Annotated in this window: 50 protein-coding genes and 1 other RNA gene (1 of these 51 running past the window's edge); 29 read left to right on the top strand and 22 right to left on the bottom strand. The window is 63.7% G+C overall.

Annotated elements, in window-relative coordinates; genetic code table 11:
• Positions 1-76: 76 nt before the first annotated feature.
• Positions 77-661, bottom strand: coding sequence for a UPF0149 family protein (locus KUW00_RS00795; RefSeq protein ID WP_045990983.1), 585 nt, complete (start codon positions 659-661; stop codon positions 77-79).
• Positions 662-893: 232 nt separating this feature from the next.
• Here KUW00_RS00795 and KUW00_RS00790 point away from each other — a divergent pair, with 232 nt between their 5' ends.
• The 3 genes from KUW00_RS00790 (at position 894) to KUW00_RS00780 (ending at position 2,257) form a co-directional block, all read left to right on the top strand.
• On the top strand, positions 894-1,205 hold the full coding sequence (locus KUW00_RS00790) for a cell division protein ZapA (RefSeq protein ID WP_045990982.1): 312 nt from the start codon (positions 894-896) through the stop codon (positions 1,203-1,205).
• A 210-nt stretch (positions 1,206-1,415) separates the two neighbouring features.
• Positions 1,416-1,600, top strand: a non-coding RNA gene (ssrS, locus tag KUW00_RS00785) — 6S RNA.
• Between the two features lie 3 nt (positions 1,601-1,603).
• Positions 1,604-2,257: a 5-formyltetrahydrofolate cyclo-ligase gene (locus KUW00_RS00780; RefSeq protein WP_222568008.1), complete on the top strand. Its 654-nt coding sequence runs from the start codon at positions 1,604-1,606 to the stop codon at positions 2,255-2,257.
• A gap of 387 nt (positions 2,258-2,644) precedes the next feature.
• On the opposite strand, the gene ilvA is transcribed toward KUW00_RS00780, so the two are convergent.
• The gene (gene ilvA / locus KUW00_RS00775; protein WP_260425355.1) at positions 2,645-4,207 is read right to left on the bottom strand and encodes a threonine ammonia-lyase, biosynthetic; all 1,563 of its coding nucleotides are present in this window, start codon (positions 4,205-4,207) and stop codon (positions 2,645-2,647) included.
• Between the two features lie 204 nt (positions 4,208-4,411).
• Between ilvA and rpiA the strand changes: the two genes are divergently transcribed.
• Complete coding sequence (rpiA, locus tag KUW00_RS00770; protein WP_222568007.1) at positions 4,412-5,086, top strand: ribose-5-phosphate isomerase RpiA; 675 nt, start codon at positions 4,412-4,414, stop codon at positions 5,084-5,086.
• A gap of 6 nt (positions 5,087-5,092) precedes the next feature.
• Here rpiA and waaA read toward each other — a convergent pair whose 3' ends face one another.
• The 3 genes from waaA to KUW00_RS00755 are packed head-to-tail and all read right to left on the bottom strand — an operon-like array spanning position 5,093 to position 8,923.
• On the bottom strand, positions 5,093-6,391 hold the full coding sequence (gene waaA / locus KUW00_RS00765) for a lipid IV(A) 3-deoxy-D-manno-octulosonic acid transferase (RefSeq protein ID WP_222568006.1): 1,299 nt from the start codon (positions 6,389-6,391) through the stop codon (positions 5,093-5,095).
• A 2-nt stretch (positions 6,392-6,393) separates the two neighbouring features.
• A complete protein-coding gene (hldE, locus tag KUW00_RS00760) occupies positions 6,394-7,824 on the bottom strand; it encodes a bifunctional D-glycero-beta-D-manno-heptose-7-phosphate kinase/D-glycero-beta-D-manno-heptose 1-phosphate adenylyltransferase HldE (protein WP_045990977.1) in 1,431 nt (476 codons plus the stop codon).
• On the bottom strand, positions 7,814-8,923 hold the full coding sequence (locus KUW00_RS00755; protein ID WP_108131936.1) for a glycosyltransferase family 9 protein: 1,110 nt from the start codon (positions 8,921-8,923) through the stop codon (positions 7,814-7,816). The genes hldE and KUW00_RS00755 overlap by 11 nt, the downstream gene beginning before the upstream one ends.
• Here KUW00_RS00755 and KUW00_RS00750 point away from each other — a divergent pair.
• Positions 8,922-9,644, top strand: coding sequence for a 3-deoxy-D-manno-octulosonic acid kinase (locus KUW00_RS00750; protein WP_222568005.1), 723 nt, complete (start codon positions 8,922-8,924; stop codon positions 9,642-9,644). The genes KUW00_RS00755 and KUW00_RS00750 overlap by 2 nt on opposite strands.
• Before the next feature lie 128 nt (positions 9,645-9,772).
• Here the strand turns inward: KUW00_RS00750 and KUW00_RS00745 are convergent, their stop codons facing one another.
• Positions 9,773-10,918, bottom strand: a complete 1,146-nt coding sequence (locus KUW00_RS00745) for a glycosyltransferase family 4 protein (protein WP_261391917.1) — start codon at positions 10,916-10,918, stop codon at positions 9,773-9,775.
• A 38-nt stretch (positions 10,919-10,956) separates the two neighbouring features.
• On the opposite strand from KUW00_RS00745, the gene KUW00_RS00740 reads away from it, so the two are divergent.
• The 3 genes from KUW00_RS00740 to KUW00_RS00730 all read left to right on the top strand — a co-directional run bounded on the left by KUW00_RS00740 (position 10,957) and on the right by KUW00_RS00730 (position 14,590).
• On the top strand, positions 10,957-12,069 hold the full coding sequence (locus KUW00_RS00740) for a glycosyltransferase family 9 protein (RefSeq protein WP_222568004.1): 1,113 nt from the start codon (positions 10,957-10,959) through the stop codon (positions 12,067-12,069).
• 87 nt (positions 12,070-12,156) lie between these two features.
• Complete coding sequence (locus tag KUW00_RS00735; protein ID WP_045990973.1) at positions 12,157-12,915, top strand: glycosyltransferase family 2 protein; 759 nt, start codon at positions 12,157-12,159, stop codon at positions 12,913-12,915.
• Positions 12,916-12,955: 40 nt separating this feature from the next.
• Complete coding sequence (locus tag KUW00_RS00730) at positions 12,956-14,590, top strand: sulfatase-like hydrolase/transferase (protein WP_108131939.1); 1,635 nt, start codon at positions 12,956-12,958, stop codon at positions 14,588-14,590.
• A gap of 110 nt (positions 14,591-14,700) precedes the next feature.
• Here KUW00_RS00730 and waaF read toward each other — a convergent pair whose 3' ends face one another.
• Both waaF and rfaD read right to left on the bottom strand, forming a co-directional pair.
• On the bottom strand, positions 14,701-15,774 hold the full coding sequence (waaF, locus tag KUW00_RS00725; protein WP_375038055.1) for a lipopolysaccharide heptosyltransferase II: 1,074 nt from the start codon (positions 15,772-15,774) through the stop codon (positions 14,701-14,703).
• Positions 15,767-16,723, bottom strand: coding sequence for an ADP-glyceromanno-heptose 6-epimerase (gene rfaD / locus KUW00_RS00720; RefSeq protein WP_108131940.1), 957 nt, complete (start codon positions 16,721-16,723; stop codon positions 15,767-15,769). The genes waaF and rfaD overlap by 8 nt, the downstream gene beginning before the upstream one ends.
• A gap of 92 nt (positions 16,724-16,815) precedes the next feature.
• Between rfaD and glyQ the strand changes: the two genes are divergently transcribed.
• Together glyQ and glyS are read left to right on the top strand one after the other, a co-directional pair.
• The gene (gene glyQ, locus KUW00_RS00715; RefSeq protein WP_108131941.1) at positions 16,816-17,778 is read left to right on the top strand and encodes a glycine--tRNA ligase subunit alpha; all 963 of its coding nucleotides are present in this window, start codon (positions 16,816-16,818) and stop codon (positions 17,776-17,778) included.
• 2 nt (positions 17,779-17,780) lie between these two features.
• Positions 17,781-19,847, top strand: a complete 2,067-nt coding sequence (glyS, locus tag KUW00_RS00710) for a glycine--tRNA ligase subunit beta (protein ID WP_222568003.1) — start codon at positions 17,781-17,783, stop codon at positions 19,845-19,847.
• Between the two features lie 422 nt (positions 19,848-20,269).
• Here the strand turns inward: glyS and KUW00_RS00705 are convergent, their stop codons facing one another.
• Positions 20,270-21,436: a zinc-binding dehydrogenase gene (locus KUW00_RS00705; RefSeq protein ID WP_222568002.1), complete on the bottom strand. Its 1,167-nt coding sequence runs from the start codon at positions 21,434-21,436 to the stop codon at positions 20,270-20,272.
• Between the two features lie 367 nt (positions 21,437-21,803).
• Between KUW00_RS00705 and KUW00_RS00700 the strand changes: the two genes are divergently transcribed.
• Together KUW00_RS00700 and gmhB are read left to right on the top strand one after the other, a co-directional pair.
• Entirely contained in the window at positions 21,804-22,763 is a 960-nt protein-coding gene (locus KUW00_RS00700) for a LysR family transcriptional regulator (protein WP_222568001.1), read from the top strand.
• Between the two features lie 332 nt (positions 22,764-23,095).
• Positions 23,096-23,665 (top strand): D-glycero-beta-D-manno-heptose 1,7-bisphosphate 7-phosphatase, encoded by a 570-nt coding sequence (gene gmhB, locus KUW00_RS00695; protein WP_222568000.1) that lies wholly within the window; start codon positions 23,096-23,098, stop codon positions 23,663-23,665.
• A gap of 1,310 nt (positions 23,666-24,975) precedes the next feature.
• Here the strand turns inward: gmhB and gyrB are convergent.
• The 4 genes from gyrB to dnaA are packed head-to-tail and all read right to left on the bottom strand — an operon-like array spanning position 24,976 to position 31,191.
• Entirely contained in the window at positions 24,976-27,396 is a 2,421-nt protein-coding gene (gene gyrB, locus KUW00_RS00690; RefSeq protein ID WP_222567999.1) for a DNA topoisomerase (ATP-hydrolyzing) subunit B, read from the bottom strand.
• Positions 27,393-28,523: a DNA replication/repair protein RecF gene (gene recF / locus KUW00_RS00685; RefSeq protein ID WP_045995090.1), complete on the bottom strand. Its 1,131-nt coding sequence runs from the start codon at positions 28,521-28,523 to the stop codon at positions 27,393-27,395. Before recF ends, gyrB begins: the two co-directional genes overlap by 4 nt.
• 28 nt (positions 28,524-28,551) lie before the next feature.
• Positions 28,552-29,655: a DNA polymerase III subunit beta gene (dnaN, locus tag KUW00_RS00680; RefSeq protein ID WP_045995089.1), complete on the bottom strand. Its 1,104-nt coding sequence runs from the start codon at positions 29,653-29,655 to the stop codon at positions 28,552-28,554.
• 60 nt (positions 29,656-29,715) lie between these two features.
• On the bottom strand, positions 29,716-31,191 hold the full coding sequence (gene dnaA, locus KUW00_RS00675; RefSeq protein ID WP_045995088.1) for a chromosomal replication initiator protein DnaA: 1,476 nt from the start codon (positions 31,189-31,191) through the stop codon (positions 29,716-29,718).
• A gap of 601 nt (positions 31,192-31,792) precedes the next feature.
• On the opposite strand from dnaA, the gene rpmH reads away from it, so the two are divergent.
• The 5 genes from rpmH to KUW00_RS00650 all read left to right on the top strand — a co-directional run bounded on the left by rpmH (position 31,793) and on the right by KUW00_RS00650 (position 36,627).
• On the top strand, positions 31,793-31,927 hold the full coding sequence (rpmH, locus tag KUW00_RS00670; protein WP_008959105.1) for a 50S ribosomal protein L34: 135 nt from the start codon (positions 31,793-31,795) through the stop codon (positions 31,925-31,927).
• Positions 31,928-31,940: 13 nt separating this feature from the next.
• Positions 31,941-32,390 carry a ribonuclease P protein component gene (gene rnpA, locus KUW00_RS00665; RefSeq protein WP_083970680.1) on the top strand — a complete coding sequence of 150 codons (450 nt, stop codon included), beginning with the start codon at positions 31,941-31,943 and terminating at the stop codon, positions 32,388-32,390.
• Between the two features lie 199 nt (positions 32,391-32,589).
• On the top strand, positions 32,590-34,269 hold the full coding sequence (yidC, locus tag KUW00_RS00660) for a membrane protein insertase YidC (RefSeq protein ID WP_108131947.1): 1,680 nt from the start codon (positions 32,590-32,592) through the stop codon (positions 34,267-34,269).
• A gap of 153 nt (positions 34,270-34,422) precedes the next feature.
• Positions 34,423-35,793 carry a tRNA uridine-5-carboxymethylaminomethyl(34) synthesis GTPase MnmE gene (mnmE, locus tag KUW00_RS00655; RefSeq protein ID WP_108449589.1) on the top strand — a complete coding sequence of 457 codons (1,371 nt, stop codon included), beginning with the start codon at positions 34,423-34,425 and terminating at the stop codon, positions 35,791-35,793.
• A gap of 261 nt (positions 35,794-36,054) precedes the next feature.
• On the top strand, positions 36,055-36,627 hold the full coding sequence (locus KUW00_RS00650; RefSeq protein ID WP_222567998.1) for a YceI family protein: 573 nt from the start codon (positions 36,055-36,057) through the stop codon (positions 36,625-36,627).
• A 38-nt stretch (positions 36,628-36,665) separates the two neighbouring features.
• Here the strand turns inward: KUW00_RS00650 and KUW00_RS00645 are convergent, their stop codons facing one another.
• The 4 genes from KUW00_RS00645 to rdgB form a co-directional block, all read right to left on the bottom strand.
• On the bottom strand, positions 36,666-37,541 hold the full coding sequence (locus KUW00_RS00645; protein WP_222567997.1) for a 23S rRNA (adenine(2030)-N(6))-methyltransferase RlmJ: 876 nt from the start codon (positions 37,539-37,541) through the stop codon (positions 36,666-36,668).
• Between the two features lie 489 nt (positions 37,542-38,030).
• On the bottom strand, positions 38,031-38,705 hold the full coding sequence (locus KUW00_RS00640) for an OmpA family protein (RefSeq protein WP_045992732.1): 675 nt from the start codon (positions 38,703-38,705) through the stop codon (positions 38,031-38,033).
• A 38-nt stretch (positions 38,706-38,743) separates the two neighbouring features.
• Positions 38,744-39,913, bottom strand: a complete 1,170-nt coding sequence (gene hemW, locus KUW00_RS00635; protein ID WP_222567996.1) for a radical SAM family heme chaperone HemW — start codon at positions 39,911-39,913, stop codon at positions 38,744-38,746.
• A complete protein-coding gene (gene rdgB, locus KUW00_RS00630) occupies positions 39,913-40,524 on the bottom strand; it encodes an RdgB/HAM1 family non-canonical purine NTP pyrophosphatase (RefSeq protein ID WP_222567995.1) in 612 nt (203 codons plus the stop codon). Before rdgB ends, hemW begins: the two co-directional genes overlap by 1 nt.
• Before the next feature lie 328 nt (positions 40,525-40,852).
• Here rdgB and KUW00_RS00625 point away from each other — a divergent pair, with 328 nt between their 5' ends.
• A complete protein-coding gene (locus KUW00_RS00625; protein WP_045992729.1) occupies positions 40,853-41,524 on the top strand; it encodes a LuxR C-terminal-related transcriptional regulator in 672 nt (223 codons plus the stop codon).
• Between the two features lie 160 nt (positions 41,525-41,684).
• Here KUW00_RS00625 and KUW00_RS00620 read toward each other — a convergent pair whose 3' ends face one another.
• The 5 genes from KUW00_RS00620 to KUW00_RS00595 form a co-directional block, all read right to left on the bottom strand.
• Entirely contained in the window at positions 41,685-42,926 is a 1,242-nt protein-coding gene (locus KUW00_RS00620) for an AAA family ATPase (RefSeq protein ID WP_045992728.1), read from the bottom strand.
• A 12-nt stretch (positions 42,927-42,938) separates the two neighbouring features.
• On the bottom strand, positions 42,939-44,231 hold the full coding sequence (hemL, locus tag KUW00_RS00615) for a glutamate-1-semialdehyde 2,1-aminomutase (RefSeq protein WP_222567994.1): 1,293 nt from the start codon (positions 44,229-44,231) through the stop codon (positions 42,939-42,941).
• A gap of 174 nt (positions 44,232-44,405) precedes the next feature.
• A complete protein-coding gene (locus KUW00_RS00610; RefSeq protein ID WP_108449583.1) occupies positions 44,406-45,218 on the bottom strand; it encodes a hydroxymethylpyrimidine/phosphomethylpyrimidine kinase in 813 nt (270 codons plus the stop codon).
• Between the two features lie 35 nt (positions 45,219-45,253).
• Positions 45,254-45,685 carry a protoporphyrinogen oxidase HemJ gene (hemJ, locus tag KUW00_RS00605; protein WP_045992725.1) on the bottom strand — a complete coding sequence of 144 codons (432 nt, stop codon included), beginning with the start codon at positions 45,683-45,685 and terminating at the stop codon, positions 45,254-45,256.
• A gap of 9 nt (positions 45,686-45,694) precedes the next feature.
• On the bottom strand, positions 45,695-47,647 hold the full coding sequence (locus KUW00_RS00595) for a chloride channel protein (protein ID WP_261391915.1): 1,953 nt from the start codon (positions 47,645-47,647) through the stop codon (positions 45,695-45,697).
• 263 nt (positions 47,648-47,910) lie between these two features.
• Between KUW00_RS00595 and argC the strand changes: the two genes are divergently transcribed.
• The 11 genes from argC to atpB form a co-directional block, all read left to right on the top strand.
• Entirely contained in the window at positions 47,911-48,945 is a 1,035-nt protein-coding gene (argC, locus tag KUW00_RS00590; protein ID WP_222567993.1) for an N-acetyl-gamma-glutamyl-phosphate reductase, read from the top strand.
• A gap of 169 nt (positions 48,946-49,114) precedes the next feature.
• Complete coding sequence (gene erpA, locus KUW00_RS00585; protein ID WP_222516265.1) at positions 49,115-49,468, top strand: iron-sulfur cluster insertion protein ErpA; 354 nt, start codon at positions 49,115-49,117, stop codon at positions 49,466-49,468.
• A 221-nt stretch (positions 49,469-49,689) separates the two neighbouring features.
• On the top strand, positions 49,690-50,445 hold the full coding sequence (locus KUW00_RS00580; RefSeq protein WP_108131957.1) for a transporter substrate-binding domain-containing protein: 756 nt from the start codon (positions 49,690-49,692) through the stop codon (positions 50,443-50,445).
• Positions 50,446-50,609: 164 nt separating this feature from the next.
• Positions 50,610-51,281, top strand: a complete 672-nt coding sequence (locus KUW00_RS00575; protein ID WP_045992720.1) for an amino acid ABC transporter permease — start codon at positions 50,610-50,612, stop codon at positions 51,279-51,281.
• Positions 51,282-51,309: 28 nt separating this feature from the next.
• Positions 51,310-52,080 carry an amino acid ABC transporter ATP-binding protein gene (locus KUW00_RS00570; protein ID WP_045992719.1) on the top strand — a complete coding sequence of 257 codons (771 nt, stop codon included), beginning with the start codon at positions 51,310-51,312 and terminating at the stop codon, positions 52,078-52,080.
• A 540-nt stretch (positions 52,081-52,620) separates the two neighbouring features.
• On the top strand, positions 52,621-54,516 hold the full coding sequence (gene mnmG, locus KUW00_RS00565; RefSeq protein WP_222567992.1) for a tRNA uridine-5-carboxymethylaminomethyl(34) synthesis enzyme MnmG: 1,896 nt from the start codon (positions 52,621-52,623) through the stop codon (positions 54,514-54,516).
• Positions 54,513-55,181, top strand: coding sequence for a 16S rRNA (guanine(527)-N(7))-methyltransferase RsmG (rsmG, locus tag KUW00_RS00560; RefSeq protein WP_124804534.1), 669 nt, complete (start codon positions 54,513-54,515; stop codon positions 55,179-55,181). Before mnmG ends, rsmG begins: the two co-directional genes overlap by 4 nt.
• 75 nt (positions 55,182-55,256) lie before the next feature.
• Complete coding sequence (locus tag KUW00_RS00555) at positions 55,257-56,027, top strand: ParA family protein (protein ID WP_222567991.1); 771 nt, start codon at positions 55,257-55,259, stop codon at positions 56,025-56,027.
• 66 nt (positions 56,028-56,093) lie between these two features.
• Positions 56,094-57,017, top strand: a complete 924-nt coding sequence (locus KUW00_RS00550; RefSeq protein WP_222567990.1) for a ParB/RepB/Spo0J family partition protein — start codon at positions 56,094-56,096, stop codon at positions 57,015-57,017.
• A 278-nt stretch (positions 57,018-57,295) separates the two neighbouring features.
• Complete coding sequence (locus KUW00_RS00545) at positions 57,296-57,655, top strand: ATP synthase subunit I (protein WP_231498561.1); 360 nt, start codon at positions 57,296-57,298, stop codon at positions 57,653-57,655.
• A gap of 13 nt (positions 57,656-57,668) precedes the next feature.
• Positions 57,669-57,671, top strand: partial view of a F0F1 ATP synthase subunit A gene (gene atpB / locus KUW00_RS00540; protein WP_045992713.1) — the start only. Its footprint extends 861 nt past the window's final position; only the first 3 of its 864 coding nucleotides appear in the window; it begins with the start codon at positions 57,669-57,671; its stop codon lies beyond the right edge, outside the window.

Here is a 57,671-nt window from a genome sequence, read left to right as displayed (position 1 = left end):
ATAGCAGGCTCTGGCGACGGGAAAAGGAGGGAAAAATCCCGAACTTTGCAGGCATCGTTCGGGACTTTGGCAAGCGTCAGTGGGTGGTGGGAGGCGTCTCGTCGACCTGCTCGACCTGCGGGGTGCCAGGGTGCTGTTCGGTATAGAGCAGCATCGCCGCCATGCGGGCGTGTTCGGTCAGGGCAAAGAGGTCGTTTTCATTCTCGGCGCTGTCGTCGATATCGGTCTCGATGGCGGCCAAACCCGCGAGATCCTCGATGGCCTCCCTGAGCGGCTCGGACCACTTCTTTCTGGGCGCGTCGCCTGCATCCTCCACCACTTCGAGAAAGCCGAGGGTCCACTCCTTGAGGCCCTGGGCACGCTCGGCCAGCGAGAACATCTCGTCAGGCAGCAGCGGTTCGAAGTTCAGCTCAGTGCTGGCCAGAGCGTCCAGGGTCTGGCGGCGCCAGCCGAGCAGGCGTTCGGCGCTGGGCTCGTCTCTGGGCTGGTCGACCCCGAGGGTCAGGCAGACCTCCTCGAGCCAGGCCTCGGCGGTGAGGTCGTGCAGGCCGAGTGCCGCGCACAGGCGCCCGTCGAGAAAGGCCGGCGACTGCATGCTGCCATGCAACAAAAAGGTGTCGGCGATGGTGGAGAAGTCCTGGCGTTCGTTGATCAAAGACATGATGATATCCGCTGAAGAAGAGGTTCAGGGTGGCAATACCGCGGCGCCCCCGGGGTGACCAGAAGCCGCTTGCCAATGGCATCGGTAAGCGCCGTCGGTGCTCCCGTCTTGAGGTGTCGCGTTGACCCCCCGCTGAAGGCTCTCTTATAGTGACTCGCAATCGATCCCCGATGGTAACGCATCCTGCCCGTTCGGCGCTGCGTTAGCCAAGGCCCGCCCCGGAGCCAGGCCCATGAATGACACCAAGCGGCATACCACCGACATTACGCTGCTAGAACGCCCCTACACCATCGCCTGTGCCCCCGAGGAGCAGGAGGGACTGGAGCGTGCTGCCCGCTATCTGGACCAGGCCATGCAGGGGATCCACGCCCAGGGCAAGGTGGTGGATCGGGAGAAGATCGCCATCATGGCTGCACTCAATCTGGCCCACGAACTGCTTGGCCTGCGTGACGAAAAGCGTGCAGGCGAAGCCAGTCTGAGCGAGCTGAACACCCGCCTGGAGCAGGCGCTCGCCAAGGCGCCGAGTCGCGATTCCGACGTCTGATCAAGGCTGATCAGGGCTTTCGGTACCTAAACCCGCACCACGTCCCGTACCGCCCCGGTGGTCCGCGCCCCGCCTCATCTGCGAGAGCCGTGCCAGCACCTCATCCCCTTGCTGGTGTCTCGCGACCAGCGCGCCTGGTCGACACTGCCTCCTAAAGCACTCGAAGGCATCTTCACTTTGGCGCCAGGCCCCGGTCTGGTAGCATGGAGGAGTTCCCTGGGGTGTGCGCCAGTCGTTACAGTCCCTCGAGCCTATGCGCAGTACCCAGGGGGCCAAATGCTAGCCGGGCCCGTGTGCAAGTCCGTGCGACGGAAAGCCTGACGGCTCGGCTGCGGCCACCCACCTTGAACCTATGGGTTCAAGGGCCAGAACGACAGCGGCACTCTGGGGAACCTCGAATGAACGATCTGCGCTCTTCCATTGACGCACAGATGACGCTCGGACACTTGTCACGTACCGAGCTGCGGCGCGAACTACGCCGCCGCCGCCGGGCCCTGAGCCCGCGCCAGCAGCAGGCCGCCAGCCAGTCACTATTGGCTCGCCTGCGTCGCCTTCCTGAACTGCTGAGTGCCCGTCGCGTGGCGCTCTACCTGCCCAATGACGGGGAGATCGATCCTCGCCCCCTGCTCGACTGGCTACGCCAGCGGCGCGCCCAGGCCTATCTTCCGGTGCTGCGCCCCCTGAGCGACAATCGCCTGTGGTTCGTCCGCTACGACGAGCACACCCCCATGGTCGCCAATCGCTTCGGCATCAGCGAACCCTGCAGCCGTCACGGCGCCCATCCGTCGCGCCGTCTGCCGCCCTGGGCGCTGGACGCCATCCTTCTACCGCTGGTGGGCTTCGACGACGCCGGCCAGCGCCTGGGCATGGGTGGAGGCTTCTACGATCGCACCCTGGCCTTCGCCCATCCCGACAGCGGACAGGGCGGCCCCAGGCCACGCCTGATCGGCCTGGCCCATGACGTCCAGCGTGTCGAACGCCTGCCGGTGGCCTCCTGGGACGTGCCGCTGAACGCCATCGTCAGTGATCAAAGAGTGATCCGCCCTGCCTGAAACGCCTCCGGCCGCCCCTGAGGGCGGCCGGAGTTGGATCTATGCCGATGTCGTGACCATGGTGCCTGGTGCCTCAACCTCCCACCAGCGCCTGGGCGTAGCCGGTCGCCACGACTCCCAGGCCGAACACCAGCACCAGTGACATGATCAGATCGGGCTTGCGTTTCATTCCTGACTCCCTTCATACGGCCGCTTGCCGTATTGTCTTGATGTTGTGGTCAAAGCGACTGACTCAGACTATAGGGTGATCACCCACGTATGGCAATCATCACGCTTCCACGATGAAGCCCGTCAGCCAGGCGTCATCATGCCCAGCAAGTAAGTCAGCGCTTGCGCGCGCAGGATACGCCGCTTTGCCTCGACTTCCAAGACGTCATCCCGCCATGGCTATGCCATAAACAGTTGGTAGGCGGGATTGTCACTTTCCTTCCAATAGCGATAGCCAATGGCGTCAAAATGTTCCTCGACGTGGGAGCGATCCCCGTTGGGAATCTGCATGCCGACCAGCACCCGACCATAGGCAGCACCGTGGTTGCGGTAGTGGAACAGCGAGATGTTCCAGTCCTGGGGCAGATGGGTCAGGAAGTTCATCAGCGCGCCTGGGCGCTCGGGAAATTCGAAGCGATAGACTTCCTCGGTGAACTCGGTACGGGGCCTGCCGCCGCCCAGATGACGGATATGCAGCTTGGCCAGTTCGTTGTCGGTCAGATCCTCGACCGGGTAGCCCGCCTCGATCAGTTTGCCGATCAGCGCCTGGCGATCCTCGCCGCCCGGCTTGACCTGTATGCCGACGAAAATGTGGGCCTGGTCGGCATCGGCGTAGCGATAGTTGAATTCGGTGACCATGCGCTTGCCGATGGTGCGGCAGAACTTCTTGAAACTGCCAGGTCGCTCGGGAATGGTCACCGCCAGGATCGCCTCGCGCTGTTCGCCGAGTTCGGTACGCTCGGCGATATGCTGGAGCCGATCGAAGTTGGTGTTGGCGCCAGAATTGATGCATATCAGGGTCTGGCCCTCGGCCCCGGTCTCCTGGATGTACTTCTTGAGACCGGCCAGCGACAGCGCGCCGGAGGTCTCGGACACCGCCCGGGTATCCTCGAAGATATCCTTCACCGCCGCACACATCTCGTCGGTGTTGACGGTGATCACCTGGTCCACCAGGTCCCGCATCAGGGAAAAGGGAATCTCGCCGATCTGCGCCACCGCCACGCCCTCGGCGAACACCCCGACCTGTTCAAGGATGACCCTTTCACCGGCCTCCAGCGCGGCCTTCAGGCAGGCGCTGTCCTCGGCTTCCACCCCGATCACCTTGATCTCCGGGCGCAGGTACTTGATGTAGGCCGCCATGCCGGCGATCAGGCCACCACCGCCCACCGGAATAAACACCGCATCGATGGGGCCGCTGTGCTGACGCAGGATCTCCATGGCCACGGTGCCCTGTCCGGCGACCACATCGATATCGTCAAACGGCGGGATATAGGTGTAGCCGTGGGCCTCGACCAGCTCCTGAGCGTGCTCTGCGGCGGCGGCGAAGGCGTCGCCCTTGAGGATGACCTTGGCGCCCCAGCCGCGTACCGCAGCCACCTTGATCTCCGGGGTGATGCGCGGCATCACGATCACCGCCTTGACGCCCATCTGCTTGGCCGCCAGCGCCAGGCCCTGGGCATGGTTCCCGGCGGAGGCGGCGATCACGCCCTTGGCTTTCTGCTCATCGGTCAGGTGAGCCATGCGATTGTAGGCACCGCGCACCTTGAAGGAGTGCACCGGCTGAAGGTCTTCACGCTTGATCAGAATCTGATTGTTGAACCGTCGCGACAGCATGGGCGCAGGTGAGATCGGCGTTTCTCGGGCGGCTTCGTAGACCCGGGCCTGGAGAATCTTCTTGACGGTAGCTTCGAGCATTCTGGTATCCAGCGTGAGGGAGGCGGGCAAAACCCCTATTGTTAGCATCGCCTCACGCCCAACGTCCAGCGCCAGCCACCCCAGGCAGACATTGCTTGCCTCGGTGCCGAGCTGCCGCGACCGCGATGAGGGCGGAAGCGGGCGGAGCCCAGGCACCACGGTGACACGCCACACAGCGTTTCTTCCGTCTTTCGCGATGCCCTATAATGGCCGCAGCTTTCCTCTTCTCACGCTCCCCATCGCAGGTATTCCATGACCCAGGACGAACTCAAGGACGCCGTCGCTGCCGCCGCCATCGACGAGGTCCGCCCGATGCTCGGCCGTGACATCGTGATCGGTGTCGGTACCGGCTCCACCGCCAACTGCTTCATCGACCGCCTGGCAGAGCTGCGCGGGGACTTCCGCGGAGCGGTGGCCAGCAGCGAGGCCAGCGCCCAACGATTGAAGGGGCACGGCATCGACGTCTACGAGCTCAATGAAGTCGGCACCATGCCGGTCTATGTCGACGGCTCAGACGAAGTGAACGCTCACCTACAGATGATCAAGGGTGGGGGTGCCGCGCTGACCCGCGAGAAGATCGTGGCGGCCTGCTGCAAGACCTTCATCTGCATCGCCGACGCCTCCAAGCGGGTCGAGCGGCTGGGCGACTTCCCGCTGCCTATCGAGGTGATTCCCATGGCCCGCTCCTACGTCGCCCGGGAACTGGTCAAGCTTGGCGCCGATCCGGTCTACCGCGAGGGCGTGGTCACCGACAACGGCAATCAGATCATCGACTGCTACGGCCTCGACATCGACGACCCCGTCGCCCTGGAGACCCGCATCAACGCGATCGTCGGAGTGGTGACCAACGGCCTGTTCGCCGCTCGTCCGGCGGATATCCTGCTGATCGGCGACGCCGACGGCATCAGCCGGCATCTACCCGCCTGAGCCCGATCACCTGCCTTGGCCGTGGCCAAGCAGCCGGTCCAGGCCAGCGAGGGTGGCTTCCAGCGCACCCCGGTGGGTGTCGATGACACCTTGCCCGGCCTCGCTCAGCCGCTTGCGCTGTTCTGCATCCTCGAGCAGCGCGGCGACACGCTCGACCAGCTCGTCGGCGTCGGCGATCTCGACCAGCGCGCCGGCGTCTCTCAGCAGCTGGGCCACGTCCTCGAAATTGTCGAGATGCGGGCCGGTCACCACCGGCACGCCCATCAGCGCGGGTTCGAGCAGATTGTGGCCGCCGATGGGCACCAGACTGCCTCCGACGAATGCCAGGTCCGCAGTGCCGTAGAGCGCCTGCAGCTCCCCCATGCTGTCGCCAAGATAGATCTCTGCCCTGGCGCTGGGGACGCGCCCCCGGGAGCGCCTGACGGTCTCGAAGCCGGCCTCCTGGCACAGCCTGGCGACCTCCTCGAAGCGCTGCGGATGGCGCGGCACCAGCACCAGCAGGATATCGGGAAAGCGCGCCTGTAGGCGTCGCTGGACCCCGAGCAGCAGCTCATCCTCACCGGGATGGGTGGACCCGGCGACCCAGATCGGGCGATGCCCGATGGCTGCGTGCAAGCGCTCACTCACCTTCAGAGATGCATCATCAAGGGCCATGTCGAACTTCATCGATCCGACGACTTGGATGTGGTCGGACGCCATGCCCAGTTCGACGAAACGCTCGGCATCCTCACCGGACTTGGCCGCCAGCCAGTCGACACAGGCCAGCGACTCGGCCATCAGCGGGCGCAGGCGCCGATAGCCACGAAAGGCACGGGGCGACAGGCGGCCATTGACCACCGCCACCGGGATACCCCGCCTGGCGCAGACCCTCAGCAGGTTCGGCCACAGCTCGGTCTCGAAGAAGATCGCCTGGCGAGGGGCCAGACGCTGGACAAAGCGGCGCGCGGCGCCGGGAAAGTCGAGCGCCACGAAGACATGGCTCAGGGGAGCGGCCGCCTCCGCCTCGGGAACGTCGTCCACCAGCGAGAGCACTCGTTCGGCGCCGGTGGCGGTCATGGTGCTGACCACCAGTCGGTGATCGGGATGGCGCAGGCGCAGGGCACGGATCAACGGTCGTGCCGCCACCACCTCGCCCACCGAGGCGCAGTGCAGCCATAGCCGCGGACGCTCGTCGGCGAAGGGCCGCAGACAGCCCATCCGCTCGCCACGAGCGCGATCCGGCAGCTGTTCGCGCCAGACCCGTCGCCAGATCAGCGGCGACAGCAGTCCGATGGCACCTGAATAGGCGAGCCGTGGCCAGCTCACCCTCAGCTCTCGCGATCGAGGATGGTCGAGATCATGGCGGTGGTGGAGACGCCATCCTCGAAGCCGAGCACCTTGACCTCGCCCCCTGCGTCACGCACCGCTTCGCCGCCGGCGATATCCTCGGGCCGGTAGTCCCCGCCCTTGACCAGCACGTCCGGCAGCACCGATTCGATCAAGCGAGCCGGCGTATCCTCGGCGAAGGGCACCACCCAGTCCACCGCGCCGAGTCCGGCCAGCACCTGCATGCGGCGATTGAGCGGATTGATCGGCCGCTTGGGGCCCTTGAGCCGACGGATCGAGGCGTCGTCGTTGACCGCCACGATCAGCCGGTCACCGAGCTGGCGGGCGTGCTCCAGGTAGGCCACGTGGCCGGCATGAAGAATGTCGAAGCAGCCATTGGTCATCACCACCCGCTCGCCACGGGCCTGGGCGGCGCGCACCGCCAGCACCAGCGGTGATTCCTCGATGACGCCGAATTCGGCCAGCTTGTCGCCGTGCAGCGCGGTGTAGAGCTCGGCGATGGACAGCGTCGCGGTGCCGGGCTTGGCCACCACCAGACCCGCCGCCAGATTGGACAGGGTCATGGCCTCGGCGAAGCCGTGGCCGGCGGCCAGGGCTAGACCCAGCACCGCGATCACGGTGTCGCCGGCGCCGGTGACGTCGTAGACCTCACGGGCCCGAGTCGGCAGGTGCAAGGGGTCATGGCCTTCGCGAATCAGCGTCATGCCCTTCTCGCTGCGGGTGATCAACAGCGCCTCGAGCTCGAGCTCCTCGCGCAGCGCCTCGCCCTTGGTGGCCAGGATGTCGTCGCTGGGGCAGGGTCCGACCACCGCCTCGAATTCGGCCAGGTTGGGGGTGATCACGCTGGCACCACGATAGCGCCGGAAATCGCTGCCCTTGGGGTCCACCAGCACCCGCTTGCCGGCCCGGCGCATTTCCGGGATCACCATCTCGACGTTGGCCAGGGTGCCCTTGCCGTAGTCGGACAGGATGATCAGGTCGAAGTTGTCGGTGGCCTCGATCAGCCTGGGCGCCAGCTCCGAGGTGTCGATCTTGTCGAGTCCATCCTCGAAGTCCAGCCGGATCAACTGCTGGTTACGGCTCATCACCCTGAGCTTGGTAATCGTGGGCATGCCGGGAGTACGGTGAAAGTGAGTACTCACCCCCACCTCCTCCAGGCGCGCGGTCAGACGGTCGGCATTGTCGTCGTCACCGACCAGTCCGGCCAACGCCGCGTGGGCGCCCAGGGAGGCGATGTTCAACGCCACGTTGGCGGCGCCGCCCGGACGATCCTCGCACTCTTCCACGCGCACCACCGGCACCGGGGCCTCCGGTGATATCCGGGAGGTGCCGCCGTGCCAGTAGCGGTCCAGCATGACGTCGCCCACCACCAGCACGCGGGAGCGCTCAAGCGCGGTCAGATCAAGCTTCATCGGGTGACTCCCTATCGAGGTCGGAGCGGTGTTGCGAGGCGGTGTCGGCGAGCAGGGTATCGAGTCGCTCGATCACGTCGTCGGCGCGAATCAGCGACATCGCATCGGGATGGCGGACCCGCTGGCCCCAGGTGATGGTGTCGGGATCCGCCTGGAGGAACTCCCGGACGGCGTCAGGGTAGCGATTGACCACGTAGTCGCGCCACAGGTAGGGCGCGGCGCGATCGGGGTTGGTGGTGGCGAACAGACCCACCACCGGGGTAGCCAGGGCGTTGGCCATGTGTACCGGGCCGGAATCCGGGGCAATCACCACCCGGGCGCGATCGATCAGCGCCAGCAGCCCCTTGAGCGAGGTGGCGCCGATGGCGTCGATCACCGCCTCGGGGTGACACAGCGACTGAATGCGCGAGCCCATCTCGCGCTCCTGGGTGCTGCCGCCCCCGGTCATCACCGTCTTCAGACCAAACTGGGTCCAGGCGTGCTCCACCACGGCGGCGTAGCCTTCCGCCGACCAGTTGCGAAAGTTGCGCAGGCGCGGATTGGCACAGGGACTGATCAACAGGTAGGCGCTGTCGCCGGTGAGCTCCCTGGCCTCGGCGTAGGCGCTGTCCGGCACCGGCAGTCGCCACTCCAGCGACGTATCCTCGACTCCCAGCAGGCGCGCGAAGTCCATGAACGACTCCAGCACGTGGGCCCGCTCACGCGGGGCCAGCTGACGGTGCGTGAACCAGTACTGACGGTCCTTGGCCCGCGCCGGGTCGAAGCCCACCCGCACCTTGGCCTTGAGTCCCAGCGACAGCACGCTGGCTCTGAGTGCCTGCTGCATGTGCAGCAGCACGTCGAAGCGGGTATCGGCCAGCTCGCGCCACAGCGCCCGCATGCCCTTGAGGCCGGTCGACTTGTCGTAGACGACGAACTCGACCCCTGACAGGCCGGTCAGTAGACTGTATTCGCCCTTGCCGACGATCCAGGTGATCCGCGCCTCGGGCCATTGGCGCTGCAGGGCTCGAACCGTGGGCACCAGATTGCACACGTCTCCCAGGGCAGAGAGACGCAGCACGCCGATGTGGGCAGGACGAGCGGGCAGAGGATGCTTCATGCGGTTGGCAACGTATCAGTCAGGAAAGGTGGGCATTTTATACGATGCCACCAGTTTATGTGACGCTGTACCGCGGCCACAAATCGGACCCGCTCTGCTGGCGCCAGAATACTGGCGCGAGGCAGGCCTGGTGACCGGACAGGCGCCGGGTCGCGGCCAGAGTCTGTTTCTCGAGGTGGGCGATCGTCAGTGGGTGCTGAGGCCCTACCGCCGCGGCGGTCTCGTCGCCCGGCTCTCGACCTCCCGTTACCTGTGGACCGGGCTCGAACGCAGTCGCGCCTTTCGCGAAGTGCGTCTGACGGCGCGGCTTTACCAGGCCGGCCTGCCGGTGCCGCGGCCGGTGCTGGGAGGCGTCGTTCGCCATGGCCCAAGCTACGAGGCCGCGCTGATCACCGAGCGCCTGCCGGCCACCCGAGCGTTGGCAGAGCATCTCGGCAGCGGTGATCTGGCCCCGGGCCTGCTCCATGAAGTGGGCCAGGTCATCCGACGCTTCCACGATCATGGCCTCGACCATGTCGACCTCAACGCCCGCAACCTGCTGGTCGACGACAGCGACCGGGTCTGGCTGATCGACCTGGACCGCTGTCGCCTGCGCGCCCCTGGCAAATGGCGCGAGGGCAATCTGGCGCGACTGGGACGTTCGCTGGCCCGCTTCTGCGTCGACGAGACGTCGGCCCAGCAGGCACTCGAAGAGATCCGCCGCGGCTATAGCGACGCCTAGCCTGTGACCGATAGCGGCCTTGATCGATAGCTGCCTGTGATCGATTCTCGGCTCCAGAACACTTTTACAGCAACATCTACAACGATAGCGACCGCTCACTCACTTCGCTGAACAAGCGGTGTCACTCGTCAGACGGCAGGCTGGCCAGCGAGCACGTCGTCATAGACCTGAGTCAGCCCCTGCACATGCTGCGACAGCAGGAAGTGCTGCTTGACCCGACGTCGCGCCTCTTCGCCCAGACGTCGCCTGAGCTCGCCATCTTGCGCCAACTCCAGCATGGCGGCGGCCCACTCGGTGGCGGATTCGGGGTCTGCCAGGCGGCCACTGTGAGCGTCGATCAACTCGGGGATGGCGCCACTACGCGAACCGATCACCGCCTTGCCGGCGGCCATGGCCTCGATCACGGTCAGGCCGAAGGCCTCGTTGCGCGACGGCACACAGACCACGTCGAGCACCTCGAACAACCGCGCCAGGTCACGCCGAAAGCCGGTAAAGGTGATGCGCTGCGACAGTCCCTGCTCGGCGACCAGCGCCTGGAGCTCGGCCACGTACTCCTCACGACTGCCCTCCTCGGCGCTGAGTCCACCGATGATGACCCCATGGACATCGAGCGTCGGATGCTCGGCGATCAGTCTCGCCAGGGCCTCGACGAACACCCGCTGGCCCTTGCCAGGCGTCAGTCGCCCCGCCACCCCGATGGTGGTGGCCGACGCCGGCAGCCCGAGGCTTGCGCGCAGGGCGCGCCGCTCGCCGGCGTCCAGACGCGGCGCCAGCGGCGCCGGATCGATCCCCAGGTACAGACGCTGGATACGCTCGGCCGGTAGGGCGAAGGCCTTGACGTTACGTCGCCGGGACGCCTCGCTGATGGACAACAGCCGCGACACCCGTCCGTAGGCCCAGCGGTGATACAGGTCCTTCTTCGGCCGGGTGACCCCCATATGGTCGGTGAACACCACCTTTAGCCGCGGCCGCAAGGTCGCCAGCAGGGCTGCCAGGCGCAGGTCGCTGGACTTGTGGCAGTGCAACAGGCGGATGTCGTGACGGGCCAGGTACTCAAGCCACCGGCGCACACCGAAAAGCGCCGAGCCTCTGGAGCGGGCAGTCAGCGTCGCCACCCCGGCATCATCGAGGCTCCTGGCCACCCGCGAGTCGCCCAGTGCCAGGGCATGCACCTGCCACCCCTGAGCGGCAAGCTCCGGTATAATCCTCGAAGGATACATTTCCAGTCCGCCCCAGCCGTCCGACAGGCAGATGTGCATGACCTTGTGACTCAAGGTGGTCTCCTTTCCGATAGCGGGGCTCGGGAGCCCAAATGACAGCAACGACGGCCTCGGCCGACGCTCGTGCCCCTCGACTGCTGGTGGTACGCAACGACAAGCTTGGCGATTTCATGCTCGCCTGGCCAGCACTCGCCGCCCTCAAGAAGGCCAAGCCCGCCCCTCATGTCAGCGTGCTGGTACCCGCCTATACGGCGCCGATGGCAAGGCTCTGTCCGTGGATCGACGACGTCGTCATCGACCCGGGTGAACAGGCGCCGAAGGATGCCCAGCGTGCCCTGCTCGCGACGCTGCGCCAGAGCGGTTTCACGGCGATGCTGACGCTCTACTCCACCACCCGCATCGGCTGGCTCGGCCTTCGCTCGGGGATTCCCCTGCGCATGGCGCCAGCCACCAAGTGGGCCCAGCTATTCTACAACCGTCGCGTCACCCAGCGCAGATCCCGTTCGGCCAAGCCTGAATACATCTACAACCTGGAACTGGCCGAGGCCATGATTCAGGCGCTGGGACTCTCGTCAGGACAGCCGTCGCAACAGCACCCCGCGCCCCCCTACTGGCCCCTGGCCCCGCAACAACGTAACGCTCAGCGTAGCGCGCTGGGCCAGTCGCTGGGGCTCGACGACACGCGCCCTTGGGTGTTCCTGCACCCGGGCAGCGGCGGCTCGGCGGTCAACCTGACTCCCGAGGCCTACGCCAGGCTTGCACAGGGTATCGATCGGCGCCTGGCCGAGTCGGGTGAGCGTCCGCCCCACTGGATTCTTACCGCCGGCCCCGGCGAAGAAGCCGTGGCCGATGCCCTGGTCAAGACGCTGGACGAGGCAGGCCTCAGTGCTTACCGTCAGCCGGCCTGCGCAGGACTCGCCGACTTCGCCCGCAGTCTGGCGGCGGCCGACGCCTTTATCGCGGGTTCCACCGGCCCGCTGCACGTGGCAGGCTGTCTCAACCTGATCACCGTCGGCTTCTACCCGTCCCATCGCTCGGCCACCCCGCTGCGCTGGCAGACCTGCAACGACGCCGATCGGCGACTGGCGTTTCATCCACCGACGGATGCCGCTCACCAGGACATGTCGGCCATCGACCTGGAGGCCGCCGCCGCCGCCACTGCAGCGCGCCTGAGGAAGGTCAACCACCATCGGTCGACGGCATAGCAACAGCGTATCGGCGCATCCCACTCGCCACAGCGTATCGGTTGTTGGCACCAGCACCCCATCAAGCCCTTCGTATAGGCAGGCCCCATGACCCCGATTACCGGCATCATCATTACCCTCAACGAGCAGGACAACGTCGAGGAGGCCATCGCTTCGCTGGCTCCGGTGTGCGACGAGGTGATCGTGGTCGATTCCGGCAGCAGCGATGACACCGTTGCTCTGGCCGAGGCCGCCGGCGCTAGAGTGATCCATCAGCCCTATCTGGGCGATGGCCCGCAAAAGGCCTTCGCCGTCCCCCAGGCGTCCCATGACTGGATCCTGGCGCTGGATGCCGACGAGCGCCTGGACGACGACGCCGTGGCGGCGATTCGCGAGCTGTCGCTGGATGACCCGCGCAAGGCCTACCGCTTCAAGCGTCGCAACTTCGCCGGCCGCCACTGGATTCGCGCGGCGGGGTTCTACCCGGACCCGGTGACCCGGCTGTACAACCGCACCACCTCGGGCTATCTGCCCAAGAAGGCGCATTCCTCGGTCCAGGCACCGGAGGTGGTCGACGTGGACGCCCATCTGCGTCACTTCACCTACCGTGACCTGTCCCACTGGATGCAGCGCATCGATCAACTGTCGACCCGCGACGCCTGGGCGATGAAGGAACGTGGTGTCACCCCCTCGTCGACTCGTCCCACGCTACACGCGATGACCGCCATGCTGCGCAAGCTGGTGCTCAAGGGCGGGCTGCTGCAGGGCCAGGATGGCATGACCGTCGCCATCACGACGGCATTCCATGCGTACATGAAGTATGCAAAGCTGAACGAACTGTACGAGAACGAGCGAGCCGATCGCTGATTCGTATCGGTTTCACGGAACGACACCTGGCGCCTCGATCATGCCCCTGCACCGCCCCGCCACCTCGACCTGGCTTCGCTGGGCCGTCCATCTGATTCTCGGCCTGTCCGTGGGCCATGCCCTGGTCATGGTCACCCGGCTGCCCGGCTGGTGCCTGCCGCTGCCGGCACTGGTGTGGTGTGCCCTGGCCGGATGGAAACGCTGGGGCGCGCCACCTCCACCACGACTGCGGGTGCAGGTGATCCCCTGGGCGCTGGCGCCACTGGCCTTCTGGGGCATCTACGTCTACCTGGCCAACAGCTTCGGCCAGGTGGACATGGGCGCGGTCTATTTCCACCTGCAGGCGGGCATTGCCAAGCACGGCGGCAGCGAGCGCAGCGTGGCGGCGATACTGTACACCGCAGCCATGTTGCTGATTCTGGCGGCCTACACCTGGCTGGTGCGAGCCGACTACCGCTGGCAACGCTGGGACCACTGGCTGGCCTTCGTGCTGCTGGTCGCCAATCCGATGTTCTACTCCATGGGCCAGCGCGGCGCGGCGGTGGTCACCGATCCCGGCACCTGGCTGGAGCGTCGCTACGTCGAGCCGGTGATCCTCAAGGCGCCGCCGCAGCCCCCCAACCTGCTGTTGATCTACCTGGAGAGCCTCGAGCGTACCTACGCCGACGAGGCCCGCTTCGGCGACGCCTACGCCGACCTGGCCGCCTTGGAAGCGGATGCGGTGGTGTTCGACAACGTTCGCCAGCTCGACAACACCGGCTGGACCATGGCCGGCATGATCGCCAGCCAGTGCGGCACGCCGCTGATGCCCGCCGGCCTGCTCCACGACAGCCAGTTCGAGCCACTGCACCACGTGGTACCCGGAGTCGCCTGCCTGGGAGATCTGCTCGCGGGGCTTGGCTACCGCCAGACCTTCATGGGCGGCGCCAGCACTGAATTCGCCGGCAAGGGGCTGTTCTACGAAGACCACGCCTACGACCGCGTGCTGGGGCGCGAGCAGCTTGCAGGCCGCCTCGACGACCCGGACTACCTCAATAGCTGGGGCCTCTACGACGACAGTCTGTACGCCATGGCGGAAGAGGAAGCAAAGCGCCTGGATCGTCAGGACGGTCCCTGGAACCTGACCGTGCTCAATCTGACCGCCCACGCCCCGGCGGGCTATCCGGCCAGGGCCTGCCAGGCCAATCAGGGCGAGCACGATGGTGTGGATATCCTGTACGCGGTGAAATGCTCGGCCTGGCTGACCCGCCGGCTGATCCAGCGCCTTGGCGACCAGGGGCTGCTGGAGGACACCCTGGTGGTGATTGCCAGTGACCATCTGACCATGCGTGTCTCGGCCTGGGATCAGCTGATTCAGACGCCTCGCACCAACACCCTGATGATGATGGGCAATGCGCTGACGCCCCAACGCATCTCGACCACCGCCACCACCATGGACACCCTGCCGACGCTGCTGGAGGCGATGGGCTTCACCATCGACTGGCACCGCGCCGGACTGGGCGTCTCGCTGTTCTCGAACGATCCGACCCTGGCCGAACGCTACGGCCTGGAAGCACTCAACGGGTACATGCGTGAAGAAACCGCGCTGCAGCAGCGCTTGTGGCAAGGCCTGGCCCCGGCGTATCGCAACGACGGACAGCCCGACAGCCCGCCCGAGGCGCCCCAGCAGCCTTGACGTTGGCGTCTACCTGCCTGGGCGCCCATATGAAGAGTAGCGGCGACAGAGCGCCTGTATGACGACCAGGACGGCTGGACAAGGCTTCACAGACGACACCTTGCCCCGGATCACTCGTTGCTGGCGTCGATCCGGTTCGGGGCCTCGTCTGTCAGGATCGCCTCCAGCACGCTGTCCACAGTGATCTGCTTGAGGCAGTTGGTATGCCCGAGCGGGCAATGTCGCTCGAAGCAGGGCGAGCAGGACAAAGCCAGATAGTGAATCCGGGCGTTGTCGGTCAGCGGCGGCGTATAGGCCGGCGACGAGGAGCCATAGATCGCCTGGATACGCGTCCCTACCGCGGCGGCCACATGCATCAACCCGGAGTCATTGGTCACCACCTGACGACAGTCGCCAAGCAGGTCGACGGCATCCTCCAGGCGGGTCTCGCCACACAGGTTGTGGGCATGCTCGAGACCGGTCACGATCTCCTCGCCCGCCGCGTGATCCTTGGGCCCACCCAGCACCCTTACCTCGAACCCTTGAGCGATCAGCTCCCCGGCCAGGCGATGGAAGTAGGCCAGCGGCCACTGCTTGGCGGGGCCATATTCCGCCCCTGGCATCAGGCCAATGGCAGGGCGCACGCCGAGTCGATGTTCATCATGCAACCGCGCCAGGTTGATCGCATCCTGACGCAGCCGTGGCTGGGGGATCTCGAAGTCGCCGGCAGCGGCAGCGTCCGCCGGCAGCCCCAGCGAGACGAAGCGCTTGACGGTCTGGTCGAGCACGTCGCGCTGCAGCTCACGGCGCTCGCTCAACAGGCCAAAACGGTGCTCCCCGGTGAACCCGGTTCGCCTGGGTATCCTCGCCAGAAAAGGCACCAGTGCCGACTTCCAGGAACGCGGCAGCACGATGGCATGATCGAAGCGTCCCTTGAGCGACCTGGCCAGCCGTCGTCGGGCGGAAAAGCCGAAGACGCCGTGTCCGACGGCCAGCTCGACGACCTCGTCGACCTCATCCATGCGCTCGAGGATCGGCCTCGACCAGGCAGGTGCCACCACCGCCAGGGCGGCGGCGCCCTGCTGCTTCAGCGCCTTGAACAACCCCTGGGCCATGACCATGTCACCGACCCAGCTGGGACCGACCACCAGCAGCCGCTGGCCCGCCAGCCGCGGCTGCGCCATGACCGGCGCAGCTTCAGCCATTCAACCACTCCAGGTAGCGGGTCACGCCCTCGGCCACGGTGTGGAATTCCTTGTCGTAGCCGGCCTCGCGCAGCCGCGAGATATCGGCACGGGTGTAGCTCTGGTAGCGCCCCTTGAGCTCTTCCGGGAAGTCGATGTAGTCGATGCGGCCCTTGCCGTAGAAGTCGATGACCGTCTCGCCGATGGTCTTGAACGGCTCGGCGCGGCCGGTACCGAGGTTGTAGATTCCCGACACCTCGGGGTTGTCCAGAAACCACAGATTGACGTCGACCACGTCGCCGACATAGACAAAGTCACGGCTCTGCATGCCCGCGTCGTAGCCGTCCCAGGCGCCGAACAGGCGCAGGTTCTCGCCGGCGCTGATCTGGGTGTGGTGATGGAAGGCCACGCTGGACATCTTGCCCTTGTGCTGCTCGCGGGGGCCGTAGACGTTGAAGTAGCGAAAGCCCACCACCTGGGTCTTGAGTTCGGCCTGGCGCGAGCGCACGTACTGGTCGAACAGCAGCTTGGAGTAGCCGTAGACGTTGAGCGGCTTCTCGTGCTCGGGAGACTCCACGAACACCTCGCTGCCGCCGTAGGTGGCCGCCGACGAGGCGTAGAGGAAGGGAATGCCCTCCTGCTCGCAGAAGTGCAAAAGCTCCTTGGAGTAGGTGAAGTTGTTCTCCAGCATGAAGCGTCCATCCCACTCGGTGGTGTCCGAGCAGGCACCTTCGTGGAAGATCGCCTCGATGGGCGGAAGCTGGTTCAACTCGCCGCGCATGTGGGCCTTCACCCGGGACAGGAACTCGTCCTTGTCCATGTAGTCCCCGAGGGTCAGGTCCGCCAGGTTGACGAACTTGGTGCCGTCCCGCAGGTCATCCACCACCAGGATGTCGGTGCGCCCCCGGTCATTGAGGGCCTTGACCAGATTTGAACCGATGAAGCCGGCTCCGCCTGTCACTACGATCATGGGAAAACCTCTGTTGGCGCTGTGCCTATAACCGAATTGCCTGTGATTGTATACTTGACGGCTCGTGAATTCATGGCCAACGGTGCTTCCCAATGACACAGTCGACGCCAGACGTGGCAACCTTCCAGGGCCTGATCCTCGCCCTGCAACAGTACTGGGCCGAACAGGGCTGCGTGATCATGCAGCCGCTGGACATGGAAGTCGGTGCGGGCACCTTTCACCCGGCCACCTTCCTGCGCTCCATCGGACCCGAAACCTGGAACTCGGCGTACGTTCAGCCGTCTCGCCGTCCCACCGATGGCCGCTACGGCGAAAACCCCAATCGCCTGCAGCACTACTACCAGTTCCAGGTGGTCATGAAGCCCTCCCCGGCCAACCTCCAGGAACTGTATCTGGGGTCGCTTGAGCGTCTCGGCATCGACCCGCTGGTCCACGACATCCGCTTCGTCGAGGACAACTGGGAGTCACCGACCCTGGGTGCCTGGGGACTCGGCTGGGAGGTCTGGCTCAACGGCATGGAGGTGACCCAGTTCACCTACTTCCAGCAGGCCGGCGGTATCGAGTGTTTCCCGGTCACCGGTGAGCTGACCTACGGCCTCGAGCGCATCGCCATGTACCTTCAGGACGTGGACAGCGTCTACGACCTGGTATGGACCATCGCACCCGACGGATCCCGCGTTACCTACGGTGACGTCTACCTGCAGAACGAGCGCGAGCAGTCCACCTACAACTTCGAGCATGCCGACGTGGACGCCCTGTTCGGCAACTTCGACCACCAGGAAAGCGAGTGCCAGAAGCTGCTCGCCGCCAACCTGCCGCTGCCGGCCTACGAGCAGGTACTCAAGGCCTCCCACACCTTCAATATGCTCGACGCCCGCCACGCCATCTCGGTCACCGAACGCCAGCGCTATATCCTGCGCGTGCGCACCATGGCCCGCGACGTGGCCCACGCCTACTACGCCTCACGCAAGGCGGCCGGTTTCCCGCTGGCCCCGGAAGCGCTGCGACGTGAACTTCTCGACGACGAACCCCTTGCCGCACAGGGAGACGCATAAGCATGGCCGCCCACACCCTCTTGCTTGAACTCGGCGTGGAAGAACTTCCGCCGGGAGCCATCGACACTCTCTCCGACGCCTTCGCCGAGGGCGTGCGTCGCGGCCTCGCCGATGCCGGCGTCGACTTCCAGGGCGTCACCGCCTACGCCTCCCCCCGCCGGCTGGCGGTACGGGTCGAGGCACTGGCCGACAAACAGCCCGACCGGGACGTCGAAAAACGCGGCCCTGCCCTGGCGGCAGCCTTCAAGGATGGCGAGCCAACCAAGGCAGCCCAGGGGTTTGCTCGCTCCTGCGGCGTCAGCGTCGAAGAACTGATCCATCTGGAGACCGACAAGGGCACCTGGCTCGGCTACCGCGAACAGCAACAGGGCGAGGCCACCGTCGCCCTGCTGCCCGCCATCATCGACAAGGCTGTGGCGGCCCTGCCGGTGCCCAAGAACATGCGCTGGGGCGCTTCCCGCATCGAGTTCTCCCGCCCGGTTCACTGGCTGGTGGCGCTCTACGGCGACGAGGTCGTACCCGCCACGGTGCTGGGCCTTGAGGCCGGCCGCGAGACCCGCGGACACCGCTTCCACGCCCCCGAGGCCATCGTCCTGAAACATGCCGACGACTACCTCGGTGCCCTGGAGGATGCCTGGGTGCTGGCCGATCGCAGCAAGCGTCGCGAGCGCATTCGCGAACAGGTACTGGCCGAGGCAGAACTGCTCGAAGCCACCGCCGTCATCGACGAGGACCTGCTGGAAGAAGTCAGCGGTCTGGTCGAGTGGCCGGTGGCGCTGACCGGCAGCTTCGACGAGCGTTTCCTCGAGGTGCCGGCGGAATGCCTGATCTCGTCGATGAAGGCCAACCAGAAGTACTTCCACCTTCTGGATGCGGACGGCAAGCTCAAGCCCGCCTTCATTACCGTGTCCAATATCGACAGCCGCGAGCCGGACAAGGTCATCGCCGGCAACGAGAAGGTGATTCGCCCTCGTCTGGCCGATGCCGCCTTCTTCTACGAGACCGACCGCAAGCGCCCGCTCGCCGAGCGCATCGAGGGCCTCTCGAGCGTGGTGTTCCAGAAGCAGCTCGGGACCCTCGCCGACAAGGCCAGACGCAGTGCCAACGTGGCCGCGCACATCGCCAGCCGGACCGGCGGTGACGAGTCCCGCGCTCGCCGTGCTGCGGCCCTGGCCAAGTGTGATCTGGTCACCGAAATGGTGCTCGAGTTCCCGGAGCTTCAGGGCATCATGGGGCGCTACTACGCTGAGCACGATGGCGAAGACGCCGAGGTCGCACGGGCGCTGGAAGAGCAGTACCTGCCGCGGTTTGCCAGCGACGCCATCCCCCAGACCCTGACCGGACAGGCCCTGGCCATCGCCGATCGCCTGGATACCATTACCGGGATCTTCGGCATCGGCCAGCGCCCCAGCGGTACCAAGGACCCCTTCGCCCTGCGCCGTGCTTCCATCGGCGTGCTCAATATCCTGGTCAAGGGTGAGCTGGATCTGGACCTGCGCGAGCTGCTCGAGCTGGCCGTGGCCCAGCATGAGGCGCTGCCCAAGGCAGACGGCCTGGTCGATGACGTCCTTGGCTACATGCTCGATCGCTTCCGTGCCTGGGCCCAGGACGAAGGGATCGGTGCCGAGGTTTACCTGGCGGTGCGTGCACGCCCGGTGACCCGCCCGCTGGACTTCGCCCGTCGCCTGCGCGCCGTGGCGCAATTCGCCACGCGTGATGAAGCCGCCGCCCTGGCCGCCGCCAACAAGCGAGTCGGCAACATCCTGTCCAAGCAGGATCACGATGGACGCACCGAGGTCGACGAGAGCCTGCTCTCCGAGGACGCCGAGAAGGCCCTCAAGAACGCCGTGGCAGCTTGCCAGGAGCAGGTCGCTCCGCTGTTCCAGCAAGCCCGCTACAGCGACGCCCTGGACGTGCTGGCAAGCCTTCGGGCACCGGTGGATGCCTTCTTTGACCAGGTGATGGTCATGGCCGAGGACGAAGCCGTTCGTGCCAATCGTCTGGCCCTGCTGGCAAGCCTCCAGGCGCTGTTCCTCGAAGTAGCGGATATCGCCGAACTGCAGCAGTAATCCTGCCCCAGGTGGTAACGAGGCCGGCCCCGCAAGGGGCCGGCCTTTTTTATATCGACAGGCTGAGCCCGCCTGGCCCACTACCCCACGACCCCAAAGCCCCTGAGCCCTTCATAGGGGATACCACAGCCGCTACGAACGCAGGAGTGAGCCAATGGGATGTGCCAGGAGAGTCAAACCTGGCGATGCAGAGTGACACTCGCCACCGACGTTTCACGTGGAACATTACCCAGATAGAAAGCGCCGGCGGCGACAATGTTTCACGTGGAACATACAGGAGTACAGGCAAGGGCAGGCTCTCATGTTTCACGTGAAACCCGCCCCGCTTGATGCACCCCCAGTACGACGCCTGGAGCTTGTACCCCGACGCCCGCCCTGAGCCTCACGCCCGCTGCTTTTCTTGGCGCCCCGACTCTGCCGCTTTACTCGGCGATACTTTCCGCCAGCCGCTGATCCATGATCACTACCGTCTTGCCCAGTTCGAGATCATTGTCCTGCGAGTCAGTTGCCGGCAGGCCCACGCTCGGGTGACGGTCGGCTATGGTGCCCGAACGCAAGCCACTGCCAACGGCACCGTTGGCGAGCCACTCAGGCAAGTCGTCGGCTCTCAGACGACGTCCGATAGCGGGCCTGAGTCCGTGGCGATCCATATAACCGAGCATGGCCTCCAGGTCGCCACGGCTGCCGACGCTGATCCCTTCCAGATGCAGCAGCTTGCGAATCGCCGGTCCCACCAGATCACCCTCGACACGGCCACTCTCGAGAAAGCCCACCAGGGCGATATGTCCATTGGTAGCCATTGACGGCAGAATGGCATCGACCAGAAACTGCCCGCCCACCACATCGATGGCACACCCTACGCCCACCGACTCGGTGATGGCCATCACCTGGGACACCACGTCGGCCGCCCCGCCCTCCCGGCCGATCACCGCTACCGCGCCTAAATCCCTGAGCCGTGCTGCCAGAGCGGGTCGCGACGTCACCACGATAGGCCGAGCACCGGCCGCAGCCGCCATCTGCAGGGCCTGCAGCGACACGTTGCCGGTTCCCGCCAACAGCAGGTAACGGCCCTGCAGCTCATCCAGGTCGCCAAGCGACTTCCAGGCCGTGACGCCGGAGATCGCCAATGCAGCGGCTTCCTCGAGCCGCCAGCCAGATGGCACGGCAACCAGCGCACGACGGGGAACGATGACCTCCTCCGACAACCAGCCATCACCAGGACCGCCCAGCTTTGAGGCGTGATAGGACTCCTTGAAAGCTCCAGAAATCCAATCGATGGTGTAGTGGCCCAGCACCGGTTGTCCCACCTCGAGATCAACGACATCCCTTCCCGTTTCCAGCACCACCCCAGAGCCTTCAGACAGCGGCACGAAGGGGCGTGGCAACTGCGGCAGATAGCTGCCGTCCTGCAGCGCCCTGTCGCGGTAGTTCAGCCCCACCGCAGCGACCCTGACACGCACTTCTTCGCTGGCCAGGTCACGACGCGCTACCTGGTATTCATGGATTCCTTCAGGCCCCACCCTGTCAGAGCGGAATTGACGAAAGTGACGTAGCGATACCAATGGGCGTAGACGAGCTTCCAGTAACATGGGAACAACCTCCTCGTTGGTCTTCCCCTATCCTGGCCCGTCCGAGACCAGCGCAGTAGCGAAGCTCACGGAGTACTGTCTTGCGCTAGACTCAACAATCAGGCCCCGAGTCAGAGCCGTCTCTCGCCGCGCTGCTCTGGCGCTGGCACTGGCTCCGGCTCTGGCATTGCCCGCGCCAACCCCACGGCAAGATCCGCTGAAGCATAGTCATTGGCAGCTTCCGATCGATTGCCGAGTGAGTCGCTGCATGGGCCTTGTGGTGACAAGCGCTGGAAAGAAGTATCTGTCGCCGCACCGGCGCCCATCGACCCTGGCCCCATGGCGACTCGTGCAATGACCAACCCCTGCCTCTGGACGAGAGTGCACCATGCCATCCCATCACGACACACTGGTCGCTGGACTGCTTGCCCTGGTTGAAGTGGCAAGATATGGCTCACTGCGTGCGGCCGGCGAGCAACTCAACCTCACCAGCGGCGCGGTCAGCCGTCGCCTCGATGCGCTGGAGTCTCGGCTCGGGACGAAGCTGTTGCACCGGTCCACCCGTGAGGTTTCCCTGACCCTGGCGGGCCGCACCTACCTGGAACGCGCTGTCCCTGCTCTACGGTTACTCGACAAGGCGGCGGATACCTTGCAGGACATCAGTGACCGACCGCGAGGACTGATCCGCCTATCACTACCGGTCAATTTCGGCCGAATCCATATTGCGCCCTTCCTCCCCGAATTTCTCGAACGCCATCCAGACATTGAAGTGGACGCCGACTTCGACGATCGCTTTGTCGATATCGCCTCATCCGGGCACGATCTGGCAGTGCGAGTCGGGGTGCTCGAGGACTCTCGCTTGGTCGCCCATCCCTTGGCCGCAGATCAGCGCATGCTGGTGGCGTCGAGGGTCTATCTTCAACGCCACGGCATACCACGTCATCCACTGGACCTGCTGCACCACAACTGCCTTCACTACACACGGTTCCAGGGTATTCAGCGCTGGCCACTTCGCCGTGGCGGCGAGGTTCACAACGTGCCGGTCAGCGGAAGCTACAGAGCGAACTATGGGCACGCACTGGTGATCGCGGCAGAGGCAGGTATCGGCATCCTTCATACCTCCCGTTCCATCGTCGGGGCCTCGCTGGAAGCCGGCAGGTTGCTCCCCGTGCTCGAGGACTGGTCGCTGCCGGACATCAGCATCCACGCGCTGCTTCCAGGACGGGATCCTCCAATGCGGGTACGAGCATTGCTCGATCACCTGAAGGACTCGATACCCACATCACTGGCGACAGCCGGCGCGACAGGCTTGGACACCAACACTACGTCGCCACCCCTTTCGGACTAGGGTGTTGTCAGCGACAGCTAAGGGGGCTGGGGTCGCAGCGCTCTGTGTCTTACCGAATACGGAGGAGCCTGGGATAGTTGTCGCTGGAAAGGGCTTGCATGAGACCCTTGCATGAGCCCCTTGTTACGCCCTCGACATGGCGGGAATAGCACGAGCTTCCACTGGCAAAAGGTGAGACAGGCAGCAACAGCGGCGGGGTTGGCAAGAACTGCAACGAGAGCCACAGACACGGCCTCGTCAGCACCTGATTGTTTCACGTGAAACATGCCCCTACACTGGGCCGATTGCGTGACAGCAACCACCCTTACCCATCGCATAGACTAGGAAGACCCATGGCCCCACGACTCGTCATTCTCGACCGTGACGGAGTGATCAATCAGGACTCCGACAACTACATCAAGTCGCTCGCCGAGTGGGTCCCCTACCCCAGCGCCATCACCGCCATCGCCCGCTTGTCCCAACAGGGCTGGACCGTCGCTGTTGCCACCAACCAGTCAGGCATCGCGCGCGGCTACTACGATGAGGCGACGCTGGAGTCCATGCACACCAGGATGCTGAGTCTGGTGGAGGCCGAAGGCGGTCGGATCGAGCATATCGCCTACTGCCCTCACATTAGCGAGGACCGCTGTGATTGCCGCAAACCCTTGCCCGGTCTGCTCCGCCAGATACAGGATGCGCTTGCACTCGACAGCCTGGAAGGCGCCTGGATGGTGGGCGACAGCTACCGAGATCTCCAGGCAGGCGCTGCCATGGGCTGCCGCCTTGCATTGGTGCGTACCGGCAAGGGCGAGCGCACACTAGCCAAACATCCAGAACTTGGCCGGACAGACAGCGAGGCAGAGGTCCATGACGATCTCGCTGGTTTTGTCGATCAACTGCTGCAAGGAAACCTGGATACCTGAGAGAGCACCCTGCATCAGGGTCGCCCCCTCGTCACCCCTCGCCACCCCTCGGCGAGCCTCCAGGCCTGGCCGCCGACGTGGCTCTCCCTTCATCTATCTGCGACTGCCGAGCCCCATGTTTCACGTGAAACATGGCGGCTCGCGTTCTTCGTATATCAACGTCCAAACAATAGCTTAGCGCACGGGAAAGCTCTTGCGACTTACCCGCCCGGGAGGTCGTGGTGCTCAATTGTCGGTCTTTCCGTGATGACTGCGAGTGCAATGTATCGCCCCCCCTCCGGACAGGTTCCCGCACGTTCCATATAGTGCGACAACCAAGGCACCCGTCTTAAGCGAGAGACTCATCAGGCCCCAAATAACATGACGTGGATAACAAGACGCAGGTAACAAGATCCAGGCAGCAAGACACAGATGGCAAGACGCGGATCGCAAGATGCGGATAGCCAGACACGGTCCCAGCCTTGGAATCTCAGATCTCAGGCCTGATGCCCTGATGTTTCACGTGAAACGTTGCGGAGGAGCGAGGCCACAGACGCAGCCCGATTATGGCTTGTCGTGCGCTCTCGTCTGTTACCACCCCTTGCCACCATCCCTTCTCCCCCCTCCCAACAGCTCCTTACAACAACACATCCATTCCTCCCTTTCTGATTCCCTCCTTCCATCATCCCCTTCTTTGAAATGACGCCAGCAGTATCGATACGTCGCCTCTTCGACCACTTCACATGTGATCGCGCAAGCGAGATACCTTCCTCCGAGTATCTGCCTGAAGCTCGGGTACTCCCCCTACTCGGCACGAATGCTGATATCGACCAGACATTTGATACCAAAGAGGAGTGAGTCCTGGATTGAGCAGCTGGACCTTATATCGCCAGATGTTTCACGTGAAACGTGCAAGCCGCGCCGCTGTCCTCAAGCGCCTGCCCACCGTGCAACCGCCATGGAAACACCGCGCCGTCGTCTTTTCTCTACTGACGTCCAGCGACGTCCACTGACTTCCATTGCCGACACACCGCGCCCACTCACCACCCACTCACCGCGTTCGCCAGCAGAATCGGGCGACCACAGCCCATGGCGTGCGGTCAGATGTGTATCTGCTCATTCGCGATACACCCTCGCCGGATGGCAATAGAAGCCTGGTGCACCCCGCCCTCTCATAGCGGGCCTTTCAAGAAACCAGCCACCCAACCATCCGGCCGCTGGCAAACTACTAATACTAAAAAAGAAAAAACCCCGATCCTGGAGATCGGGGTTTTGTCGCGAGATGTTTCACGTGAAACATCGAGGCCATGGGCCTGGGACTTCCTGCTGCACTAGATGTCCAGATTGGCCACCAGAGCGTTGCGCTCGATAAAGTCACGACGCGGTTCGACTTCATCACCCATCAGGGTGTTGAACATCATGTCGGCGGCGACGGCATCTTCGATGGAAACCCGCAGCATACGACGCGTATTGGGATCCATGGTGGTTTCCCACAACTGCTCCGGGTTCATCTCGCCCAGCCCCTTGTAGCGCTGGATCGACAGACCACGCTGTGCCTCGTTCATCAGCCAGTCCAGCGCCTCATAGAAGGTCTTGACCGGCTTCTTGCGCTCACCACGGGCGATATAGGCGCTATCTTCCAGCAGCCCGTCCAGTGTCTCACCGAGGCCAGCGATGGCGCGATAGTCGGCGCTGGTGAAGAAGTCCAGGCCCCACACGTAGTCGGTGGTCACGCCATGGGCAATCAAGGTTACCGCCGGCAGGAAGAACCCACGTTCATTGTCTTCCTGCAACGAGAAGGTGTAACGCGGTCCACCCTCGTAGGCTACCAGATCGTCCATTTCCTTCTGAAGGAACTCGATCCAGTTCTGCATGGTGCCGCGATCACGGAGGCTGTTTTCGCCGTCAAGATGTGCTGCATGGACGATCTTGCGCAGCACCTCGCTGGGATAGACCCGCGACAGACGATCGATGCGCTTCATTACATCACGGTACTGGTTCACCAGAGTCTCAAGCTGAGCCCCGCTGATTCCAGGCGCATCTTCACTGACGCACAACCGCGCTCCGTCCAGGGCGGTGGTGGTCAGGTAGTCGATCATCGCCTGCTCGTCCTTGAGGTAGAGCTCCTGCTTGCCACGCTTGATCTTGTACAGCGGCGGCTGGGCGATAAACACATGCCCGCGCTCGATCAACTCCGCCATCTGACGGAAGAAGAACGTCAACAGCAGAGTACGAATATGCGAACCGTCCACGTCCGCATCGGTCATGATGATGATTGAGTGATAGCGCAGCTTGTCCGGATTGAACTCCTCACGGCCGATGCCACAGCCCAGGGCAGTGATGAGCGTCCCGACTTCCGCAGACGACAGCATCTTGTCGAAGCGTGCCTTCTCGACGTTGAGGATCTTGCCCTTGAGCGGCAGGATAGCCTGGGTACGCCGATCACGCCCCTGCTTGGCACTACCCCCGGCCGAGTCACCCTCGACCAGGTAGAGTTCGGACAGACCGGGGTCCTTTTCCTGACAGTCGGCCAGTTTGCCCGGCAGTCCTGCGATGTCCAGGGCACCCTTGCGGCGGGTCATATCACGCGCCTTACGCGCCGCCTCGCGGGCCCTGGCAGCGTCCAGCATCTTGTTGACGATGGCCTTGGCTTCGTTGGGCTTCTCTACCAGATACTCCGAGAAAGACCGACCAAGCTCTTGTTCTACCGCAGTTTTTACTTCGGAAGAGACCAGCTTGTCCTTGGTCTGGGAGGAAAACTTCGGGTCCGGCACCTTGACCGAGATGATCGCGGTCAGGCCCTCACGGGCGTCGTCACCGGAGGTGTTCACCTTGGTCTTCTTCAGCAACCCTTCCGCTTCAATATAATGATTGAGCGTACGAGTCAGTGAAGCGCGGAAACCGGCCAGGTGGGTACCGCCATCCCGCTGAGGGATGTTGTTGGTGTAGCAGAAGATGTTCTCGGCGAAGGTATCGTTCCACTGCATCGCCACCTCGACCGCCACGCCATCTTCGCGCTCCACGTTGAAGTGGAAGACGGGGTTGAGAACGGTCTTGTTGGTGTTGAGGTGGTCGACGAAGGCCTTCAGGCCACCTTCATAGTGAAACAGCTCTTCCTTGCCGCTACGCTCGTCCAGCAGGCGGATAGCCACACCAGAATTCAGAAACGACAGCTCACGCAGACGCTTGGCCAGAATATCGTAGTGAAACTCGATATTGGCGAAGGTCTCGGGAGACGGACGGAAGTGCACCCGCGAACCGGTCTGCTCGGTCTGCCCCACCACCGACAGCGGCGACTCGGGGACACCGTGACGGTAGATCTGCTCGTGGACCTTGCCGGCACGCCAGATGGTCAGCTTGAGCTCTTCAGACAGCGCATTGACCACCGAGACACCGACGCCGTGCAGGCCGCCAGATACCTTGTAGGAGTTGTCATCGAACTTACCGCCCGCGTGCAACACCGTCATGATCACTTCGGCCGCCGATACGCCTTCCTCTTCATGAATATCGGTAGGAATGCCACGGCCATTGTCACTGACGGTGATCGACTCATCCGGATGGATGATCACCCTGATCTCGCTACAGTGGCCGGCCAGCGCTTCGTCGATGGAGTTGTCCACCAGCTCGAACACCATGTGATGCAGGCCGGTACCATCATCGGTATCGCCGATGTACATCCCGGGCCGCTTGCGTACGGCATCCAGGCCTTTCAGTACCTTGATGCTCGATGAGTCGTAAGCATGTTCGCTCATTGACCACTCCGTCGTGAAGTCTGTCTGTCTATGGCCTGCAGCTGGCCGAAGCCGTCAGCGTCTTGTTTCACGTGAAACATTGCCATCGGCGTATCGGGTTGCCACAGGTCGGCCAGTACCTCGTGATCCACGCTGGTGATGAAGGCCTGGCAGCGCATCCGCTCCAGCCACTGGCAAAAGATCCTTCGGTGGTTCTGGTCCAGTTCGGCGGGCAGATCGTCGATCAAGTAGAGACAGGTCCTGCCTGTCATCTTCTCGAGTAACCGTCCCTGGGCAAGCTTCAGTGCGCTCACGACGAGTTTCTGTTGTCCTCGTGAAAGCACTTCGACCGCTGGTCGTTTGCCGAGTCGAATCGCCAGATCCGCTCGCTGGGGCCCCTGCTGGGTAAATCCCATCTGACGATCGGTGTCGCGTCCCTGCTCGAGCACCTCGGCCAGATCTCGCTGTCGATCCCAGCCACGGCTATAGCGCAGCGTCAGCGATGGCAGTGAAATCAGCCCTTCCAGCGTTTCCTCGAATACCGGGATAAAGGTATCGATCCATTCCCTGCGCAGGATGTCCATGCGCTCGCCCGAAAGCGCCAGCTCATGCTCCCACACTGACAGGGATTGAGGCTCCATTCTACCATGCCTGAGCAGGGCATTCCGATGTTTCAGGGCGCGACGGAAACGCTGCCAGGCCTGCAGGAAGTCATGTTTCACGTGAAACACTCCCCAATCCAGGAACTCCCTCCTGCCGGCGGGAGATCCCTCCAGCAGGCGGAAGGCGTCGGGGTTGATCAACTGCAGGGGCAGGGTCTCCACCAGACGAGACACCCTGTCGAGTCGTTCACCGCCAATGCGCAGCGTCAATTCGCGCTCCTGACGCAGGCGGCGCAAACCGATCGATACAGGGGGATCACCGGCAAGGCGGCCATGCAGGACAAGGGCGTCAGCATCGTGGTGGAGTACCTGGGACAGCCGACGCGCCCGAAAGGACCGCCCCATGCCCAGCAGGTGGATACCTTCGAGCAGGCTGGTCTTGCCGCTGCCGTTGCTTCCAGTGATCAGGTTGATCCCGGAAGATGGTGAAATATCAAAGGCCTGCAAGTTTCGCAGGCCTTGAAACATCAAGCGGTCTAGCGCCATGGAAAGGCCTTGCTGGCAACGAATACCGTCACAGGCGCATCGGCATCACGACATAGAGGGCATCGCCGCCACCGGGTTCTTCCATCAGCGCACTGCTGTTGGGATCGCCCAGCGTCATCTGCACGCGATCCTCACCCACGGCGTTGAGCACGTCGATCAGATAGCCGACGTTGAAGCCGATCTCCATGGCCGGCCCGCTGTATTCGATGGCGATGTTTTCCTCGGCCTCTTCCTGCTCCGGGTTGTTGGCCATCACCCTCAGGTTGCCCTCTTCCAGATTCAGCCGCACCCCACGGTACTTCTCGTTGGAGAGGATGGCGGTACGCGACAGCACCTGACGCAACTCCGAACGTTCGGCGATGAAGACCTTGTCGCCACCCTTGGGCACGACCCGCTCGTAGTCCGGGAACTTGCCGTCCACCAGCTTGGAGGTGAAGGTGAAGTCCCCGGTGTGAGCACGGATATGGGTAGAGCCCAGGGTCAGGCTGACAGGCTCTTCGGAATCGTCGAGCAGTCGCACCAGCTCGAGTACGCCCTTGCGCGGGACGATCAGCTTCTGGGCCGACTCAATGTTGATCTCCACGGGACGAGAGCTGACCGCCAGGCGGTGGCCGTCGGTAGCCACGGTGCGGACCAGGTTCGGGGCGAACTCCAGCAGCAGGCCATTCAGATAGTAGCGAACGTCCTGCTGCGCCATGGCGAAGGAGGTGGCGTCGATCAGCTGCTTGAGGGTCCCCCGCGGCAACGCCAGTTCGACACTGCTCTGACCATCCTCGATATTCGGAAACTCGGCGACCGGAAGCGTGGACAGGGTAAAGCGTGAACGGCCACTGCGCAGCACGGCCCGCCCATCCTCGATGGACAGCTCCAGCTCGGACTGGTCTGGCAAGGACTTGCAGATGTCCATCAGCTTGCGCGCGGGCACCGTGATGGCGCCAGGCTCATCCACCTGGCTGGCCACGGTGCGGCCGACCAGTTCGACTTCCAGGTCGGTGCCGGTCAAGGCGACCTCGTCCTGTTCGACCTGGATCAGCACATTGGAGAGCACCGGTAACGTCTGACGGCGCTCGACCACACCGGCCACCAGCGTCAGCGGGCGCAGCAGCGCTTCGCGGGAGATGGAAAATTTCATGTCGGCTCCACTTCTTGTCCGGGAGAGTGAGACGGTCACGCGGTTGATGACGTAGAGACGTTAACTGGTCAAAAGCCGCAACAGATTCTTGTAGTCTTCACGAATGTCGGCGCTTTCTTCCTGCAGCGCCTGCACCTTGCGACAGGCATGTAGCACGGTGGTGTGGTCTCGGCCGCCGAAGGCGTCGCCGATTTCCGGAAGACTGTGATTGGTCAGTTCCTTGGCCAGGGCCATGGCGACCTGTCGCGGGCGCGCCACGGAGCGTGAACGCCGCTTGGACAGCAGGTCCGCCAGCTTGATCTTGTAGTACTCCGCCACGGTACGCTGGATGTTGTCCACGCCTACCTGCTTGTCCTGCAGAGCGAGCAGATCCTTGAGCGATTCGCGGATGAAGTCCTGGGTGATCGACTTGCCCATGAAGTGAGAATCGGCGATGACCTTCTTCAGCGCCCCTTCCAGTTCACGCACGTTGGAGCGAATCTTCTGGGCAATGAAGAAAGCCGCATCATGGGGTAGATCCACCTTGGCCTGGTCGGCCTTCTTCATCAGGATCGCCACCCGAGTCTCGAGCTCAGGCGGCTCTATCGCCACCGTCAGCCCCCAGCCAAAACGGGACTTGAGGCGCTCCTCGACGCCGCTGATTTCCTTCGGATAGCGATCCGAGGTCAGGATCATCTGCTGGCCACCCTCAAGCAAGGCATTGAAGGTGTGGAAGAACTCCTCCTGGGAGCGCTCCTTGCCGGCGAAGAACTGGATGTCATCGATCAACAGCGCGTCGACGCTGCGATAGAAGCGCTTGAAGTCATTGATGGCGTTGAGCTGAAGGGCCTTGACCATATCGGCCACGAAGCGCTCCGAGTGAAGATACACCACCCGAGCGTTCTCGCGACGCCCCGCCAGGGCATTGCCCACCGCATGCATCAGGTGGGTCTTACCGAGGCCGACGCCACCATACAGAAACAGCGGGTTGTAGGCTCCCCCAGGGTTCTCCGACACCTGGCGGGATGCCGCCCTGGCGAGCTGGTTGGACTTGCCCTCGACAAACGTCTCGAAGGTGAAGTTGGGATTCAGGCCACTGGAGTGCTTGAGACTGCCCTCGACCTGAACCTGACGCTCACCACCGGGTGGACGCGTGACCGGCGCCTCACCGCCTTCGTCGCGCAGGCGGTCGACCTCGCGCTCATCCCCCACATCGCCGCGGGAGCTGGTGTGCACGGCCGCCGAGCGGGCCGGAGCGGCGGAGACAGGATCGCCGAGTTCGCGAGTCTGGGGTGGGGCCGGCGCAGCACGACGACTGCCCACCGTCAGCATCACCTTGGGCGGCTTGGCCGGCGCCAACTCCCGCATCAGTTCACTGATACGCTTGGCGTACTTGTCACTGACCCAATCGCGCACGAAGCGGTTGGGTGCCAGCAGCCTGAGCTGATTGGACTCCCCTTCTTCCGCCTGCAGAGGGCGAATCCAGGTGTTGAACTGCTGCGAGCTCAGTTCATCCTGAAGGGTTTGTAGACACTGTTGCCAGAGAGCGAGCGACACGCGAGCTACCTTGGTTGAAGAACGACCGCACATTGTAGCCTTGTCACCACGAGTTATCCACACGAGAACGGCACCGAAACCTAGCTGTGGAAAACCCTTGTACGCCATTCGGAGTTGTGCTGGAACAACTTGCTGGCGAACGAGTCCCTGTGGACAATCTCATCATTGATCCACCGGAACCACACCGCTCCTCCCCGCGGTCTCAACGTTTTCTCCACACTTTTATATGCAACGCAACATGTTGAAATTTCATACGAGAACACGCTTATCCACAAAAACTATCCCCAGTAGTAATAACAACATCAGTCAAGAACTTCTCTTTATTGTTATGTAGGCAGTGGGTCATGTCGCGAGGCCAGTCCCAGGTGGCTTGTTCACCCGCCGGTTCGGCTCGAGCAAGAGTTATCCCCAGCCGTCTGGTCCGGACTGGCAGGGGCGAACACCCTGAAACCTGCTTTCTGGCCCGCGAAAAGATTGCACCCAGGGCTTGAAATCACTAAAATATCCGGTCTTAAGCCGAATACCCCCGGGGGCCCGAGCGGATTCCGGGAGCCTCTGGATGTCTATCCGTTCCAAAAAACCACTGTGGGATTAACGAGTTATGAAGCGCACATTTCAACCGAGCGTTCTCAAGCGCAAGCGCGCGCACGGCTTCCGTGCTCGCATGGCCACCAAAAACGGCCGCGCCGTTCTGGCACGTCGCCGTGCCAAGGGCCGCAAGCGCCTGAGCGCCTAAGCGCAGGTCCTTCGTGGCCTGTCTGACCTTTCCCCGGCAATGCCGCTTGCTGACTGCCGGGGACTACCGCCAGGTGTTCGATGGGGCGGTCTACAAGGTTCACGGCAAGGGCCTGATGGCGTTGGCGATTCCCAATGACTTGGGACACCCTCGCCTGGGCCTGGTCTTCAGCAAGAAGAACGTACGCCGGGCCGTCGATCGCAATCGACTGAAACGACTGGCTCGTGAGTCCGTTCGGCATGCACAGCATCGACTTCCCGCCGTGGATATCGTCTTGCTGGCCAGGCGTGGCGTCAACGAGGTCGACAATGACACCGTGCTGCGCCAGCTATTCGGCATGTGGCGTCGTCTCGAGCGCGAGGCCGAGAAGTCGACTCGTCCCTCGCGGACATCGACGACACCTCGCCACGCGAGTGACACCCGGGGTGACACTCGGTCACAGCCGAAGCAAAGCCGTAACTAGCAGCAAGAGGCTCTTCAATGCCGAACACACTTCGTCCGAGCATGAACGAGTCCCTCTTCCGGCCCCTTGACGTCACCTCTCGCGACGCGGAACGTTTCCGTACGAATACTGGCCTGCCTCCGGCAGGCTTTCGTGTATCTCATGTAGGCGTCTCGCGTGGCGCCATCGGCATGTTCACTTCCCTTCGGGCAGACCCTTCATGGACGTAAAACGACTACTCCTGCTGATCCCCCTGGCGGTGCTCGCCTACCTGATCATGGTGCAGTGGAACCAGGACTACGGTCAGCCGCCCAGCACCCCGGATGCTCCGGCGATCACCAGCAACGCGACCTCAAACGGTGCCGACGCCTCCACGTCGGAAGGCCTGGCGGCACCCAGCTCGGCCAATGATGTCGGCAGCGAGCTGCCCGGCAGCAGCGAACCCGCTGCCAACAGTCGAGATCTCATTGCGGTCATCACCGACGTCCTCGACGTGCGTATCGACCCCCAGGGTGGCGACATCGTCTACGCCGCCCTCCCCCAGCATCTGATGAGCCAGGATGGGGATCGGCCCTACGTGCTGCTGTCCAACAACAGCACCCTGAGCTACGTCGCTCGCTCTGGACTGCAGCTTGACGGCAACAGCGGTCGTATCGCCTTCTCGCCCGAGAAGACCGAGTACCGCCTGGCCGACGGCCAGGACAGCCTGCAGGTGGACATGACCGCCACCGTCAATGGCATCGACATCGTCAAGCGTTTCACCTTCAGTCGTGACGACTACGCAGTCGACGTCAGCTACCTGCTTGCCAACGCTGGCGAGGAGCCGGTCAGCGCACGCTTCATCGGCCAACTGGCCCGCGACAACAACCCGGATCCGTCCACCGGCCCCAAGATGGGCATGCGCTCCTTCCTCGGCGCGGCGTACTCCTCACCGGAGAACCGCTACGAGAAGATCGACTTCGAGGACATCCAGGCAGGCAACTTCCAGAACCGCGAGGTCGAGGGCGGCTGGGTCGCGATCATCCAGCACTACTTCACCTCCGCCTGGGTACCGCCGCAGCAGCAGGACAACCTGTTCTACGCCGCCACCGACAGTCAGGACCGCAACGTTGCCGCCTTCGCCGGCCAGGCCCAGACCCTGGCGCCGGGCGCCGACGCCACCTTGGGTGCCACCCTCTACATGGGCCCCAAGGTGCAGGAGCGGCTTGAGGCCGTGGCACCGAACCTTGAGCTGACCGTTGACTTCGGCTGGCTGTGGTTCATCGCCAATCCGCTGTTCTGGCTGCTCGATCACATCCACGATCTGATCGGCAACTGGGGCTGGTCCATCGTCATCCTGACCATCATGGTCAAGGCTGCCCTGTGGCCGCTGTCTGCCAAGGCCTACAAGTCCATGGCACGCATGCGCAAGCTGGGCCCGGAAATGCAGCGTCTCAAGGAACGCTTCGGCGACGACCGCCAGAAGATGTCCCAGGAGATGATGAAGTTCTACCAGAAGGAAAAGATCAATCCGCTGGGCGGCTGTCTGCCGATCCTGATACAGATGCCGGTATTCATCGCGCTGTACTGGATGCTGCTGGAGTCCGTGGAACTGCGTCACGCGCCCTTCATGCTGTGGATCCAGGACCTGTCGGTGAAGGACCCCTACTTCGTCCTGCCGATCCTGATGGGCGCCTCCATGTTCGTTCAGCAGATGCTCAACCCGACGCCTCCGGACCCGATGCAGGCGAAGATCATGAAGATGCTGCCGATCGTCTTCACCTTCTTCTTCCTGTGGTTCCCGGCCGGTCTGGTCATCTACTGGGTGTGCAACAACTGCATCTCGATCATTCAGCAGTACGTGATCACCCGCAAGATCGAGGAAGACCCCAGCGTCGGCAAGGGCATGAACACCAAGTAAGTCCTCATGCATGACGCTTCCAGACCCCCGCTTCGGCGGGGGTCTGGCGTTTCAGGGCCCGCACCTCTGGCAACAGCCGTTGGCCACACCAGCCGGACTGGCAAAGCCAGGCGCTGCGCCTGACAATACGCCCGATCATCAAGGAGTCTGACCATGACCACGCCTCTCTACACCCAGGACAGCATCTGCGCCCTCGCCACGCCGCCGGGTCGGGGCGGCGTCGGCATCATACGCGTCTCGGGGCCCGCCTGTGGCGCGATTGCCAGCGCCATGCTGGGCCAGGTACCGGACGCGCGCCAGGCCTTCTACGGACCGTTCAGGGGCGATAACGGGGTAATCGACGAAGGCATCGCGCTGTTTTTCGAAGGGCCACACTCCTTCACCGGCGAAGACGTGCTGGAACTTCAGGGTCACGGCGGCCCGGTGATCATGGACATGCTGCTCGAGCGCTGTGTGGCACTGGGGGCACGGCTGGCCCGCCCGGGTGAGTTCTCCGAGCGCGCCTTTCTCAATGACAAGCTCGACCTGGCTCAGGCCGAGGCCATCGCCGACCTGATCGACGCCAGCTCCCGTGGCGCCGCCGAAAATGCCTTGCGTTCCTTGCAGGGCGAGTTCTCCACCCGCGTGCAGTCGCTGGTCCAGGGCCTGATCGAGCTGCGCATGTACGTCGAGGCGGCCATCGACTTCCCCGAGGAGGAGATCGACTTCCTCGCCGATGGCCATGTCGCGGCCAAGCTTGGCGCGCTCATGACGGAGCTCGCCGAGGTGCGTCGCAGTGCCGGCCAGGGCGCACTGATGCGCGAGGGCATGAGCGTGGTCATCGCCGGACGGCCCAATGCCGGCAAGTCGAGCCTGCTCAATGCGCTGACCGAACAGGACACCGCCATCGTCACCGATATCGAGGGCACCACCCGGGACGTGTTGCGAGAACATATCCATCTGGACGGCATGCCGCTGCACATCATCGACACCGCCGGCCTGCGCGATACCCCCGACGCGGTGGAAAAGATCGGCGTGGCCCGCGCCTGGAGCGAAATCGAGAAGGCCGACCGGGTCCTGCTGCTGGTGGACGCCACCACCACCGAGGCCACCGACCCCATGGCCATCTGGCCGGAATTCGTCGAGCGCCTGCCGGACGCCTCACGCTTGACCCTGGTGCGCAACAAGGTGGACCAGAGCGGTGAAGCACCGGGACTCGATTTATCCACAACACCTCCTACGCTGCGGCTCTCCGCCAGATCACGTCAGGGTGTGGATAACCTCAAGTCTCACCTCAAGGAGATCATGGGCTTTCAGTCCACCACCGAAGGCCGCTTCTCGGCTCGGCGTCGTCACCTGGACGCCCTTGACCGCGCCCGCGAGGCCCTCGACAACGGCCATGCGCAACTCGAAGGCTATGGCGCGGGCGAGCTGCTGGCCGAGGACCTGCGTGATGCCCAGCAGGCGCTGGGGGAGATCACCGGCGAGTTCAGCGCCGACGATCTGCTGGGTGAGATCTTCGGCAGCTTCTGTATCGGCAAGTGAATGCCTGAGAATGCACAAAAGTCTTTAAAGCAGACGCTACACCGATAGCGAGCACTTACCCACGTTCATGCGCCAGCGATCGCCTCGCCATCCCTTCAGTGATGGCGAAGCCACGCCTGGCGCCGGCATGGGGCGCCTGAGGCGCCCCCCATCACTGGTGCCAGACATCCGCCCCCCGGCCGGCCGCACCGAGGGCTCGTCCAGGGCATCTGTCATACCCGCTACACTGTGGGCAGTGCCCCCTTGCCCACAGGAGTCCCCATGAAAGCTCTTCCCCTGGTTGTCGCATTGGCGCTAGGCAGCGTCTCGCTTTCCGCCCTGGCGGACTGGCAGCTGTCCGGTGACGATTCACGCCTGTGGTTCGGCTCGGTGAAGAACCAGAGCATAGGTGAGACCCACCACCTGGACGGTCTGTCCGGCGGTATCGACGATAACGGCAAGGTCACCATCGAGGTGGCCACAGAATCGCTGGACACGGGCATCGATATCCGTGATGAACGGATGCTCGAGCACCTGCTGGCCGCGGCCAGCTTCGCGATCTCGGCCCAGGTAGATACCTCCAGCTTCGATTCACTTGGTGTAGGCGAGACCCTGGCGACAAGTATCCCGGTCGATATCAGTCTCGGCTCGGCGTCGACCGAGCAGGAAGCCCAGGTACTGGTGGCAAGACTCGCCGACACACGCTGGCTGGTGGTGTCGGATCAGCCGGTATGGCTAAGCGCAGAATCGCTGGGCTTCGAGGACGGCATCGCCGCCTTGCAGGAAATCGCCGGCCTCTCATCCATCGACCGAACCTCACCGGTGGGCTTTCGCTTGATGTTCGAGTCCCCATGACCCGATTGGCGTCTGGCCAGATGACCAACAACCAGGCGCTACTCTTCCACCCACCAGCGCTGCTCGTGGCGCGCTGCGTCACCGAGCAGCGGCAACCAGTCAGCGATGGCGGCCTGCATGCTGTCGCTGACACCCCAGGGCGGGTTGGCCACCAGCATCCCGCTGCCGTACATGCCGTGACTCGCCCCACCCGGGGGGTGCAGGATCACCTCGCTGCGCCATAGCTTGCGCACACCGCTGGCTCGCAGCCTGTCCAACAGCTCCTGGTGGCGCCCGGCGGGCAGCAGTGGATACCACAGCAGCAGCACCGCGTGGCGGACCTTGCCGAGGGCATGAATCATGGTCTCGGCGACCTCCTGGTACTCCGACTTGCGCTCGAAACTCGGGTCGACCAGCACGCACAGCCGCGGTGTCTTTACCGGGAGCAGTGACCTGAGCCCGGCCAGGCCATCGCCATGCACGCGTCGAATATTCGCCTGCTGCCCTTCGCCTGCCAGTGACTGCCGGGCCAGGTGACCGTGCTCACCCGGGTGCAACTCGAACAGGGTCAATCGGTCCTGATCACGCAGCCGATGACCCAGCCACCAGGGCGAGCCCGGGTAGTGGGTCAATTGCTGTGGCCGCGGCTGAACGGAGTCGATCGCCTCAAGCCAGGTCGTCAGCAGTGGATTCTGCGCGCCCGCCTTGCCCGTCTCGGTGCGGCTGTCCCACAAGCGCTTGACGCCCGTCTGGTACTCCTTGAGCCGCGCGGTTTCTTCAGCCGCCAACGGATAGCTTCCTCGCCCGGCGTGAGTATCTATAAACGTAATAGCGCTATTTTTACGTAATAGATGTTCGATCGTGGCGTAAAGCCACAAGTGTTTATGAACATCTGCGAAATTGCCGGCATGATAGGCGTGCTGATAGGAAAGCATGGATGGTCTGACCTGGTCGTGGGGCGAAAATCGTTCGCCGAGTCGATGGCGTTACGATAACAGCAAGTAGGGGTCTGCGTGCAGACGTATGGACTCATGACAGACATTGGGCTTTAACCGAGTAGGTACGCTGTACCCCCACGAACCCGAGCCGTTGAATATCATTGAGCCGTCGCCAGTTATCGCTGTGACCAAGGTTGGGGCAGCAGCAGGGCTGGGAGAGACCAGGCCAGACAAGACCACGAGAGCTCTAGCGAGTCCTGGAGAAATCTAGCGAGTCCAGGAGAGATCTAGAGGGTCCTGGAGAGACCGGGCAGGAATGAAGAGATAGGCAGGTATCGAAAAGGCCCGCGCCTCTGTCGAGAGGTGCGGGCCTTGCCGTTGCAGTCGCTGCAACGTCGCGACTTCAGCTACGGGCTATCGACGCAAGCGAGAGAAACCCACCGAGGTGGCGGGCCTCCCTCATACAGGTCAGGCGGCCGAGTCGCCTTACCCCTGCTGGCCGGTCGGCGTCAGGGTAATCTCGACGCGACGGTTCTGGGCACGACCTTCTTCGGTGTTGTTGCTGGCGATCGGCTGGTTTTCACCGTAGCCGCTCACGTACAGACGACCGGAGGCGACACCCTGCCCCTGGAGGTAGCTGCCCACCGACTGAGCACGACGCTCGGACAGACGCTGATTGTAGCTGGCGTCGCCGGTAGAGTCGGTGTGGCCGGCGATATTGACGCGGGTTTCCGGATACTGGGTCAGCACGTTGGCCACGTCGTTGAGGGCGCTAGTGGCGCCGCCGGTCAGGTCGGCGGAGTCGAAGCCGAAGGTCACGCTACTCGGCATGTTGAGCACGATGTTGTCACCCTGGCGCTCCACGTCGATCCCGGTACCCTGCATGCTCTGACGCAGCTGTTCTTCCTGGCGATCCATATAGACACCGATGCCACCGCCCACGGCGGCGCCCGCAGCGGCGCCAATCAAGGCACGGTCACGCTTGCTGGTGCTGCCGTCGCCACTGATGGCACCGGCAGCGGCACCGACGGCGGCACCCACAGCGGCGCCAATGCCGGTGTTGTTGCGATCGGTCTGGCCAGTGTAAGGATCCGTTGTGGAGCAGCCAGCCAGAATCACGGCGGCTGCCAGCGGGGCGATCAGTCGAGTCTTGCTGCTCATGGCGTCAACGTCTCCTTCCATGTGGTACATCATCCCTTTCAGTCTTCGCTGAACAGGGTCAAAAGGTCGTTCAAGAATAATAGACCTTGCGCAGAAGCTTGAACCCTGGCGGCGTCTTGCACAATAAGTCCCTTTTCACGCGCCTTGTCGATCTTTGGCGACAACTCTGCCACAGAGCGTCCTGTGTGTGCACACCAGGTATCCAGCGATACCCCGTCGACCAGTCTCAGTGCGTTCATCGCGAATTCCAGCGCCACCTCGTCAGGCTTCACCCGTCGATGACCGGCCACGAAACCCCGTGGGTCCTGATGTCGCTGCAGGTAAGCCTCGGGCTGGCGAGTCTTCCAGCGACGCTCGATGTGGAAGCCCGACTCGCCCGGCTGGCTGATCTTGCCGTGGGCACCGGCGCCGATCCCCAGATAGTCGCCGAAGCGCCAGTAGTTGAGGTTGTGACGCGCCCGACGCCCGGGCTTCGAGTAGGCCGAGATCTCATAGCGTTGAAACCCTGCCGCCTCGAGACGCTCGTGGCCCAGGTCCTGGATATCCCACAGCACCTCTTCTTCCGGTAGCCGCGGTGGCTTGGCATGAAACTCGGTATTGGGCTCCAGCGTCAGCTGATACCAGGACAGGTGTTCCGGCGCCAGCGTGATGGCCCGCTCCAGGTCGGCAAGCGCGAGCTCCGGGGTCTGCCCCGGCAAGCCATGCATCAAGTCCAGATTGAGATTGTCGAATCCGGCTCGGCGAGCCTCATCGAAGGCGCGCTCGGCGTCCTCGCCGCCATGGATACGACCCAGCGCCGAAAGCTGTTCGTCGTGAAAACTCTGCACGCCAAGCGACAGCCGGTTGATGCCGGCACGGCGATAGTCGGCAAAGCGGCCACGCTCCAGCGTCCCCGGGTTGGCTTCCAGCGTAATTTCGATATCCGAGGCGAAAGGCACCAGCTGGCTCGCCGTATCCAGCAATCGGCGATAGAAATCTCCAGACATCAGACTCGGTGTGCCGCCGCCGATGAAGATGCTGACCAGCTCGCGTCCGTCGGCAAGCCTGGCATCGCTGCGCAGGTCGTCGATCAAAGCCGCCAGATAGGCCTCTTCGGGGAGTTCGGCGCCGCGCCCGACACCGTGGGAATTGAAGTCACAGTAGGGACACTTGCGCACGCACCAGGGCACATGGACATACAGCGCCAGTGGCGGAAGACGAGACACCATCACGAACTCGACCGACGCTCGAGTTCGAGCAGCAGCGCCGAGAGGGCGCGACCGCGATGACTCAGTCGATTCTTCTCCGCCGCGCCGAGTTCGGCGGCGCTGGCGCCCTGGTCCGGCAGCCAGAACAGTGGGTCATAGCCAAAGCCGCCCTCACCGCGCGGATGGGCCAGGATCTCGCCACGCCAGTCGGCCTGGACGATAAGTGGCACTGGATCCTCGGGATGCTCGAGCAGCACCAGCACGCACCAGTAGCTGGCACCACGGCTCCCCTCGGGCACCTCGGCCATGGCCTCGAGCAACTTGTCGTTATTGCGATCGTCGTCCTTGGGTTCACCGGCAAAGCGGGCGGAATAGATACCGGGGCGACCATCGAGTGCATCCACGGCGAGCCCGGAGTCGTCGGCCAGCGCCGGCAGGCCGCTGATACGGCTGGCTTCCCTCGCCTTGAGCAGGGCATTTTCGACAAAGGTCAGTCCCGTTTCCTCGACCTCGGGAACGGCAAACTCCGACTGGGCGTGAACCTTGATGCCCAGTGGCGCCAGCAGCGCGCCCAGTTCCTTGAGCTTGCCGGCGTTTCCACTGGCCAGCACCAGTTCGGTAAGTTGACTCATGGCGTCGCTCTTGATGGGTAGTTCGATAGAAGACACGTCGGCACTATGCCGGCATGTTTGCCTATACTCTATCATGCGCGGTTTGAATGCCGTTTAAGCACAAAGTTGGAAAAAAGATTCAAAAAATACCGGGAAACTGTCCGAAAATTCGCTATTTTCTAGGACCAAGGTATGAAATATTTTGGTATAATCGTGTATCAAGCCTAACTTTACTGTGCAGCAGTTACAGAACCTTACAAAATGAATGAAATAGGCCCATAATGGTCACCACTTACTAGTCATACCCATCCCTGTCAGCAGGCGTCTGCGGGTGCACGGAGACACGACGATGAGCAACAACACAGGACAGATAGTGCTGGTGACTGACCACAACCCTCAGTCACTGCTCTTCATCAACTATATCAAGGACCAATTCCACTGCCCTGTCTCCATCGCCGCCCCCGCCGACACCATCGAAATCGATGACAGTCAGCAGGTGCTGGTACTGATGGACGCCGACCACGTCGACGACGCCGCCATGCAGCATTGGCAGGACGTCAGTGCACGCCACAGCGGCCTGTTGCTCACCGCCTTCAACCTGCGTGACGAAGAGCATGCGCTGGAGGTGCTGTCCTTCATGCATCTGCGAGGGGTCTTCTATCGTCAGGACAGCCTCGACAGTATCTGCAAGGGCATCGCCAAGCTGTTCGAGACCGACGATCTGTGGATGTCACGCTCACTGATGACTCGCCTAATCGAGTTCTCCCGCCGCCAGCAGCTCAATGCCTATCGACCGGCCTGTGGCCTGACCCAGCGCGAGATGGAGATCATCGGACTGCTGGGCTCCGGCGCCTCCAACATGGAAATTGCCGAACGCCTGTGCGTCAGCGAACACACCGTAAAGTCTCACCTGTACAACGTGTTCAAGAAGATTCGCGTCAGCAATCGCCTGCAGGCGGTCAACTGGGCACGCCAGAATCTCGGCGCACCGCCACCTCGACGCTCCACTGCGACACGCTAAGGCTCGACGACCGAGCCCTGGAACGACGGGGGCACAGACGCCTATCGGCTGAGATCGAGCAACGGAATGAAGCGACTGCATCGACAACACAGGTGCAGCCAACAAGGACGCCGGCATCGCCGGCGTCCTTGTTGGTGGAGAAGGATACCTGGCTGGTCTCTCACAGCACGCGTATGTGCTCTTCGATCAGGCTGGCCAAGGTCTCCGCCGCGTTGTCGGCCGTGCTGTCCAGCCGCACCAGGTGCAGGCGTTCCTCGTCGGTGAAGTCTTCGAAGGCGTCCTGCTGTGCCGCCAGCACCGCCAGGCTCAACGATTCGTCCCGCTCATTGCGCACCGCACGTTTGCTGATGCGACGTCTTAGCGTCTCGTCGTCGGCCTCGAAGCTTACCAGCAGCACCGGCAGTCCCCGGGCCTCGGCCTGCCAGCGCAACAGCTCGCGCTGCTTGCGCTCGAGGAAGGTGCCGTCGACACAGACCATGTAACCGGCGTCCAGCAGAATCCCGGCGCAGGCGGCCAGGCGCTGGTAGGTCTTGTCGGTGGCCTCGCGGGTATAGATATCCACAGGCAGATCGTCACTACCCTGTTGTGGATTGAATCCATGCAGCACCAGGCGCTGAACATCGGAGCTCAGTCGCACCGCCCCCTGGCGTCCCACCAGGGTACGGGTGAAGCGGCTCTTGCCGCTGCCCGACACCCCGACGCCGATCACCAGCGGCGGAAAGCGGAACTCCGCGTGGCGCTCTGCCAGGGTCAGGTAGCGGCGGAAACTGTTCATGGTCTCGGCCATCAGCGACGGACGCTCCTGGCCGCTCACCTGGCGACGCTGCAGCGCACGGCGCATGCCCGCCATGGACTCGATGACCTGCAACAGTGACAGGATCCGTGCCAGCTCGTAGTCGCCACTGCGACGTAGATAGCCATCCAGAGCCTGATGGGAGAGCGTCATCTCGCCACGCAGTTCGAGTTCCACCCTGAGACTCGCCAGGTCATGGCCGGGATCTGCCATCTCGGGATAGTCGAAGGGCTTGGGATCCTGGGCGGCACTCTGGGCGACTACCAGACGCCCGTTGTCACACAGACGTACATCGGAGTACTCCATGTACCAACGGCTGGGACGCAGGCGATCCTTGCGCACCTCGATGATCGGAGCGAGACGATCGAATTCCTGATCCAGCCACACCTTGAGGGCGTCCAGGCGCTCGACGTCCTCGTCCCCGGTCAGCAGTGATCGACAGGCCGAGAACTCGGCCTCGCTGCGGTGCTTGAGCACCGTCAGCGGTTCCGGCAAATCGCTCTCCGGCGGCAACGGCTCGGCGTGAAACTCGGCCAGCGCGTCCAGCAGTTCTTCCAGGGTAAATGGCTCCAGCGCGGTGTCCGGCGAAGCGGCGTCATTGCCAGTCATGGTCGGCTCCTGTCAGGCCTGGGTCGTCATCTGGGCGAAGGCTTTCTCGGCAGCGTCCAGGGTCACCTGGATATCCTCCGGCGTGTGTGCACTGGACATGAAGCCAGCCTCGTAGGCCGACGGCGCCAGGTAGACTCCCTGCTCGAGCATGGCGGTGAAGAAACGGCGGAAGGCATCGGCGTCGCAGGCGGTGGCCTGGGCAAAGTTCTCGACGCTGCTCTGGGCGGTGAAGAATACCCCGAACATCCCTCCCACGCGCTGAGTGATCATGTCGATACCAGCCTCGCGTGCCCGGCTTTCAAGCCCGTTGCACAGGGTCTCGACACGCTGCGCCAAGGCCTTGTGAAAGCCCGGCTCTTTCAGCTTGGTCAGCAGTGCCACCCCCGCCGCCATGGCCAGCGGATTGCCGGCCAGGGTGCCGGCCTGGTACACCGGCCCCAGCGGCGATAGTTCGTTCATGATCTCGCGGCTGCCACCGAAGGCACCCACGGGCATGCCGCCACCGACGATCTTGCCGAGACAGGTCAGATCCGGGGTCACGCCAAAGTGTGCCTGGGCGCCGCCCAGGGCGACACGGAAACCGGTCATCACCTCGTCGAAGATCAGCACACTCTGGTGGCGGTCACAGACCTGGCGCAGGGTCTTGAGGAAGTCGGCACTCGGCGGGATACAGTTCATGTTGCCGGCCACCGGCTCGACGATGATGCAGGCGATCTGACTGCCGATCTCCTCGAAACAGCGCTCCACCTCGTCGATGTCATTGTAGGACAGCGTGATGGTATGTTCGGCCAGAGCGGCAGGCACCCCGGGAGAACTGGGCTCACCGTGAGTCAGCGCGCCGGACCCCGCCTTGACCAGCAGCGAATCGCTGTGGCCATGGTAGTTGCCCTCGAACTTGACGATCTTGTCCCGCCCGGTAAAACCACGGGCCAGGCGAATCGCCGACATGGTCGCCTCGGTGCCCGAGTTGGTCATGCGCACCATCTCGATGCTCGGGATGATCTCGCAGATCAGCTCCGCCATGGTGGTCTCGACCGCGGTCGGGGTACCGAAGGACAGGCCCTTGTCGAGGCGCTCGCGCACCGCGCCCAGCACGTCGGGATCGGCATGGCCGGTGATCATCGGTCCCCAGGAGCCCACGTAGTCGACGTAGCGCTTGCCTTCGACATCGAAAAGGTAGGCGCCCTTTGCGCTCTCCATGAACACCGGCGGACGATGCAGCCCCTTGAACGCGCGCACCGGTGAGTTGACGCCACCGGGAATGTGCCGACAGGCCTGTTCGAAGAGCTCAGCGGATGTGGTCATGGCAACCTCTTTGCCCAAAAGTGAAATTCAATCATCGATGCCACAGACATCGATTCAGCGCGACACCGCCTGTGGATAACCCTGTGGAGGGCATGGGATAACCCGGTGAATTGGGCGCCAATACCTTCCAACAGGGGCTGATCGGGGTCTCTCATGCCGACTGCCGTGTCGCCATCATACCTTGACCTCGTCCGGCGAAAAGCGCGGCGTCGGCATTTTCCACAGCCGGCGAGGCAACGACTGCCCCTGGCCGGGCGTCCAGCCATGGGCCAGCGCCTGCCAGGCAAACACCTGAGCCTGCTCACAAGCCTGCACCAGACTTTCTCCCGCCGCCAGTCGCGTAGCCACGGCAGCGGCCAGGGTACAACCGGAACCATGAAAGGTCGCCGGCAAGCGGGGCCAGGTCCACTGACGATCGCTGTCCGGAGTATGCAGGGTATGGGCGACACGCCCCTTGGCCGTCTGGCCCTGGGGATCATCGGTGCCGGTCACCAGCACCGCCTGGCAGCCCTGGTGCATCAGACTGACACAGCGCTCGGTATCATCCTGGTAGTCGAGCCCGGCCAGGCGTGCCAGTTCGTCGCGATTGGGGGTCAGGATATCGACCCTCGGCAGCAGACGCTCGAAGTAGGCGTCGATCAGCTCCTGGGTCGCAAGCGGTGATCCGCCCCCCGCCTTGAGCACCGGATCGGCAACCACCGGCACACCGGGCCGGCGGCGCACCACATCGACCACCGCGTCCAGCGCCTCGAGGTCGGCGATCAAACCGATCTTGATCGCCGCGATCGGCAGGCTCTCCAGCGCTGCGGCCGCCTGGCGAATGGTCGAGGCCGGCACCGGGTGAACCGCCTGGACGTCGACGAGGTCCTGTACCGTCAGTGCGGTAGGCACGGTCAGCGCCCAGCCTCCGCAGGCGGCCACGCTCTCGGCATCGGCCACCAGGCCGGCACCGCCGGTCGGGTCATGCCCGGCCAGCACCAGCACCATCGGCAGGTGGGGCGAAGTCGAAGGACTCAGGCTATTCAAAAGGGTTTCACCACGGCCAGGATCACGATAGCCACCAGTGCCAGCACCGGCAGTTCATTGAACACACGAAAGAAGGTGGCACTGCGACGGCAACGATCCTCGGCCAGCTGCTTCAGGTAGATCAGGCAGACATGGTGATAGGCCACCAGCGCCACCACCAGCGCCAGCTTGGCGTGCAGCCAGCCCTGGCTCATCAGGGCCGGGTTCAACCACACCAGCAGGGCCCCCAGCAGCAATACCGCCACCATCGAAGGTGTCATGATGCCGCGATAGAGCTTGCGTTCCATCACCATGAAGGTATCCATGCTGGCGTACTCGCCCTTGTCCCGGGCCATGGCGTGGTACACGTAGAGCCGTGGCAGATAGAACATGGCGGCGAACCAGGTCACGATCGACATCAGGTGAAAGGCTTTTATCCACAGATACATGGCGACTCCTCAGGCTGTGGATGGATCAGACAGGCGGTAGTACCGCTCAATGGCATCCCGGGTGATGATACCGGAAATTCGCTTCTGCTTCGGTCGATAGCCGTGTTCCACGTAGAGTCCATCCACCTTGCTTTCGTTCAGCACGTTCAGCGCCTCGGTCAGGGTCGCCTGCAAGTGAATGGCCACCAGGTCCAGTCGCTGGCCGGGGATTTCCAGCAGGTCCAGCAACGCCTCCTTGTCTTCATCGGGGCTGGCCGCCGCTGGTGACACCGGCGGTGGCGAGCGATCGACGTTCTTGCCCGCGATGACATCCGCCTGGCCGCCGGGGGCGCCCCCCGTGTCCATCAACACATCCATGGCAGCATTGTCGTCGCTGGCTTCGCGTTGATCTTCCGGCGCCGCCTTGTGTTCCTGTTTCTCCCGCTGTCCCTGCTGCTGCTGCTGCTCCTGCTGCTCGAGCAGATAACGCGCCAGGTCGGCCGCCTTCAGCGCCAGGGTCGGCTTGTCGTCGGTGGAACGTTCGATGATGATCCACACCGGTTTGGCCTCGAGCAATGCCCGAGCCTGGGTCTCCGAGATCCGTCGCCTGGTGCGCACCAGGCTGCGCTCCATCACCGCCGGCACCGACACCCGCGACAACGCCTGCATCAACGGTTGCTGAAGGGGGTGCAGACCATGGCGCTTGACGCTGATAAAGAAGCCGTCACAGCGACACAGCTGGCGCGCGGTCAGGCAGGACACCACCACCGCCAGCATGCCCGGCAACAGAATATGCGGCATATGGGTCAGTTCGAGCAGCGCCATCAGCGCCGCCAGCGGCGCCTGCAATACCGCCCCCATCATCGCCGCCATGCCGATCATCGCGAATAGCCCAGGGTCTGCGGCCTTGTCCGGCCACATCCAGCCCCCGGCAATGCCGAACAGCGCCCCGGCGGCCGCGCCGACCACCAGCACCGGGCCGATGATGCTCACCGGCACCCCGCAGCCTACCGCGAAGGCAGTCAGCAGCAGTTTGCCCAGCACCAGCGCCATCAGAATATCCAGCGTCAAACGATTGAACAGCGCATCGGACAGGCTGTCGTAGCCGATGCCCTGGACCTGGGGGTAGCACCAGGCCAGCAGCGCCGCCAGGGCACCGACCAGTGCCAGGCGCCACCACAGCGGCAGGCTGGCGATGCGCTCCGAGCGCGATACATGGATGAACAGACCCGCCAGCAGGCCGATACCGAAGGCCATGGCGGCGATCCAGTAGATATTGAACAGCGAGCCCATGGACAGATCGGGAACCGCGAAGGCAGGGTCGGCGCCATAGACCAACTGGGAGACCAGGGCTCCCATGCAGGCCGCCAGGATGACCGGCATGAAGCCAACGATGGTGTATTCCATCATCACCACCTCCATGGCGAAGATCACCCCGGCGATGGGCGTATTGAAGGAGGCGGCGATGCCTGCCGCGGTGCCGCAGGCCACCAGCACCCGCAGGCTGTTGTGGGGCAGGCGCAGCAGTTGGCCGAGGCCACTGGAGGCGGCGGCGCCCAGGTGGATCGCCGGGCCTTCGCGCCCGGCGGACAGCCCCCCGACCACCGACACCACCCCCACCCACCACTGGTTCAACCAGTTGCGCAGCGGAAAGCGGCCCTGGTGATAGGTCAGGCGTTCGATCACATGGCTGACGCCGATCTTGCGGGCGGCCAGTGGCTGACGCCACAGCAGCACACCAATCACCGTCACCGCGATGATCGGCAGCACCATGCGCAGGCCGGTAGACAACTGCTCGAAGGCTTCGGGATCGTCGTAGGGCATCACCAGCATGGCGCCGACCATCAACGCCAGCCGGAAGACCACCATCAGACTGCCGGTGATCAGCCCCGTCACCACCCCCAGCACGCACAGTTGCGGCAGGGCGTCGACGCTCGCCAGCTGGCGACGGAAGGCATCAAGACTGAGATCGGGCAGGCGCATGGAGGTGTGGGTCGCTTCCTTGAGAGCGAAGGGTCGAGTCCCTGACGCAAGATGAAAGGCAGGCTTACCTTAGGTGACTATCTCTTGTGTATCATAGAACGTGACTTGGCACCCAGGCCGCCGTCATCGTCGTCTCTCGGAACCCCCATCGCCTGGCCCGAGAATCTCCAGGCAGGCCTGTGGCCAGGCCATTCGGCTCGCCTTGCGGGCGGCCACATTTCCATGGCAATGCGCTGAAACAGCAAAGTGCAAAGGAGCGTTACGTGATCAAGGTTGGAATCGTCGGCGGCACCGGTTACACCGGCGTCGAACTGCTCAGGCTGCTGGCGCGCCACCCCGAGGTGGAGGTGGACGCGATCACCTCACGAAGCGAAGCCGGCCTCGGCGTGGCCGAACTCTATCCCAACCTGCGAGGTCACTACGACGAGCTGCGCTTTTCCGAGCCTGACCCGGAGCGCCTGGCGCGCTGCGATGCGGTGTTCTTCGCCACTCCCCACGGCGTCGCCCACGCGCTGGCCGGCGACCTGCTGGAGCGAGGCACCCGGGTGATCGATCTGTCAGCCGACTTCCGGCTGCGCGACGCCGGCGTCTGGGCCGACTGGTACGGCCAGCCTCACGGCGCCCCGGGTCTGCTCGAGGAAGCCGTCTACGGCCTGCCCGAGGTCAGCCGCGATCAGATTCGCCAGGCCCGCCTGATCGCCGTCCCCGGCTGCTATCCCACCGCGGTGCAGCTTGGCTTTCTGCCGCTGCTGGAAGCCGGGCTGATCGACGCCGACCACCTGATCGCCGACTGCAAGTCTGGCGTCACCGGTGCCGGCCGTGGCGCCAAGGTGCCCTCGCTGCTGGCCGAGGCCAGTGAATCGATGAAGGCCTACGGCGCCTCCGGCCATCGCCACCTGCCGGAAATTCGCCAGGGGCTCGGCGACGCCGCCGGGGGTGAGGTCGGGCTGACCTTCGTGCCCCACCTGACGCCGATGATCCGCGGCATCCATGCCACCCTGTACGGGCGCCTGACCGGCGACCCCGGTGATCTCCAGCGCCTGTTCGAAGACCGCTTCGCCAACGAGCCCTTCGTCGACGTGATGCCCGCCGGCAGCCACCCCGAGACCCGTAGCGTCAAGGGCGCCAACCTTTGCCGCATCGCCGTACATCGCCCCGGCAACAGCGACACCGTGGTGGTGCTGGCCGTCATCGACAACCTGGTCAAGGGCGCCTCCGGCCAGGCCATCCACGCCCTCAATCTGATGTTCGACTTCGACGAGACCGCCGGTCTCGACGCCCCGGCGATAATGCCCTGAGGCCCATCCCCCCGCTTGCTGCGGGGGGATGTCGACGTAACAGGCACCTTACCTCCGAGGAAAAGTTGACCCTTTTACTCTGGCTTGGGGATAATGACCGATGCGGTCGACGTCGGCTGATCGGCGACATCGACCGCTTTGACCCTGTTTCTCGACCCCGGGAGCTCTCATGAGCGGTGCCGAATCCTTTGTCCCCACCCCGCTACTGCTGTCCGACAACGCCCAGCGCCGACTCAAGGCACTGATGGCCGAAGACGGCGCCAGCAACATCGCCCTGCGCGTCTATGTCACGGGAGGCGGCTGCTCGGGATTTCAGTACGGCTTCGACGTGGCCGACGGCGTCAACGACGACGACACCGAGATTCCCTTCGGCGATGTCTCGCTGGTGGTCGACCCGCTGTCCTACCAGTACCTGGTCGGCTCCACCATCGACTATGAGGAAGGCCTGGCCGGCGCGCGCTTTCTGGTGCAGAACCCCAACGCCACTACCACCTGTGGTTGCGGCGCCTCCTTTATGGTGTAGCGACCTTGCTGCGCGTCAGCCGACGCGACAGCAACACGCCTCTCCAGACAGCGCTTGATGCAGCCCTTGATGTCACCCTCGACGCAGCCTCCCGGCTGCGTCTTGCGTTGTGTTGTGGCGCCGCCAGCGTTGGCCCAGCGGATTCTCCCCCAACTTGACCCCTTCCCCGCAACTCGCCATGGTAGTTGAGGATTTCACAATAACGTCAACTGGGGAAAAACATGAAAACCGCCCTTACTTCTGCCGCTCTTACCTCCGCCCTGCTCGCCTTCGGTGTCATCGGCAGCGCCCAGGCCGAGACCCTGAACGTGGCCACCGACCCGAGCTTCGTGCCGTTCGAGATGATGGACCAGGAATCCGGCGAAATGGTCGGCTTCGACATGGACATCATTGCCGAGCTGGCCGAGCGTGCCGGTTTCGAATACGAACTGCGCACCATGGACTTCAACGGCATCATTCCCGCCGTCCAGACCGGTAACGTCGACATCGCCATCGCCGGTATCACCATCACCGACGAACGTGCCGAAATCGTCGACTTCTCCGACCCCTACTACGACAGCGGTCTGAAGATCCTGGTCAACGCCGACGAAGAAGGCGTCAGCGAGATCGATGACCTGTCCGGTATGCGTATCGGCACCAAGATCGGCTCCACCAGCTATGACTTCCTCCAGGAAAACCTGGGCGAGGACGCCGAGATCACCCCCTATCCGGGCACCAGCGACATGTACATGGCCCTGCTCGGTGGCAGCGTCGATGCCGCCTTCTACGACGCCCCCAACGTCGGCTACTTCTCTCAGACCCGTGGCGAAGGCAAGGTCAAGGTCGTTGGTCCGCTGTACGAAGGCCAGCAGTACGGCATCGTCTTCGTCAAGGGCAGCGAGTGGGTAGAGCCGGTCAACGAGGCCCTGGCGGCGATGAAGGAAGACGGCACCTACGACGAGATCCACGCCAAGTGGTTTGGTTCCACCAGCGAGTGATCGCAGTCCATAGCGACCTGGGCAACCGACCTGGGATTCATGGGGGCCGGTACAAGACCGGCCCCCTTGGTGTTACCCGGACGTCACCCCGAGGCACTGTCTCGACCCCGGCATCAAGGCCTCTCGCCTTGTCCTGATTTCACGTGCATGACGGAGACCCACTCGTGGACGTCAACTTCCAATTCGACTGGTCGGCGGCGCTGTCCTCCATCCCCCAGCTGCTGACCGGCATCCCCTATACCCTGCTGATTTCCTTCGGCGGTCTAGCCATTGGCTTTGTCATCGGCATCATCTTCGGCCTGTTGCGCATTTCCCCGAGCGCCTGGCTGCGTGTTCCCGCCGTGGCCTACATCGAAATCTTCCGCGGCACCCCGGTACTGGTGCAGGTGCTGTTCATCTTCTATGGCCTGCCGAGCATCCTTGGTGGCCCCATCGATGCGGTCACCGCAGGTATCGCTGCCATCGCCGTCAACTCCGGCGCCTACATCTCGGAGATCGTTCGCGGTGGTGTGCAGTCCATCGAGCGCGGCCAGCGCGAGGCCGGCCTGTCGTTGGGCCTGTCCCGCCGCCAGACCTTCCGCTACATCATCTGGCCCCAGTCCTTCCGCCGCATGATCCCGGCGCTGGGCAACCAGGCCATCATCAGCATCAAGGACACCTCGCTGTTCGCCGTCATCGGCGTGGGCGAGCTGGTGCGCCAGGGCCAGATCTACATCGCCACCACCTTCACCGCCCTGGAGGTCTATCTGATGGTGGCGCTGCTCTATCTTGCCATCACCCTTTCCTTGTCCTTCGCCCTGCGCATGCTCGAGCGCAAGGGCCTGGTGGGCCAGTGAGGTGCAACATCCCATGGAAAATTCCGACATGAACCCAGCCTCTCACGCCCAGGGCGAGCCCATCGTCCGTATCGACAAACTCAACAAGCACTTCGGCTCGCTCCACGTGCTCAAGAACATCGACCTTGAGGTGGCCCAGGGCGAAGTGGTGGTCGTCATCGGCGCCAGTGGCTCCGGCAAGTCGACCCTGATCCGTTGCGTCAATGGCCTGGAAGAATTCCAGCAGGGCGCCCTCAGGGTCGACGGCAACGACCTCAAGCCCGACGGCAAGGCCAGCCAGGCACTGCAGACCATCCGCACCGAGGTCGGCATGGTGTTCCAGCAGTTCAACCTGTTCCCTCACCTCAGCGTGCGTGACAACGTCACCCTGGCCCCGATGAAGGTGCGCGGCGAAAGCCGTGACAAGGCCGAGGCCACCGCGGAACGGCTGCTCGATCGGGTCGGCATCAAGGACCAGGCCGACAAGTACCCGACCCAGCTCTCCGGCGGTCAGCAGCAACGCGTGGCGCTGGCCCGCGCACTGGCCATGGAGCCCCGTCTGATGCTGTTCGACGAGCCCACCTCGGCGCTGGACCCGGAGATGATCGGTGAGGTGCTCGACGCCATGCGTGAGCTCGCCAGAGAAGGCATGACGATGATGATCGTGACCCACGAGATGGGCTTCGCCCGGGAGGTCGCCGACCGCGTGATCTACATCCACAAGGGCGAGATCGTCGAGCAGGGCAAGCCCGAAGAAGTCTTCGACAATCCGCAGAATGAACGTACCCAGAGCTTCCTGGCGCGAGTGCTCAAGCACTAAAAAAACCGCCCGTTCGAGCCTCTGAAACGCCCTGTCGAGTGATCGACAGGGCGTTTTTTTGGCTTTTTGGGGCTGTGGACAAGATTTTTCACATTTGGCTGCGAAGCCCACTGCCACGGGGGCTGTGGGCAAGTCGGCGAGTTGTTCACCGTCGCGGTGACAACCGCCCCCGAGCTCGGTGGATAACTGGTGGAAGCCGAGCCCTGTGGGCAAGTCATGATTGTGTCCACAGGCAGATAACACGCCATCAAACGCTGGTACGTCCCTTGTCCAACAAAGGATCAACATTGTATCTATTTGTTTTTTGCAGGTTTAAATGGTTTTTCCACAGAAAGTGTCCACACCAGTAGTTACAACCACTACAGAACTTCCTTTCTTATTCTTTTATTTTTTTATAGGTAGGTAAGTGAAGCTCCTGCCTGACAGACGGGGTGTGGAAAACCCTGACGTTTACCCACAGGAGGGTTTATACTGGCCGGCTATTTTTCGTACGAACCCAATATCCAGACCGCTGGCGCGCTGCGCCGAACGAGGTGAACCTTGGAGTATCCCGACCGCTTTGACGTCATCGTCATCGGCGGTGGCCATGCTGGAACGGAAGCTGCCCTGGCCTCTGCCCGCATGGGTTGCCAGACCCTGCTGTTGACCCACAACATCGAGACCCTGGGCCAGATGTCCTGCAATCCCGCCATCGGCGGGATCGGCAAGAGTCATCTGGTCAAGGAAATCGACGCCCTCGGCGGCGCCATGGGATTGGCGACGGACCTGGGCGGGATCCAGTTTCGCGTGCTCAACGCCCGCAAGGGCCCCGCGGTACGGGCGACCCGTGCCCAGGCCGATCGTGTGCGCTACAAGGCCGCGATTCGTGGCATGCTGGAAAACCAGCCGAACCTGACGCTGTTCCAGCAGGCCGCCGGCGACCTGATTGTCGACCAGGACACCGTGCGCGGCGTGGTCACCGAGACTGGACTGCGATTCCTGGCCGAAACCGTGGTGCTGTGCACCGGCACCTTCCTCGGCGGGGTGATCCACATCGGGCTGGACAACAGCCGTGGTGGTCGTGCCGGGGATCCGCCCTCCAATGCCCTGGCCGAGCGTCTGCGCGCCTTGCCGTTTCGGGTCGATCGCCTGAAGACCGGCACCCCGCCGCGCATCGATGCCAAGAGCGTCGACTTCTCGCGCCTCGAGGAGCAGCCGGGCGACAGTCCGACACCGGTGATGTCCTACCTGGGATCGCGGGACATGCATCCGCGTCAGGTCAGCTGCCATATCGCCCATACCAACGAGCGCACCCACGAGATCATCTTCGATAATCTCGATCGCTCGCCGATGTTCTCCGGGGTGATCGAAGGGGTCGGGCCGCGCTACTGCCCGTCCATCGAAGACAAGGTCCACCGCTTCGCCGACAAGACCAGCCACCAGGTGTTCGTCGAGCCGGAGGGTCTGGATACCCATGAGCTATACCCAAATGGTATTTCGACCTCCTTGCCCTTCGACGTGCAGCTCAAGGTGGTTCGCTCCATCGAAGGTCTCGAGCGGGCCCATATCACCCGTCCGGGCTACGCCATCGAGTACGACTTCTTCGACCCGCGGGACCTGAAGCACTCGCTGGAAACCAAATTTATCCACAACCTGTTCTTCGCCGGCCAGATCAACGGCACCACCGGCTACGAGGAAGCGGGGGCCCAGGGCCTGCTCGCCGGGCTCAACGCCGCGCGTCGCGCCAAGGCGCTCGACGCCTGGTGTCCGCGCCGCGACGAGGCCTACCTCGGGGTGCTGGTGGATGACCTGATCACCCTGGGCACCAAGGAGCCCTACCGGATGTTCACCTCCCGCGCCGAGTACCGGCTGTTGCTGCGTGAGGACAACGCCGACATGCGCCTGACCGAACACGGTCGCGCACTGGGGCTGGTGGACGATGAGCGCTGGGCGCGGTTCAGCGACAAGCGTGAAGCGGTGGAGCGCGAGAGCGCCCGCCTCAAGGCCACCTGGGTGCAGCCCGGGACCGATGCCGCCGCCGACATCGAGCGAATCACCGGCAAGCCGCTGGCCCGCGAGTACAGCCTGATGGACCTGCTCAAGCGCCCGGAACTCGGCTATGCCGACGTGGCTGCGGCCAAGGGTGAGCCGGTGAGCGACGAGACGGTCGCCGAACAGGTCCAGATCCAGGCCAAGTACCAGGGCTACATCGATCGTCAGCAGGACGAGATCGACAAGCTCAAGCGTCACGAGTCCATGGCCCTGCCGACCGATCTCGACTACAGCCGAGTCGAGGGGCTGTCCCACGAGATTCGCCAGAAGCTCGCCGAGACGCGCCCCGAGACCCTGGCCCAGGCCGGACGGATCAGCGGGGTGACCCCGGCGGCAGTATCGATCCTGCTGATTCACCTCAAGAAACGCCGGTTGCTCGATGATCGCGAGGTGGCCAGCGGATGAGTCAGGCGATGTCCCCGGCCCTGCAGCAGCGACTGCACGAGCGCTTGAGCGAGGGCCTTGCCGCCCTCGAGATCACGGCCACCGCCGCCCAGCTTGACCAGCTTCTGGCCCTGGTGGGTCTGTTGCACAAGTGGAACCGGGCCTATAACCTCACGGCGGTACGCGATCCGCTGGACATGGTCTCTCGCCACGTGCTCGACAGCGCCGCGGTGCTGCCCTGGGTCAAGGGCCCACGGGTGCTCGACGTGGGTGCGGGGCCTGGCCTGCCCGGCCTGGTGCTGGCGATCCTCAACCCCGAGCTCGACGTCAGTCTGCTCGACAGCAACGGCAAGAAGGTACGCTTTCAGCGTCAGGCGGTGATGGAACTTGGGCTCGCCCGGGTGACCCCGATCCAGGCGCGAGTGGAAGCCTATACCCCGGCCGACGGCGGGTTCGATCAACTGATCTCGCGGGCCTTTGCCAGCCTCGAGGACTTCGTCGAGCTGACCCGGCCGCTGCTGGCGCCCCACGGCCAGTGGCTGGCGATGAAGGGGCCGGCGGTGGACGGCGAGCTCGAACGCCTGGAGGACGACGTGCGCTGTGTCTCGCGCCATGCGTTGAGGGTGCCGTACGAGTCAGCGGGTCGAGAACTGGTTATGCTGGAACCCGAGGCCGGGGGCCGCTAGGCTCGGGCTTGGGGTTCGGTTTTCACGATTTTGCCGCCACCAGCCACCCGAGAATTTCCACGCAAGGATGACGTCGTGACCAAAATCATCGCCTTGACCAACCAGAAGGGTGGGGTCGGCAAGACCACCTCTGCCGTCAACCTGGCCGCCAGTCTGGCGTCGCTGGATCGCCGCGTACTGCTGGTCGATCTCGATCCCCAGGGCCACGCCACCATGGGCAGTGGTGTCGACAAGCACAGCCTCGAGGTCAGCGTGCTCGACGTCATCCTGGGCGACAAGCGCCCGGTGGAGGTCATCCTCGACTGCCCCGAGGCGGGCTACGCCTTGTTGCCCGGCAATGGCGACCTGACCGCCGCCGAGGTCGAGCTGCTCGATCGTGGTGAAGGCCGCGAGCGGGCGCTGGCCAAGGCGCTGGACGAAGTCGCCGGCGAGTACGACGTGGTGATGATCGACTGCCCACCGTCGCTGAACATGCTCACCGTCAATGCGCTGACCGCCGCCGATGGGGTACTGATACCGCTGCAGTGCGAGTTCTATGCCCTGGAAGGCCTGTCGGCGCTGCTCGACACCGTCGAGCAGATCAAGGACAGCGTGAATCCGGGCCTCGAGATCTTCGGGATCCTGCGTACCATGTTCGACGCCCGCAACAGCCTGACCCGGGACGTCAGCAAGCAGCTGCGGGACTACTTCGGCGATGCCCTGCTCAAGACCACCATTCCACGCAACGTGCGGGTTGCCGAGGCGCCGAGTCACGGCCTGCCGGTCACCAAGTACGCACGCTTCTCGCGGGGCAGCCAGGCCCACCGGGTGCTGGCCAAGGAACTGATTCGTCGGCTGTCGCTGTAGCCCCGGCCACGGTGGCAAGGGCCAGCAGTGTCGAATTTTTGAGCGTGCTGTGATGAGGATGAATCGATGACGCGCAAACGCGCCCTGGGACGAGGACTGGATGCGCTGATCGGGGCCGGTGCCCGCCGCCGCGAGAGCCTCGATCTGCCCGAGGTGGATGCCGAGCTGACGACCGACGGCGACGAAGACGCCCCGGTGGTGCCGCCTCCCGCGCCGGAGGAACGTCTGGAGCGCCTGCCGCTGGGCCAGCTCAGCCGTGGACGCTACCAGCCAAGGCGCGATATCCAGCCCGAGGCGCTGGAGGAGCTGGCCGACTCGATCCGCGCCCAGGGCGTGATGCAGCCCATCGTGGTGCGTCCGATCGGTCCCGACCGCTATGAGATCATCGCCGGTGAACGCCGCTGGCGGGCCTCCCAGCTGGCCGAGCTGGACGTCATCCCGGCGGTGATCCGCGAGGTGACCGACGAGGTGGCCCTGGCGCTGGCGCTGATCGAGAACATCCAGCGCGAGAACCTCAACCCGGTGGAGGAGGCGCTGGCGCTCAAGCGTCTGCTCGATGAATTCGAACTGACCCAGCAGCAGGTCGCCGATGCCGTGGGCCGTTCGCGTACCCAAGTGACCAACCTGCTGCGCCTGCTGGCGCTGGACCCCGAGGTGCAGACGCTGCTCGAACGCGGTGACCTGGACATGGGCCATGCCCGCGCCCTGTTGACCCTGCCGGCGGCCAAGCAGCGCAAGGCGGCCCATGAGGTGGTCAACAAGGACCTGACCGTGCGCGCCACCGAGGCGCTGGTCAAGCAACTGGCCAATGGCAAGCCAAAGGCCGCCAAGACTGCGCCGAATCAGGACGTGGCCCGGCTGGAGACCCGTCTGGCAGATCTGCTCGGCGCCCCGGTCAAGATCAGCCACGGCAAGGCCGGCAAGGGCAAGGTCACCATCCAGTACTCGAGCCTCGATGAGCTCGACGGCATCCTGGGCCACATCCGCTGAGTGGCGACGACCAGAGACAGCGACCGGATTGCGCGTATCAGCGCAGTAAACCACTTAGGTCGCTAATCACTTTAGCGGCCTTTTCTCCGCATTTGGTCGTAAGCCAGCGCGAAGTGACGACAAATCGTCACGTCTTTGGTTGAAGCCGTTAGGGGGCTTCCCTATAATCGCGCCGGAGTCTGCCGGTGGTCTGTCGCCGGCGATCACGATGGATGACGAGTTCGCGCCAAGAGGCGCGTCGGGAGAGACACTTGGCGGCCAGGATCCAACGACCCCAGGTGCAGCGCCTGCTGATGGCACAGCTCGCTGTGCTGGCGCTGACCAGCGTTGCGGCGGCTGGCATCGACGGTATCTCCGGCGCTTCCTCGGCGGCCCTGGGCGGGCTGGTGGCCTTTTTGCCCAATGTGTTCTTTGCCTGGTGTGTGTTCCGGGCGCAGGGCGCGCGCTACTCCAAGGCCATCGTCAACAATTTCTATCGTGCGGAAGCCGGCAAGTTCGGTTTGACGGCGGCGCTGTTCACCTTGGTGTTCATCGCAGTGCCTCCCTCAAACCCGACTTTTTTCTTTGGCGCTTATGTGGTGACGCTGTTCGTTCATTGGCTGGGGCCCTGGCTGGTGAAACGACCGTCGCACACCTGACAACGAGGCAGACATG

The organism is Halomonas sp. DP5N14-9 (assembly GCF_019802175.1).
In the GTDB taxonomy this organism is placed as follows: Bacteria; Pseudomonadota; Gammaproteobacteria; order Pseudomonadales; family Halomonadaceae; genus Halomonas; species Halomonas litopenaei.
Note: the sequence above shows the minus strand (reverse complement) of the source record. Positions and strands in the feature narration are given on the sequence as shown.

What these genes read in the sequence shown, in the direction of transcription:
- KUW00_RS00795 (WP_045990983.1), bottom strand. Translation starts at nt 661, where the DNA reads ATGTCTTTGATCAACGAACGCCAGGACTTCTCCACCATCGCCGACACC.
- KUW00_RS00790 (WP_045990982.1), top strand. Translation starts at nt 894, where the DNA reads ATGAATGACACCAAGCGGCATACCACCGACATTACGCTGCTAGAACGC.
- KUW00_RS00780 (WP_222568008.1), top strand. Translation starts at nt 1,604, where the DNA reads ATGAACGATCTGCGCTCTTCCATTGACGCACAGATGACGCTCGGACAC.
- ilvA (WP_260425355.1), bottom strand. Translation starts at nt 4,207, where the DNA reads ATGCTAACAATAGGGGTTTTGCCCGCCTCCCTCACGCTGGATACCAGA.
- rpiA (WP_222568007.1), top strand. Translation starts at nt 4,412, where the DNA reads ATGACCCAGGACGAACTCAAGGACGCCGTCGCTGCCGCCGCCATCGAC.
- hldE (WP_045990977.1), bottom strand. Translation starts at nt 7,824, where the DNA reads ATGAAGCTTGATCTGACCGCGCTTGAGCGCTCCCGCGTGCTGGTGGTG.
- KUW00_RS00750 (WP_222568005.1), top strand. Translation starts at nt 8,922, where the DNA reads ATGCGGTTGGCAACGTATCAGTCAGGAAAGGTGGGCATTTTATACGAT.
- KUW00_RS00755 (WP_108131936.1), bottom strand. Translation starts at nt 8,923, where the DNA reads ATGAAGCATCCTCTGCCCGCTCGTCCTGCCCACATCGGCGTGCTGCGT.
- KUW00_RS00740 (WP_222568004.1), top strand. Translation starts at nt 10,957, where the DNA reads ATGACAGCAACGACGGCCTCGGCCGACGCTCGTGCCCCTCGACTGCTG.
- KUW00_RS00735 (WP_045990973.1), top strand. Translation starts at nt 12,157, where the DNA reads ATGACCCCGATTACCGGCATCATCATTACCCTCAACGAGCAGGACAAC.
- KUW00_RS00730 (WP_108131939.1), top strand. Translation starts at nt 12,956, where the DNA reads ATGCCCCTGCACCGCCCCGCCACCTCGACCTGGCTTCGCTGGGCCGTC.
- waaF (WP_375038055.1), bottom strand. Translation starts at nt 15,774, where the DNA reads ATGGCTGAAGCTGCGCCGGTCATGGCGCAGCCGCGGCTGGCGGGCCAG.
- rfaD (WP_108131940.1), bottom strand. Translation starts at nt 16,723, where the DNA reads ATGATCGTAGTGACAGGCGGAGCCGGCTTCATCGGTTCAAATCTGGTC.
- glyQ (WP_108131941.1), top strand. Translation starts at nt 16,816, where the DNA reads ATGACACAGTCGACGCCAGACGTGGCAACCTTCCAGGGCCTGATCCTC.
- glyS (WP_222568003.1), top strand. Translation starts at nt 17,781, where the DNA reads ATGGCCGCCCACACCCTCTTGCTTGAACTCGGCGTGGAAGAACTTCCG.
- KUW00_RS00705 (WP_222568002.1), bottom strand. Translation starts at nt 21,436, where the DNA reads ATGTTACTGGAAGCTCGTCTACGCCCATTGGTATCGCTACGTCACTTT.
- KUW00_RS00700 (WP_222568001.1), top strand. Translation starts at nt 21,804, where the DNA reads ATGCCATCCCATCACGACACACTGGTCGCTGGACTGCTTGCCCTGGTT.
- gmhB (WP_222568000.1), top strand. Translation starts at nt 23,096, where the DNA reads ATGGCCCCACGACTCGTCATTCTCGACCGTGACGGAGTGATCAATCAG.
- gyrB (WP_222567999.1), bottom strand. Translation starts at nt 27,396, where the DNA reads ATGAGCGAACATGCTTACGACTCATCGAGCATCAAGGTACTGAAAGGC.
- recF (WP_045995090.1), bottom strand. Translation starts at nt 28,523, where the DNA reads ATGGCGCTAGACCGCTTGATGTTTCAAGGCCTGCGAAACTTGCAGGCC.
- dnaN (WP_045995089.1), bottom strand. Translation starts at nt 29,655, where the DNA reads ATGAAATTTTCCATCTCCCGCGAAGCGCTGCTGCGCCCGCTGACGCTG.
- rpmH (WP_008959105.1), top strand. Translation starts at nt 31,793, where the DNA reads ATGAAGCGCACATTTCAACCGAGCGTTCTCAAGCGCAAGCGCGCGCAC.
- yidC (WP_108131947.1), top strand. Translation starts at nt 32,590, where the DNA reads ATGGACGTAAAACGACTACTCCTGCTGATCCCCCTGGCGGTGCTCGCC.
- mnmE (WP_108449589.1), top strand. Translation starts at nt 34,423, where the DNA reads ATGACCACGCCTCTCTACACCCAGGACAGCATCTGCGCCCTCGCCACG.
- KUW00_RS00650 (WP_222567998.1), top strand. Translation starts at nt 36,055, where the DNA reads ATGAAAGCTCTTCCCCTGGTTGTCGCATTGGCGCTAGGCAGCGTCTCG.
- KUW00_RS00645 (WP_222567997.1), bottom strand. Translation starts at nt 37,541, where the DNA reads ATGCTTTCCTATCAGCACGCCTATCATGCCGGCAATTTCGCAGATGTT.
- KUW00_RS00640 (WP_045992732.1), bottom strand. Translation starts at nt 38,705, where the DNA reads ATGAGCAGCAAGACTCGACTGATCGCCCCGCTGGCAGCCGCCGTGATT.
- hemW (WP_222567996.1), bottom strand. Translation starts at nt 39,913, where the DNA reads ATGGTGTCTCGTCTTCCGCCACTGGCGCTGTATGTCCATGTGCCCTGG.
- rdgB (WP_222567995.1), bottom strand. Translation starts at nt 40,524, where the DNA reads ATGAGTCAACTTACCGAACTGGTGCTGGCCAGTGGAAACGCCGGCAAG.
- KUW00_RS00625 (WP_045992729.1), top strand. Translation starts at nt 40,853, where the DNA reads ATGAGCAACAACACAGGACAGATAGTGCTGGTGACTGACCACAACCCT.
- KUW00_RS00620 (WP_045992728.1), bottom strand. Translation starts at nt 42,926, where the DNA reads ATGACTGGCAATGACGCCGCTTCGCCGGACACCGCGCTGGAGCCATTT.
- hemL (WP_222567994.1), bottom strand. Translation starts at nt 44,231, where the DNA reads ATGACCACATCCGCTGAGCTCTTCGAACAGGCCTGTCGGCACATTCCC.
- KUW00_RS00610 (WP_108449583.1), bottom strand. Translation starts at nt 45,218, where the DNA reads ATGGTGCTGGTGCTGGCCGGGCATGACCCGACCGGCGGTGCCGGCCTG.
- hemJ (WP_045992725.1), bottom strand. Translation starts at nt 45,685, where the DNA reads ATGTATCTGTGGATAAAAGCCTTTCACCTGATGTCGATCGTGACCTGG.
- KUW00_RS00595 (WP_261391915.1), bottom strand. Translation starts at nt 47,647, where the DNA reads ATGCGCCTGCCCGATCTCAGTCTTGATGCCTTCCGTCGCCAGCTGGCG.
- erpA (WP_222516265.1), top strand. Translation starts at nt 49,115, where the DNA reads ATGAGCGGTGCCGAATCCTTTGTCCCCACCCCGCTACTGCTGTCCGAC.
- KUW00_RS00580 (WP_108131957.1), top strand. Translation starts at nt 49,690, where the DNA reads ATGAAAACCGCCCTTACTTCTGCCGCTCTTACCTCCGCCCTGCTCGCC.
- KUW00_RS00570 (WP_045992719.1), top strand. Translation starts at nt 51,310, where the DNA reads ATGAACCCAGCCTCTCACGCCCAGGGCGAGCCCATCGTCCGTATCGAC.
- rsmG (WP_124804534.1), top strand. Translation starts at nt 54,513, where the DNA reads ATGAGTCAGGCGATGTCCCCGGCCCTGCAGCAGCGACTGCACGAGCGC.
- KUW00_RS00550 (WP_222567990.1), top strand. Translation starts at nt 56,094, where the DNA reads ATGACGCGCAAACGCGCCCTGGGACGAGGACTGGATGCGCTGATCGGG.